This is a genomic window from Maritimibacter harenae (genome assembly GCF_009882975.1).
In the GTDB taxonomy this organism is placed as follows: Bacteria; Pseudomonadota; Alphaproteobacteria; order Rhodobacterales; family Rhodobacteraceae; genus Maritimibacter; species Maritimibacter harenae.
In genome coordinates this window covers 68,645-126,315 of the sequence record NZ_WTUX01000019.1, presented here as the reverse complement: position 1 = coordinate 126,315, position 57,671 = coordinate 68,645, and the positions used below count along the sequence as shown (strand labels likewise).

The 57,671-nt window shown below is 64.7% G+C and carries 50 protein-coding genes (1 of these 50 cut by a window edge); 22 read left to right on the top strand and 28 right to left on the bottom strand.

The window, feature by feature from the left end:
* From GQE99_RS15310 to GQE99_RS15265, 10 genes are all read left to right on the top strand, one after another.
* A protein-coding gene (locus GQE99_RS15310; protein ID WP_235917258.1) for a sulfite exporter TauE/SafE family protein crosses the window boundary here: on the top strand, positions 1–232 show its final stretch. It extends 521 nt beyond the left edge of the window; only the last 232 of its 753 coding nucleotides appear in the window; its start codon lies beyond the left edge, outside the window; its stop codon occupies positions 230–232.
* Between the two features lie 96 nt (positions 233–328).
* Positions 329–1,183 carry an HpcH/HpaI aldolase/citrate lyase family protein gene (locus tag GQE99_RS15305; protein ID WP_161352514.1) on the top strand — a complete coding sequence of 285 codons (855 nt, stop codon included), beginning with the start codon at positions 329–331 and terminating at the stop codon, positions 1,181–1,183.
* Positions 1,184–1,186: 3 nt separating this feature from the next.
* Positions 1,187–1,735, top strand: a complete 549-nt coding sequence (locus GQE99_RS15300; RefSeq protein ID WP_161352513.1) for an NnrU family protein — start codon at positions 1,187–1,189, stop codon at positions 1,733–1,735.
* Between the two features lie 10 nt (positions 1,736–1,745).
* On the top strand, positions 1,746–1,949 hold the full coding sequence (locus GQE99_RS15295; protein WP_161352512.1) for a DUF1737 domain-containing protein: 204 nt from the start codon (positions 1,746–1,748) through the stop codon (positions 1,947–1,949).
* 1 nt (position 1,950) lies between these two features.
* Positions 1,951–2,985, top strand: coding sequence for a MaoC family dehydratase (locus GQE99_RS15290; protein WP_161352511.1), 1,035 nt, complete (start codon positions 1,951–1,953; stop codon positions 2,983–2,985).
* A gap of 7 nt (positions 2,986–2,992) precedes the next feature.
* Positions 2,993–3,790: a DUF4344 domain-containing metallopeptidase gene (locus GQE99_RS15285; RefSeq protein WP_161352510.1), complete on the top strand. Its 798-nt coding sequence runs from the start codon at positions 2,993–2,995 to the stop codon at positions 3,788–3,790.
* Positions 3,791–4,011: 221 nt separating this feature from the next.
* Positions 4,012–4,395, top strand: coding sequence for a succinate dehydrogenase, cytochrome b556 subunit (gene sdhC, locus GQE99_RS15280; RefSeq protein ID WP_161352509.1), 384 nt, complete (start codon positions 4,012–4,014; stop codon positions 4,393–4,395).
* A gap of 11 nt (positions 4,396–4,406) precedes the next feature.
* Positions 4,407–4,784, top strand: a complete 378-nt coding sequence (gene sdhD / locus GQE99_RS15275) for a succinate dehydrogenase, hydrophobic membrane anchor protein (RefSeq protein WP_161352508.1) — start codon at positions 4,407–4,409, stop codon at positions 4,782–4,784.
* Positions 4,785–4,794: 10 nt separating this feature from the next.
* The gene (gene sdhA, locus GQE99_RS15270; RefSeq protein ID WP_161352507.1) at positions 4,795–6,600 is read left to right on the top strand and encodes a succinate dehydrogenase flavoprotein subunit; all 1,806 of its coding nucleotides are present in this window, start codon (positions 4,795–4,797) and stop codon (positions 6,598–6,600) included.
* Positions 6,601–6,610: 10 nt separating this feature from the next.
* A complete protein-coding gene (locus GQE99_RS15265) occupies positions 6,611–7,390 on the top strand; it encodes a succinate dehydrogenase iron-sulfur subunit (protein ID WP_161352506.1) in 780 nt (259 codons plus the stop codon).
* A gap of 60 nt (positions 7,391–7,450) precedes the next feature.
* Here GQE99_RS15265 and GQE99_RS15260 read toward each other — a convergent pair whose 3' ends face one another.
* Entirely contained in the window at positions 7,451–9,970 is a 2,520-nt protein-coding gene (locus tag GQE99_RS15260) for an ABC transporter permease (RefSeq protein WP_161352505.1), read from the bottom strand.
* Positions 9,967–10,635: an ABC transporter ATP-binding protein gene (locus GQE99_RS15255; RefSeq protein ID WP_161352504.1), complete on the bottom strand. Its 669-nt coding sequence runs from the start codon at positions 10,633–10,635 to the stop codon at positions 9,967–9,969. The genes GQE99_RS15260 and GQE99_RS15255 overlap by 4 nt, the downstream gene beginning before the upstream one ends.
* Before the next feature lie 97 nt (positions 10,636–10,732).
* On the opposite strand from GQE99_RS15255, the gene GQE99_RS15250 reads away from it, so the two are divergent.
* On the top strand, positions 10,733–11,329 hold the full coding sequence (locus GQE99_RS15250) for an arylesterase (protein WP_161352503.1): 597 nt from the start codon (positions 10,733–10,735) through the stop codon (positions 11,327–11,329).
* 98 nt (positions 11,330–11,427) lie between these two features.
* Here GQE99_RS15250 and GQE99_RS15245 read toward each other — a convergent pair whose 3' ends face one another.
* Entirely contained in the window at positions 11,428–12,228 is an 801-nt protein-coding gene (locus tag GQE99_RS15245; protein ID WP_161352502.1) for a DUF4198 domain-containing protein, read from the bottom strand.
* Between the two features lie 10 nt (positions 12,229–12,238).
* Between GQE99_RS15245 and GQE99_RS15240 the strand changes: the two genes are divergently transcribed.
* Both GQE99_RS15240 and GQE99_RS21875 read left to right on the top strand, forming a co-directional pair.
* Positions 12,239–13,411, top strand: coding sequence for a HupE/UreJ family protein (locus tag GQE99_RS15240; RefSeq protein ID WP_161352501.1), 1,173 nt, complete (start codon positions 12,239–12,241; stop codon positions 13,409–13,411).
* Between the two features lie 344 nt (positions 13,412–13,755).
* Positions 13,756–14,289, top strand: a complete 534-nt coding sequence (locus GQE99_RS21875; RefSeq protein WP_328794141.1) for a response regulator transcription factor — start codon at positions 13,756–13,758, stop codon at positions 14,287–14,289.
* A gap of 123 nt (positions 14,290–14,412) precedes the next feature.
* Here the strand turns inward: GQE99_RS21875 and GQE99_RS15230 are convergent, their stop codons facing one another.
* From GQE99_RS15230 to eutB, 10 genes are all read right to left on the bottom strand, one after another.
* On the bottom strand, positions 14,413–18,183 hold the full coding sequence (locus GQE99_RS15230; RefSeq protein WP_161352499.1) for a translocation/assembly module TamB domain-containing protein: 3,771 nt from the start codon (positions 18,181–18,183) through the stop codon (positions 14,413–14,415).
* Positions 18,183–19,895: an autotransporter assembly complex protein TamA gene (locus GQE99_RS15225; RefSeq protein WP_161352498.1), complete on the bottom strand. Its 1,713-nt coding sequence runs from the start codon at positions 19,893–19,895 to the stop codon at positions 18,183–18,185. Before GQE99_RS15225 ends, GQE99_RS15230 begins: the two co-directional genes overlap by 1 nt.
* Positions 19,896–20,114: 219 nt before the next feature.
* The gene (nadC, locus tag GQE99_RS15220) at positions 20,115–20,963 is read right to left on the bottom strand and encodes a carboxylating nicotinate-nucleotide diphosphorylase (RefSeq protein WP_161352497.1); all 849 of its coding nucleotides are present in this window, start codon (positions 20,961–20,963) and stop codon (positions 20,115–20,117) included.
* Positions 20,960–22,510, bottom strand: coding sequence for an L-aspartate oxidase (locus GQE99_RS15215; protein WP_161352496.1), 1,551 nt, complete (start codon positions 22,508–22,510; stop codon positions 20,960–20,962). The genes nadC and GQE99_RS15215 overlap by 4 nt, the downstream gene beginning before the upstream one ends.
* A 6-nt stretch (positions 22,511–22,516) precedes the next feature.
* Positions 22,517–23,569 carry a quinolinate synthase NadA gene (gene nadA, locus GQE99_RS15210; protein ID WP_161352495.1) on the bottom strand — a complete coding sequence of 351 codons (1,053 nt, stop codon included), beginning with the start codon at positions 23,567–23,569 and terminating at the stop codon, positions 22,517–22,519.
* 157 nt (positions 23,570–23,726) lie between these two features.
* Positions 23,727–25,097 carry an aspartate aminotransferase family protein gene (locus GQE99_RS15205; RefSeq protein ID WP_161352494.1) on the bottom strand — a complete coding sequence of 457 codons (1,371 nt, stop codon included), beginning with the start codon at positions 25,095–25,097 and terminating at the stop codon, positions 23,727–23,729.
* A gap of 24 nt (positions 25,098–25,121) precedes the next feature.
* On the bottom strand, positions 25,122–26,597 hold the full coding sequence (locus tag GQE99_RS15200; RefSeq protein ID WP_161352493.1) for an NAD-dependent succinate-semialdehyde dehydrogenase: 1,476 nt from the start codon (positions 26,595–26,597) through the stop codon (positions 25,122–25,124).
* Positions 26,598–26,705: 108 nt separating this feature from the next.
* Positions 26,706–27,185, bottom strand: a complete 480-nt coding sequence (locus GQE99_RS15195) for an Lrp/AsnC family transcriptional regulator (RefSeq protein WP_161352492.1) — start codon at positions 27,183–27,185, stop codon at positions 26,706–26,708.
* 3 nt (positions 27,186–27,188) lie between these two features.
* Positions 27,189–28,169 carry a cyclodeaminase gene (locus GQE99_RS15190; protein ID WP_161352491.1) on the bottom strand — a complete coding sequence of 327 codons (981 nt, stop codon included), beginning with the start codon at positions 28,167–28,169 and terminating at the stop codon, positions 27,189–27,191.
* Entirely contained in the window at positions 28,159–29,181 is a 1,023-nt protein-coding gene (gene eutB / locus GQE99_RS15185) for a hydroxyectoine utilization dehydratase EutB (protein ID WP_161352490.1), read from the bottom strand. Before eutB ends, GQE99_RS15190 begins: the two co-directional genes overlap by 11 nt.
* A 116-nt stretch (positions 29,182–29,297) precedes the next feature.
* On the opposite strand from eutB, the gene GQE99_RS15180 reads away from it, so the two are divergent.
* The 6 genes from GQE99_RS15180 to GQE99_RS15155 all read left to right on the top strand — a co-directional run bounded on the left by GQE99_RS15180 (position 29,298) and on the right by GQE99_RS15155 (position 36,292).
* Positions 29,298–30,482: a M24 family metallopeptidase gene (locus GQE99_RS15180; RefSeq protein ID WP_161352489.1), complete on the top strand. Its 1,185-nt coding sequence runs from the start codon at positions 29,298–29,300 to the stop codon at positions 30,480–30,482.
* Between the two features lie 285 nt (positions 30,483–30,767).
* The gene (locus GQE99_RS15175; RefSeq protein WP_161352488.1) at positions 30,768–32,339 is read left to right on the top strand and encodes an ABC transporter substrate-binding protein; all 1,572 of its coding nucleotides are present in this window, start codon (positions 30,768–30,770) and stop codon (positions 32,337–32,339) included.
* Positions 32,340–32,441: 102 nt separating this feature from the next.
* Positions 32,442–33,449 carry an ABC transporter permease subunit gene (locus GQE99_RS15170; protein ID WP_161352487.1) on the top strand — a complete coding sequence of 336 codons (1,008 nt, stop codon included), beginning with the start codon at positions 32,442–32,444 and terminating at the stop codon, positions 33,447–33,449.
* A gap of 1 nt (position 33,450) precedes the next feature.
* Positions 33,451–34,368 carry an ABC transporter permease subunit gene (locus GQE99_RS15165; RefSeq protein ID WP_161352486.1) on the top strand — a complete coding sequence of 306 codons (918 nt, stop codon included), beginning with the start codon at positions 33,451–33,453 and terminating at the stop codon, positions 34,366–34,368.
* A 2-nt stretch (positions 34,369–34,370) separates the two neighbouring features.
* Positions 34,371–35,345, top strand: a complete 975-nt coding sequence (locus GQE99_RS15160) for an ABC transporter ATP-binding protein (RefSeq protein ID WP_161352485.1) — start codon at positions 34,371–34,373, stop codon at positions 35,343–35,345.
* Complete coding sequence (locus GQE99_RS15155; protein ID WP_161352484.1) at positions 35,342–36,292, top strand: ABC transporter ATP-binding protein; 951 nt, start codon at positions 35,342–35,344, stop codon at positions 36,290–36,292. Before GQE99_RS15160 ends, GQE99_RS15155 begins: the two co-directional genes overlap by 4 nt.
* Before the next feature lie 144 nt (positions 36,293–36,436).
* On the opposite strand, the gene GQE99_RS15150 is transcribed toward GQE99_RS15155, so the two are convergent.
* The 6 genes from GQE99_RS15150 to GQE99_RS15125 all read right to left on the bottom strand — a co-directional run bounded on the left by GQE99_RS15150 (position 36,437) and on the right by GQE99_RS15125 (position 43,928).
* A complete protein-coding gene (locus tag GQE99_RS15150) occupies positions 36,437–37,315 on the bottom strand; it encodes a TauD/TfdA dioxygenase family protein (protein ID WP_161352483.1) in 879 nt (292 codons plus the stop codon).
* Positions 37,316–37,375: 60 nt separating this feature from the next.
* Complete coding sequence (locus GQE99_RS15145) at positions 37,376–38,692, bottom strand: FAD-dependent oxidoreductase (protein ID WP_161352482.1); 1,317 nt, start codon at positions 38,690–38,692, stop codon at positions 37,376–37,378.
* Positions 38,693–38,754: 62 nt separating this feature from the next.
* Positions 38,755–40,773: a TRAP transporter permease gene (locus GQE99_RS15140; RefSeq protein ID WP_161352481.1), complete on the bottom strand. Its 2,019-nt coding sequence runs from the start codon at positions 40,771–40,773 to the stop codon at positions 38,755–38,757.
* 126 nt (positions 40,774–40,899) lie between these two features.
* Entirely contained in the window at positions 40,900–42,108 is a 1,209-nt protein-coding gene (locus GQE99_RS15135; RefSeq protein ID WP_161352480.1) for a TAXI family TRAP transporter solute-binding subunit, read from the bottom strand.
* Between the two features lie 96 nt (positions 42,109–42,204).
* Positions 42,205–42,645 carry an aconitase X swivel domain-containing protein gene (locus tag GQE99_RS15130; protein ID WP_161352479.1) on the bottom strand — a complete coding sequence of 147 codons (441 nt, stop codon included), beginning with the start codon at positions 42,643–42,645 and terminating at the stop codon, positions 42,205–42,207.
* Complete coding sequence (locus tag GQE99_RS15125; protein ID WP_161352478.1) at positions 42,642–43,928, bottom strand: aconitase X; 1,287 nt, start codon at positions 43,926–43,928, stop codon at positions 42,642–42,644. The genes GQE99_RS15130 and GQE99_RS15125 overlap by 4 nt, the downstream gene beginning before the upstream one ends.
* A gap of 136 nt (positions 43,929–44,064) precedes the next feature.
* Here GQE99_RS15125 and GQE99_RS15120 point away from each other — a divergent pair, with 136 nt between their 5' ends.
* Entirely contained in the window at positions 44,065–44,976 is a 912-nt protein-coding gene (locus GQE99_RS15120; protein ID WP_161352477.1) for a LysR family transcriptional regulator, read from the top strand.
* 568 nt (positions 44,977–45,544) lie between these two features.
* Here the strand turns inward: GQE99_RS15120 and GQE99_RS15115 are convergent.
* The 9 genes from GQE99_RS15115 to GQE99_RS15075 all read right to left on the bottom strand — a co-directional run bounded on the left by GQE99_RS15115 (position 45,545) and on the right by GQE99_RS15075 (position 54,908).
* On the bottom strand, positions 45,545–46,150 hold the full coding sequence (locus GQE99_RS15115) for a 2-dehydro-3-deoxy-6-phosphogalactonate aldolase (RefSeq protein ID WP_161352476.1): 606 nt from the start codon (positions 46,148–46,150) through the stop codon (positions 45,545–45,547).
* Positions 46,147–47,619: a xylulokinase gene (locus GQE99_RS15110; protein ID WP_161352475.1), complete on the bottom strand. Its 1,473-nt coding sequence runs from the start codon at positions 47,617–47,619 to the stop codon at positions 46,147–46,149. The genes GQE99_RS15115 and GQE99_RS15110 overlap by 4 nt, the downstream gene beginning before the upstream one ends.
* Positions 47,616–48,590, bottom strand: a complete 975-nt coding sequence (locus GQE99_RS15105) for an ABC transporter permease (protein WP_161352474.1) — start codon at positions 48,588–48,590, stop codon at positions 47,616–47,618. Before GQE99_RS15105 ends, GQE99_RS15110 begins: the two co-directional genes overlap by 4 nt.
* Positions 48,587–49,567, bottom strand: a complete 981-nt coding sequence (locus GQE99_RS15100) for an ABC transporter permease (RefSeq protein ID WP_161352473.1) — start codon at positions 49,565–49,567, stop codon at positions 48,587–48,589. Before GQE99_RS15100 ends, GQE99_RS15105 begins: the two co-directional genes overlap by 4 nt.
* Positions 49,564–51,117: a sugar ABC transporter ATP-binding protein gene (locus tag GQE99_RS15095; RefSeq protein ID WP_202530858.1), complete on the bottom strand. Its 1,554-nt coding sequence runs from the start codon at positions 51,115–51,117 to the stop codon at positions 49,564–49,566. Before GQE99_RS15095 ends, GQE99_RS15100 begins: the two co-directional genes overlap by 4 nt.
* A gap of 23 nt (positions 51,118–51,140) precedes the next feature.
* The gene (locus GQE99_RS15090; protein WP_161352472.1) at positions 51,141–52,247 is read right to left on the bottom strand and encodes an ABC transporter substrate-binding protein; all 1,107 of its coding nucleotides are present in this window, start codon (positions 52,245–52,247) and stop codon (positions 51,141–51,143) included.
* A gap of 67 nt (positions 52,248–52,314) precedes the next feature.
* Positions 52,315–53,208, bottom strand: a complete 894-nt coding sequence (locus GQE99_RS15085) for a MurR/RpiR family transcriptional regulator (protein WP_161352471.1) — start codon at positions 53,206–53,208, stop codon at positions 52,315–52,317.
* 33 nt (positions 53,209–53,241) lie between these two features.
* Positions 53,242–53,982 (bottom strand): creatininase family protein, encoded by a 741-nt coding sequence (locus tag GQE99_RS15080; RefSeq protein ID WP_161352470.1) that lies wholly within the window; start codon positions 53,980–53,982, stop codon positions 53,242–53,244.
* Between the two features lie 11 nt (positions 53,983–53,993).
* Entirely contained in the window at positions 53,994–54,908 is a 915-nt protein-coding gene (locus tag GQE99_RS15075; protein ID WP_161352469.1) for a phosphotriesterase family protein, read from the bottom strand.
* 150 nt (positions 54,909–55,058) lie between these two features.
* On the opposite strand from GQE99_RS15075, the gene GQE99_RS15070 reads away from it, so the two are divergent.
* Entirely contained in the window at positions 55,059–56,036 is a 978-nt protein-coding gene (locus GQE99_RS15070; protein ID WP_161352468.1) for a phosphotriesterase family protein, read from the top strand.
* 15 nt (positions 56,037–56,051) lie between these two features.
* The gene (locus GQE99_RS15065; protein WP_161352467.1) at positions 56,052–57,500 is read left to right on the top strand and encodes a xylulokinase; all 1,449 of its coding nucleotides are present in this window, start codon (positions 56,052–56,054) and stop codon (positions 57,498–57,500) included.
* The last annotated feature ends 171 nt before the right edge of the window (positions 57,501–57,671 follow it).

The following is a 57,671-nucleotide window of genomic DNA, read 5'->3' as shown; positions in this document are numbered from 1 at the left end:
CGTGCTCACCTTCTGGGCCATCAACCTGATGAAATTCGGCCCCTACCTGTTCCTTGGCATCTTCACGTGGGACTCGTTGAAGGCCGACCTCATGCTCGTGCCGGCGGCCGTGGTCGGGGTCTGGCTGGGGGTGAAGGCGCATTATCTCATCCCCGAGCGGCTTTATTTCACGATCACCTACACGCTTCTCGTGCTGACCGGCACGAAGCTGATCTGGGACGCGCTAACCTGATACCGTGATGGCTTTCTGCGTTGCGGCAAATTCAGGGTTGCCAAATCATTCGCTCACGTGTTGGTTTGCGCAACAATATTTCCGAAGGGAAGAATCATGACGCAAACCACCCGCCCGGTCCGCTCCGTTCTCTATATTCCCGGCTCCAAGGCCCGGGCGCTGGACAAGGCGCGGGGGCTGCCCGCCGATGCGATCATTTTCGACCTGGAGGACGCCGTCACGCCCGATGCGAAGGACGAGGCACGGGTCACGCTGCGCGCGGAACTCGACAAGGGCGGCTACGGCGAGCGGATGAAGATCGTGCGCATCAACGGCTTCGACACCGACTGGGGCCGCCAGGACGTCGAGGCCATGAAGGGCGCGGACATCGACGCGCTTCTTCTGCCGAAGGTGAACAGCGCGGACGACCTGCAGGCGCTGGCCGACCTGATCCCCGACGTGCCGCTCTGGGCGATGATGGAAACGCCCGAGGGCGTGCTCAACGCGCAAGGCATCGCGGCGCATCCGCGGCTGGGCGGCATCGTCATGGGCACCAACGACCTGGTGAAAGAGCTGGGCTGCCGCGTCACGGCCGACCGCATGACGGTGATGACGAGCCTGCAGATGAGCCTGATCGCGGCGCGCGCTGCGGGCGTGCTGATCGTCGACGGCGTCTACAACGCCTTCAAGGACGATGACGGGCTGCGCGCAGAATGCGAACAGGGCCGCGACCTTGGCTTCGACGGTAAGACGCTGATCCACCCGGCCCAGATCGACATCGCGAACGAGCTGTTCGCACCGTCCCAGGCGGACATCGAGCTTGCCCGCCGCCAGATCGCCGCCTTCGAAGAGGTCGAGGCGTCCGGACAGGGCGTGGCGGTCGTCGATGGAAAGATCGTGGAGAATCTGCATATCGTGACGGCGAAAGCTCTGCTCTCCAAGGCAGAGGCAATCGCCAGTCTCGAAGGATAAGCCATGCCAATTCTCATTCTGGGCGTCCTGCTGTGGTCGCTCGCACATCTTTTCAAACGCATCGCTCCGACCGCCCGCGCGAACATGGGCGACAAGGCCAAGGGCCTCGTCGCCGTGGGCGTGATCGCCGGCGTCGTCCTGATGGTCATCGGCTACCGCATGGCCGACATCGGTGAGGTCTACTGGGGCCGCAGCCCCGCGATGGTCGGGATCAACAACCTGCTCACGCTGTTCGCGGTCTACCTCTTCGCCGCATCGGGCATGAAGACCTGGATCACCTCGAAGATCCGCCATCCGCAGCTCACGGCGATCAAGTCCTGGGCCATCGCCCACCTGCTGGTGAACGGCGACATGCCGTCCTTCGTCCTCTTCGGCGGCCTCCTGATCTGGGCCGTGATCGAGGTCATCCTGATCAACCGCCAGAACAAGCCGGCCAAGGCCACCGGGCCGTTCCCCGTCGGCAAGGAGATCGGCGCGGTCGTGGGCACCATCGTGGTCTTCGGCGTTATCGTCGCGATCCACTACTGGCTCGGCTACCCGACATTCGGCTGAGGGGACGGACATGAAACTCTACCGCTTCCTGTCGGCCGACGACACGTCAGCCTTCTGCCACAAGGTCACCGAGGCCCTGAACAAGGGGTGGGCGCTGCACGGCAGCCCCACCTACGCCTTCGACGCCGCAAACGGCGTGATGCGCTGCGGTCAGGCCGTCACGAAAGAGGCCGAGGGCGAGTACCACCCCGACATCAAACTGGGAGAGCAATAACGTGGCAAAAACCAACCCCGGCCGGTTCTTCGAGGATTATCGCATCGGCGAGGTGATCACCCACGCGGTGCCGCGCACCGTGTCGGGCGGGGAACGCGCGCTCTACCACGCGCTCTACCCGTCGCGTCATGCGCTCTATTCTTCGGACGCCTTCGCGCAGGAGTGCGGGCTCGACGGTGCACCGATCGACGACCTGGCCGCGTTCCATGTCGTGTTCGGCAAGACCGTCCCGGACGTGTCGCTGAACGCGGTCGCGAACCTCGGCTATGCCGAGGGCCGGTGGCTGCGCCCGGTCTGGCCCGGCGACACGCTGCGCGCCGAAAGCCAGGTGATAGGGCTCAAGCAGAACTCGAACGGAAAGTCGGGTGTCGTCTACGTCAAGACGACCGGGTTCAACCAGGACGACGACCCGGTGCTGGAATACATCCGCTGGGTCATGGTGCGCAAAGGCGACCTCGACGCCCCCGCGCCCGACACGCTGGTGCCGGACCTCAAGCCGGTGGTCCCGGCGGATGAACTGGTGATCCCGGAGGGGCTCGACTTCAGCCGCTACGAATTCAAGCTGGCGGGCGAGCGCCACCGGCTGGGCGACTACGCGGTCGGCGAGACGATCGACCATGTCGACGGCGTGACCATCGAGGAAGCCGAACACATGATGGCGACGCGCCTGTGGCAGAACACGGCCAAGGTGCATTTCGACGCCACCAACCGCGAGGATGGCAAGCGGCTGATCTACGGCGGGCACGTCATCTCGATGGCGCGTGCGCTGTCCTTCAACGGGCTGGCCAACGCGCAGATGATCGTCGGGCTGAACGCGGGAGCGCATGCCAACCCGTGCTTCGCGGGCGACACCCTGCGCGCCTGGTCCGAGGTGCTGGAGGTCGCGGACACCCCCGCCCCCGGCGTCGGTGCGATCCGGCTGCGGCTTGTCGCGACGAAGGGCGGCATCCAGGATTTCGCGCTCAAGGGCGAGGACGGGAAATACCTGCCCCACGTGCTCCTCGATCTTGACTACTGGGCGCTGATGCCGACCTGATACGCCCATGCGTGTCACGGCAGCCATCACCCTTGTCTCGGCCCTGTTCGCCACCGCCGTCCTGGCGCAGGCGACCAAGGACATCTACACGTTCGACCGCGGCGGCGGGCAGTCGCTGCGCGCGCCTGAACCGCGCGATCCGGTGGAGCTCTACGTCGAGGCCAACATCACTGAGACGCTCTACCACGAACTGGCCCACGCCCTGATCGACATCCTCGAACTGCCCATCTACGGGCCCGAGGAATTCGCGGCCGATACGTTCGCGACGGTGCTGATGAACCGGCTCCACGACGACACCAGCGTACAGCGCATGGCCGGCGACGTGGCGCGCAACTACTGGCTCTTCGCGGAAGGCGCCGGCAAGCATCGCGACGACCTGGCCCTGTGGGACGTGCATGCCCCCGACCTGCAACGCTACTACAATTTCGCCTGCCTGATGTACGGCGCCGATCCCGACACGCGCGACGACCTCGTCGACATCTTCGGTTTGCCCGAGGCGCGCGCCGACACCTGCGAAGAGGAATACGCGCTGGCCGCGCGGTCGTGGAACGAGGTGCTGGACGGGCTGTCCACCGACGCGCCCGGAAGTTCTTTCCGGCTGGATTGGGTGACCGACGAGGACTCGCACCTCACACGGTTCGTCGGGCGCGAGGTGGCGCGGCTCAACACGGCGTTCGTGCTGCCCGAAACCATCAACGTGAGCATCATTCCCTGCGGGGAGTCGAACGCGTTCTACGACCCCGACCTGCTCGAGATCCAGATCTGCACCGAGCTGGGCGCGGAGCTTGCCGCAATGGCGCGCTGAGCGGCCGGGAAGGCCCCGTTGCGCCGAATATCCCGGCATTGTCATTGCCTTCGCCCGCTGACGGATTTCGTGATCACACGTTGCCAGCTTGTGATCACGAACGCGGAAAAATCGCCGGTTTAGCGATCACGTCTTGTGGTTTTGACCGATTCTTCCCGTGACTCTCACTTATTTTCCTCTAAAGGTATGCCGCAACGCCAATAGCTATCGAGGGACGAGCCATGGCTGACGTCAACAGAGGCAATCGCCCGCTTTCACCCCACCTCCAGGTCTATCGCCTACCGCTGAACGCGAACCTGTCGATCCTGCACCGGATCACCGGCGTCGCGATGGCATTCGCCGGTGTGCTGATCGTCTGGTACTTCCTCGCGCTCGCGACGGGGCCCGAGTATTTCGAAACCGCCAGCGCGGTCCTGACCTCCTGGTTCGGGGACATCGTGCTGTTTCTGTCCATGTGCGCCCTGTGGTTCCACTTCATGAACGGCATCCGCCACCTGATCTGGGATACCGGTTCGCACTTCGGCCAGAAGACGGTCAACCGCTCGGCAATCATCGGATTGGTGGCCGCGGCCGTAATGGTCGTCGTCACCGTCATCATCGGCTGAGGGAGGACAACATGCGTTATCTCACCGACCGCGCACGCGTCGAAGGGCTCGGGTCCGCCAAACAGGGCACCGCGCATTTCTGGGAACAGCGGATCAGCGCCATCGCGCTCCTGTTTCTCGTGCCGCTATTCATCTTCCCCTTCGCCTACAACCTGGGCGACGGGTACGAAGCGGTGCGCGCCGCCTATGCGCACCCGGTCAACGCCATCATCGCGATCGCGTTCTTCATCACCGTGTTCCTGCACCTGTTCCAGGGCCTGCAGGTCGTGATCGAGGATTACGTGCACGGCCGCGCCGGCATGGTGCTCATCATCGCGTCGCGGCTGCTCTGCACGCTGTTCGCACTGGTTGGCGTCTACGCCATCATCCGCATCTCGCTCGGCGCCTGAGGGACAAACAATGGCAGAATACGAATACGAAACGCACGAATATGACGTGGTCGTGGTCGGCGCCGGCGGTGCCGGTCTGCGCGCCACGCTGGGCATGGCCGAGCAGGGTCTGCGGACCGCCTGCGTGACCAAGGTCTTCCCGACCCGCTCGCACACCGTCGCCGCCCAGGGCGGCATCGCGGCCTCGCTGTCCAACATGGGCCCCGACAACTGGCAGTGGCACATGTACGACACCGTGAAGGGGTCGGACTGGCTGGGCGACACGGACGCGATGGAATACCTCGCCCGTGAAGCGCCTGCCGCCGTCTACGAGCTCGAGCACTACGGCGTGCCCTTCTCGCGCACCGAGGAGGGCAAGATCTACCAGCGTCCCTTCGGCGGCCACACGACCGAGTTCGGCGAAGGTCCGGCCGTGCAGCGCACCTGCGCCGCCGCCGACCGCACGGGTCACGCGATCCTGCACACGCTCTATGGCCAGTCGCTCAAGAACAACGCCGAGTTCTACATCGAGTACTTCGCCATCGACCTGATCATGTCCGACGACGGCGTGTGCCAGGGCGTGGTGTGCTGGAAGCTTGACGATGGTACGATGCACGTCTTCAACGCGAAGATGGTCGTGCTGGCCACCGGCGGCTATGGCCGCGCCTATTTCTCGGCCACCTCGGCCCACACCTGCACCGGCGACGGCGGCGGGATGGTCGCGCGGGCCGGGCTGCCGCTCCAGGACATGGAATTCGTGCAGTTCCACCCCACCGGCATCTACGGCTCCGGCTGCCTGATCACGGAAGGGGCGCGCGGCGAAGGCGGCTACCTCACCAACTCCGAAGGCGAACGGTTCATGGAGCGCTACGCGCCCCAGTACAAGGACCTCGCGCCGCGCGACTACGTCTCGCGCTCCATGACGATGGAAATCCGCGAAGGGCGCGGTGTCGGCGAGAACGGGGATCACATCCACCTCAACCTCAGCCACCTGCCCGCCGAAGCCCTGTCCGAGCGCCTCCCGGGCATCTCGGAATCGGCCAAGATCTTCGCCGGCGTGGACGTCACGAAAGAGCCGATCCCGGTTCTGCCGACGGTGCACTACAACATGGGCGGCATCCCGACGAACTACTTCGGCGAGGTGCTGAACCCGACGAAGGACGACCCGAACGCGGTCGTGCCCGGCCTGATGGCCGTGGGCGAAGCCGGCTGCGCCTCGGTGCACGGCGCGAACCGCCTGGGTTCGAACTCGCTCATCGACCTCGTCGTCTTCGGCCGTGCCGCCGCGATCCGCGCCGGCAAGGTGGTGGACCCGGACAGCCCGAACCCGTCGCTGAACCAGGCTTCGGTCGACAAGGCATTCGACCGCTTCGACAACGTGCGCCACGCCGATGGCGGCACCCCGACCGCCGAACTGCGGCTCGAGATGCAGCGCACGATGCAGGAAGACGCGGCCGTGTTCCGGACCGACAAGACGCTCGCCGACGGCGTGAAGAAGATGGAAGGGATCGCGGCCAAGCTCGACGACCTCAAGGTCACCGACCGGTCGCTGATCTGGAACTCGGACCTGATGGAAACCCTCGAGCTGACCAACCTGATGCCCAACGCGCTCGCCACCATCGTGGGCGCGGAGGCGCGCAAGGAAAGCCGGGGGGCCCACGCGTCCGAGGATCACACCGAGCGCGACGACAAGAACTGGCGCGTCCACACGATCACCCGCGTCGACGGGCAGAAGGTGGACCTGACCTATCGTCCCGTCATCACCGATCCGCTGACCACCGAGGACGAAGGCGGCATCGCGCTCAAGAAAATCGCGCCCAAGGCGCGGACGTTCTAAGGAGACGGACATGGTTGCATTCACGCTTCCCAAGAACTCGAAGATCCGCACCGGCAAGACCTGGCCGAAGCCCGAGGGCGCGACCAACGTGCGCAAGTTCCAGATCTACCGCTGGTCGCCGGACGACGGTGAGAACCCGCGCGTCGACACCTATTTCGTCGACATGGACAAGTGCGGCCCGATGGTTCTGGACGCGCTGATCAAGATCAAGAACGAGATCGACCCGACGCTGACCTTCCGCCGCTCCTGCCGCGAAGGGATCTGCGGGTCCTGCGCGATGAACATCGACGGGCAGAACACGCTCGCCTGCATCTACGGCATGGACGAGATCAAGGGCGACGTGAAGATCTACCCGCTGCCGCACATGCCGGTGGTGAAGGACCTGATCCCCGACCTCACGCATTTCTACGCGCAACACGCGTCGATCATGCCGTGGCTCGAGACCAAGACCAACGCGCCGCAGAAAGAGTGGCGCCAGTCGATCGAGGACCGCAAGAAGCTCGACGGTCTCTATGAGTGCGTGATGTGCGCCTCCTGCTCGGCCTCCTGCCCCAGCTACTGGTGGAACGGCGACCGCTACCTCGGCCCTGCCGCGCTTCTGCACGCCTACCGCTGGCTGATCGACTCGCGCGACGAGGCGACGGGGGAACGGCTCGACGATCTCGAGGATCCGTTCAAGCTCTACCGCTGCCACACGATCATGAACTGCGCCCAGACCTGCCCCAAGGGTCTGAACCCGGCCAAGGCGATCGCCGAGGTCAAGAAGATGATGGTGCAGCGCACCATCTGATCCGGCCGGATCGCAAGCGTTTCGGAAAGCCCCGCCCCGGCGGGGCTTTACTTTTGCGGCCTATTCTCGGGCGCGCAGCACCTGCGCGGGGCGCGCGGCCAGCGGACGCCAGGCAAAGGCGAGCCCCGCGAGCAACGTGACCAGCACACCACCCAGGACGATCGCGATGGCCGAGACGGGCTCGAAAACGAAGGTGGTTTCCATCACGAAGGTGGAGATCGCCCAGCCGGCCATCCCGCCCGCGAAAACGGCCACCAGCCCAGCCGACAGTCCGAGGATGGCCGAACGCAGGGCAAATTCGCCGAGGATGCGGGCACGCGGCGCGCCCAGTGTCTTGAGCACCGCCGCCTCGTAGGTCCGCGCGCGCTCCCCGGCCGCCGCTGCCCCGACCAACACCACCGCCCCCGTGACCAGCGTGATCAACGCCCCGTATGTGATGGCGGCCGCGATGGTGCCCAGAAGGTCAGTTGCCCGTCCGATGGCGTCACGCACCGAGATCATGGTGATGTTCGGGTAGGACCGCGTGATGTCGCGCATCAACTCGGCCTCGGCCTCCGGCTCGGCATAGATCGTGGCGAGCCAGCTGTGCGGCGCGCCCGAGAGGGCGGAGGGGTTCATCGTGATGGTGAAATTCATCGCGGCGGTGGAGAAGTCCACGTTACGGAACGAAGCGAGCTCACCGGTGATCTCGCGCCCGAGGATATTGACCGTCATCGTGTCGCCGATCTCGAGCCCGATCTCGGCGGCTTCCTCGGCCACGAAGCTGATCTGGGGTGGACCATCGTATTCGGCCCCCCACCATTCGCCCGCGGTGATTTCGGTCCGTTCCGGCAGTTCCGCGGCGTAGGTCACGCCCCGATCGCCTTCCACGATCCAGTGATCCCCCGCCACCTCGCGCGCCGGGCGGCCATTGATCTGCGTGATCATGCCGCGCAGCATCGGCGCGCTGTCCATCCGTTCGACCAGCGGGTCGCCCTCGACCCGCTCGCGCACCGCCTCGATCTGGTCGGGCTGGATGTCGACGACGAAGAAGCTGGGGGCGATGTCGGGCAATTCCCGCTGGATCGCGCCGCGCAGGTTCGTGTCGACCTGCCCCACGGCCGCGAGCACGGAGAGCCCGAGCCCCAGCGACAGCACGACCGAGGCCGCCTCGTTCCCGGGTCCGCCGACCGACGACAGCGCCATGCGCAGCATCGGGCGCCCCCGCAGCGCGCGGGTGCGCGCCAGCCGCCGTGAAATGGCGCGCACGAGCCGGCCCGCGGCGACCAGCAGCAGGAAGGCCACGAAAATGCCGAAGGCGGACCAGAGCGCGATTTCGGCCATGCCGGAGAAAATCGCCGCCGCGCCGACGAGCAGCGCCAGCAGCGCGCCGGTCAGGATGACGTAGAGCGGACGCGGCCACGCCTCGGGCGTTCCGCCGTCGCGAAACAGGGCGGCGGCCCGCACGCGTTCGGTCTTGGCGAGCGGCCAGAGCGTGAAAAGCGCCGCCGCGATCACCCCGTAGAGCGCCGCCTCGGCCAGCGGGCCGGGGCGCAGGGCGATGTCGGCGGGGATGGGCAACGCGGCCGAAATCACCTGCCCGAAGACCACCGGGATGAGCCCCCCGAGCACGAGTCCCAGCACGATGCCGATCGCCGCCAGAACGCCGATCTGGAACGCGTAGACCGCAAAAATGGTGCTGCGCCCGGCGCCCAGTGTTTTCAGCGTCGCGATAACCTCGGTCTTCTCGTCGAGATAGGCGCGCACCGCCGCCGAGATGCCGACGCCGCCCACGGCGAGCCCCGCAAGCCCGACGAGCACGAGGAAGCTGCCCAGCCGGTCCACGAACTCGCTCACCCCCGGCGCGCCGTTGCGCGCATCGCGCCAGCGCGGGGCGAGATCGGACAGGGTGTCCGTCACCTCCCCCTCCAGCGCCGCAAGGTCCGTGCCCGGAGGCAGGCGCAGCCGATACTCGCTGTCGAAGAGCGTGCCTTGGGCGATCAGGCCGGACTCGGCGAGCGCGTCGATACGTACCACCGTCGGCGGGCCGAAATCGAAGCCGCCGGAACCGTCATCGGGGGCCGAGACGAGCCGGGCGGCAAGCCGGAACTCCTGCGCGCCGAGCATGAACGTGTCGCCGGGTGAGAGCTGGAGCCGGTCGGCCAGCAGGGGCGCCATCACGGCGCCGGGCAGGCCGTCGACTTGCCCCAATGCGGCGCCGATCGACATGGGCGGGTCGAGCTCGGGCGTGCCGTAGATCGGCCAGGTGCCATCGACCGCCTTCACCTGTGTGAGCGCGCTGTCGTCGGCCTCGGGCAGCCGCGCCATCGAGCGGAAATCGATGACCTCGCCCACCTCCTCGGCGATGGTTTCGAGGTAATCGCGCGTCTCGGCAGGTGCGCGGCGGTAGGTCAGCTCGATCGCCGCGTCGCCGCCCAGAAGCGTCGCGCCCTGTTCCTCGATCCCGGCCTGGATGGAGCTTCGCACGGAGCCGACCGCCGCGATGGCGGCGACGCCCAGCGCGAGGCAGGCGAGGAATACGCGAAAGCCCCGCAGCCCGCCACGAAGCTCCCGCCGCGCGATCGACCAGGCGACGCTCATGCGAGCACCCCGTCGGCGAGCCCGATGACGCGGTCGCAGCGTTCGGCAAGCTCCGGGGCATGGGTGACAAGCACCAGCGTGGCCCCGTGCCGGTCGCGCAGGCCGAAGAGCAGGTCCATGATCGCCTGGCCGGTCGCCCCGTCGAGGTTGCCGGTGGGTTCGTCCGCCAGAAGAATCTCCGGCCGGGTGACGGCGGCCCGCGCGAGCGCCACGCGCTGTTGTTCCCCGCCCGACATCTGCGCCGGGTAATGCCCCGTGCGATGGCCAAGCCCCATCGCCTCGAGCTCGGCCTCGGCCCGGTCGAAGGCGTCGCGGGCCCCCGCGAGCTCAAGCGGGGTCGCGACATTTTCAATGGCCGTCATCGTCGGGATGAGGTGGAATGACTGGAAGACGACACCCATATGATCCCGACGAAACCGGGCAAGCGCGTCTTCGTCCATCGGGCCCAGGTCCTGCCCCAGCGCGGTGACCCGGCCCCCCGTGGCGCGCTCGAGCCCGCCCATGAGCATGAGGAGCGACGACTTGCCCGATCCGCTTGGCCCCGTGAGCCCCAGGGTCTCCCCCCGCGTGACCGACAGCGTGATGCCGTTCAGGATGTCCACCGGCCCGGCATTCCCCATGAGGGACAGCCGCGCATCGTCAAGCTCGAGAACGGGATCGGTCATTCGCAGGGCCTTCTCACGGGTCACATCCTTCGCATATGGGCTGCGGTGCAGCATATCCAAGTCTTTGTTCATAATCCCTTTCCTCGCGCTCCCCGCCATGGGTGAACCGGTCACGATTCTGGCATTCGGCGACTCGCTCACGCAGGGCTATGGCCTGCCGGCCTCCGACGGCTTCGTGCCGCAACTCGAGGCCTGGCTCGCCGAGCGCGGCGCGGAGGTCGAACTGATCAACGCCGGCGTCTCGGGCGACACGACCGCCGGCGGTGTCAGCCGGATCGACTGGGCGCTCGGGGACGGGATCGACGGGGTGATCGTGGCCCTCGGGGGCAACGACCTGCTGCGCGGCACGCCGATCGACTCCGTGGAAGAGAACCTCGACACGATCCTCGGGCGGATCGACGCCAAGGGGCTGCCCGCCCTGCTCGTGGGCTACAAGGCGACGCCGAACTACGGCCCCGACTACAAGGAGGGTTTCGACGCGCTCTTTCCAAAGCTGGCAGAGCGCCACGACGTGCGCCTCATGCCCTACATCTTCCGCGGCATGGCCCAGGCGGTGGACGCGGGCGAGGCCGAGCGCGCGGCCCTGTTCCAGCCGGACGGGATCCATCCCAACGCGCGTGGCGTGAAGCTCAACGTGGCGGAGATCGGACCTTATGTGCTCGACCTGATCGAGGACGTAGAGGCCAGGTCCTGAGCGGAGGGTTTCGTCCGGGCTGACGCCCGGCCGACCCGTTGGAGGGGGGCTCGCCCCCCTCCAAACCTCCCCGGAAGGTATTTTCGAAACGAAGAAGATCAGGGGGTGTGGAAGGTGAGGTTCGCCCAGAGCGAATGCCAGACCGGCCCCGCCCCGGGGTCGTCGTTGCCGGTATCGTGCATCACGACCGCGTCGACCATGTACTCGGTATCCGCCGAAACAGGGATCACCGCCTCACCGGCGTCGTCCGTGCGATAGAAGCTCTGTGTCACGGCGCCGTCGGCGTCCCGGGCGAGGACCTCGACCTGGGCATCGGGGCGCGGCGCGCCCTCGTAGAGGACGCGCACCGGAAAGCCGTCCGACAGGTCGTCGGTATAAGGGTTGGCAAGCGCCACGATCTCGGTGCGCAGGCCCACGGGCGCGTCCGCCCCGGCCCCGTCACCCACCGCGACGAGCGATTTGGCGAAGCGGCTGTACGCCTCGCGGAATTCGAGCTCGGGCAGGCCGCGCGCGGCATGGCGGGCAAGCACGTCGCCCAGGTCCTTGTGATCCACGAAGCTCTCGAACAGCTCGCGCGTGCGGTATTGCAGGCTGCTTGCCGTGGTTTCATGCACGATGACGGCAAGCCCGGTCCGGTCCGGCGTGAAGGACATCGCGGGCATGTCACCGAGCCGGCCCTCGACAGGCGAGACGCTTTCGCCCATCTTCACCTCGAACCGCGCGAACCGGTTCGGAAAATAGGTCTGGGGAGATCCCTCGAAATCCTGGCCCACGCGCAGGTCGGCCACGATCGGCGCACCGGGATCGACGGTGTAATCTTCCGGCGCAATCCAGAATTCGTGGGCCACGGCCGCGCGGGCGAGAAAGAGGCAGGTGAACAGGGTGGACAGGAAACGCATGGGAACTCCGATGAGGCTTCGCGGCATCACCGTGGCAGAGGGTCTGGCCAAGTCAACCGCACAGGTCTTCGCTGTCGGGCTTGTGATGCTTCTGGCCCTGCTGCCCGCCCGTGCTCACGAAATGTCGCCGGCGATCGCCGACATCACCATCGGGTCCGAGCGCGTCGAGATGGAGATCATCCTCCAGGGCGAGGCGATGGTGGCCGGGATCGACCTGTCCTCGATCACCGACACGAACAATTCGCCCCGCGCCGATACCTATGACGCGCTGCGCGCCCTGCCCCCCGAGGTCTTCGCCGACCGGCTGCGCGACGCTTTCCCGGAGCTTGCCGACGGTATCCGGCTGAGCGCGGGCGACACGCGCCTCACCCCGGAGCTGGAAGAAGCCGCGACCAGCCCGGCGGAGGGGGAAGACCTGCCGCGCCAGAGCCGTGTCGTGATCGCCGCGGACCTGCCGGACGACGACAGCGACGTGACCTTCGGCTGGGCGCCGGAATACGGCCCCATCATCCTGCGCCAGATCGTCGAGGACCTGCCGGAGGGGGAAGAGGCCTATTCCGCCTTCCTGGGGCCGGGACAGACTTCGGTCCCGCTGCCGCGGACAGGCACCGCGCAGGTCACGGTGCTCGAGAGCTTCGTGACCTACATCGGGCTGGGCTTCACCCATATCGTGCCCAAGGGGCTCGACCACATCCTCTTCGTGTTGGGGCTGTTCTTCTTCTCGCGCGCGCTGCGGCCGCTCTTCTACCAGGTCACGACCTTCACGCTCGCCCACACGCTGACGCTGGCGCTGGCCACGCTCGGCATCGTATCGGTCCCCGCCGCCGTGGTCGAACCGCTGATCGCGCTGTCGATCGCTTACGTGGCGATCGAGAACATCGCCCGCCCCAGGCTGTCGCGCGTGCGCCTTGCCGTGGTCTTCGTCTTCGGGCTGCTGCATGGCCTGGGCTTCGCCTCCGTCCTGGGCGACATCGGGCTGTCCCCCGGACACTTCATCGCCAGCCTGGTGGCCTTCAACGTCGGCGTGGAACTGGGCCAGATCGCCGTCATCGTCACGGCCTTCTTCGCGATCACCTTCTGGATCGGACACAAGCCGTGGTATCGCACGGTCGTGGTGATCCCAGCCTCGGCCCTGATCGGGGCGATGGGGCTGTGGTGGGCGCTGGAGCGCACGATTCTCTGACACGCACCTCTGCGCCGGAGTATTTCTGCAAAAGGTAAGGTTTTCCTTACCTTCTGTTTTTCCATACCTTGCCCGGGGTCCCCGTATTTACGGAACAAAAAGGATAATGAGGGAGCGGACACTTACCAACCATTTGATTTGCATCAATTTTTGATAGTATAACTATCCTTTTTGATATCTGGTCGCTATCCGCATTGTGTGTAATTGCTCTTTATAGAGGGACAGGTCGTGGCATTTGGCGACGCGTTATAAGGGGACATTGCGTGAGGGTACTAATCGCCAGTGACATGGCGACTGTTTGCGAGGCTTTTTCAAACACCGAAGATTTATCAACCGGTGTAACGGTGGAATGCTTTCCCGATTCCGGCGTGCTCGCGAAGAAAGTGGCCGGGGACGCGCACGATGTCGGGGCCGTCTTTCTTCACCTGCACGACATCTCGGACGAGAACGTCCAGGCGGCGTTCGACGCAGTGGCGCTGCTGGACGGTACGCCGGTCTGCATGCTGCTGCCCAGGGACGCGCCGCTCGGGCTGATCCGCCGCTGCCACGCAAACGGCGCACGGGCAACAGTGGCGGAAGACGTCACCCCCGAGGTCGCGCTCGACATGTTGTCGCTGATCCAGCGCGGCGTGGCTTTCGCCATGATCAACGAGCGGATGCAGAAAGCCGCCCGGGCCATCCGTGCGCGGCTGTCGGAGCGCGAGCTTCAGGTTCTCGAAGGGATCTGCGACGGGCTTCAGAACAAGGAAATCGCGCACAACTTCGACATCAAGGAAGTCACGGTGAAGATGCACGTGCGCGCGATCATCCGCAAACTGGACGCCAAGAACCGGACGCACGCCGCCATGATCGCGCGCGACACCGGGGTCGTGGGCTGATCACCGCCCGCAGGTCGCACCGGGCCGGCCCGCGACCAGAACATCCGTTTTCCACGCGTTCCATTGGCAGCGCCTGGCGCCCCCCCGCGCGTACCGGGAGGGTCGTCACCCGGTGAAGCCCGGTCAGTAATCCCGCTCGAAATAGATGCCCAGCGACGTGTCGCCATCCGTGGACACGCTGCCGCGGGCCGTGAGGTTCTTGGTGAGATCGAGGTTGATGTTCACCTCGGCCTCACCGTCCGCACCGACCTCGACCCCGGTATAGACGTTCTCCGAGATATAGGTCCCTGCGCGCACCGCGATGGCCCCGCTGTCGTTGGTGCCGACATCGAGGTCGGCCAGACCGAAGCCGTCGCGCAGGTTGCCGATCACGCCCCCGCCGGAGCCCCCGGTGAGCGTCGCCACCCCGTTGGCCATGCGCAGCGCCTGGAGGGGCGAGATTTCCGACAGCGATCGTCCGAACACGAGGCGCGCGAGGATTTCATCTTCCGGCAGGTCGGGAGAGGAGGTGAAGGTGATGTCGGGTTCCGTCGCCTGCCCCTGTATGCGGATCTGGATCGCGGTCTCGTCCACCGTGGTCTGGGCGGTCACCGCGATGTAGGGGTCGAAGCTGCCCTCGAGCGTCGCGCGCGCTTGGGTCAGCTCGATCCGGTTGCCCAGAAGCGACAGGCGCCCCCGGATCAGCGAAAAGCCCCCCTGCGGACGAATGTCGGCGGTCGTGCCGGTCAGCCGGAGTTGTCCGCCGAGCTCGGCGTCCAGCCCACGCCCCCGGATGAACACCTGGTTGGGCGCGCTGACCACGATGTCGAGCGGATAGGCGGGCCCACCGCCCCCCGCGCTCGCCTCGCCCGTCTTGCCCGCGCGGGCACGGGTGGCGCGTACGGCGGCCGGCTCGTTCACATGGGTCAGCCCCTCGAGCCCGCCGGCCACGCCGAATCCGGACGAGGGGATGCGGATCTCCACCGCCCCGGCCTCGACACGGCCCGCGATACGTGCACCGCCGGTGAGCGGCCCGATGACCGTAAGCTGCCCGCTGACCTGCGTGTCGTAGAGCGCGGGGTCGGTGAGGCCCACGTTCTGCATCCGCACGGTGAGATCGGCATCATAAGGTTGGGCCAGGGTGATGGGCCCGGCCACTTCGATCCGCCCACCCGAGGACACGTTCGCCGCCGCCTCGACCCGCGCGCGTCCGTTGCCGAGCCGGATGTTGGCCTGGATCGGGTCCAGCGCGATGCGCAAGGCGGGGATGGAGATCCGAGCGTTTGCGGACGAGACGCGTCCTGACAGTGACTCCAACGCAAGCGGGCCGTTGAGGTTCAGGTCGAAATCCGCGATCCCGTCAAGCTGGTTGGCACCGGTGAAGGCGTTGGCAAGCGTCAGCGGCACGCTGCCATCGATCGACAGGTCGGCGCGCTCGCCGTTGCCCGCGACGGTGCCGGCGGCGTTCACCGTGACCCCGCCGGGCCCCTGTCCCGAGACATCGACGCGGTAGGCGTCGCCCGTCAGCACCGCGTCACCGCGTGCCGTAAAAGGCCCCGACAGCTCCGGCACGAAGATGCCGGTATCCGCGAGGCGGGCGTTGAAGGTGACGCGGCTCTCCGATCCTTCCGAACTGCCCTCGGCATCGACGCGCAGGAGCGGCGTGGACAGGTCGAAGGCTTCGATGAAGAGCGTCCCTCTCTCGTCACGCCGCAGGTTGAAATCCATCTCGCTGGCGCCTGCGAACAGTTGGTCGGCTTCGCCGGCGCTGAAGGCCAGGTCCTGCCCGCGTCCGGTTCCCGAGGCGGAAAAGGCCCCGGTCTCGAAGTTGCCGTCGGCGCGCAGCGCGACTTCCAGCGCACCGGCCAGGTCGCGACCGGCAAGCCCCGAATACGGCGCCAGGTTGTCGATCTGCGCGACCACCTGCGCGGTGACCGGTCCAAGCCCGGCATCGGTCAGCCGCCCGGTGCCGGAGACGTCGGCGGACAGCCCGCCGGGCCCGTTCGCTTTCGCCTCGACCGTCCAGGCGCCGTCGACCTGTACCGCGTCGCCCAGGATCGCAATCCCGCCCTCGAGCCGCGGGTCGAGCCGGCTTGCGTCGGGGATGTCGATCTGCGCGGCCAGCCGGCTGCCGTCCGAGCGCAACTCGCCACTGGCCGTGGCCGCGATGCCCGGCCCCGCGACGGAGAAACGGCTGATCTGGGTGCGCGCCTCGTTGCGGTCGGCGAGGATCGACAGGCGGCTTTCACCGGCCAGCAGGGCATCGACCCGTTCGATCCCGATGGCGAGGTCGCTGGTCCGTCCCTCGATCTCGAGATCGAAGGGGCCGCCGGGCACCGCCACCTCGCCTTGAATGTCGAGCCGCGCGGCGCCGGTCAGGTCCTGCCCGGTCAGCGCAGCGAACCGCGACAGCCGCTCGGCATCGAGCCCAAGGTCCAGCCCGGCGATGAGGTCGAGTTTCTCCACGTCCGTGCTTAGCGTGAGATCGCCCGTCAGCCCATAATCCTCGCCGCGCAGGGCAAGGTCGGTGAACCGGAACGGGCCGCCTTCGAGCTTCGTGAAGCTGAGCGTGCCGTCCAGCCGCTCGCCGATCGCCTCCGCGAGCGCGGGGTCGCCGGGATCGATGCCGTCGGCGGCGAGTTCCACGTCACCGGTCACGCTCGGTGTCCTGTCGCCACCGCCGGGCTCCAGCTGGCCGGACCCGGTCGCGGTCAGCGCGTCCAATGCCGCGCCGTCGCGGGTGAACCCGTCGACCTCGAGCTCGGCGCGCCACCCCTGCCCGCGCAGGCGATCGTAGTCGAACAGAAGATCGGCAGAGTCGATCTGGGCGGGCGGGCCGGCGATGGGCAACGTGACCGGCGTGCCGGACTGCGAAGCGATACGCCCCTCGATATGGGCGCGCTCCGGCCAGCCCCGGGCGTTGATCGTTGCATCGCCGGACAGCTCCAGCGCGTCCGTGCGCAGGAACAGGTTGGAGATGCGGGTGCTGCCGTTGGCGAACCGGCGCCCGGTGGCGTGCAGCACGGATTCGCCACCGAAGAACGGGCGGTATTCCTCTTCGAAGAGCGGCCGCAGGTCACCCGACAGGTTCACCTCCAGCCCCGTCTGACTGCGCGTCTCGCCGCCCTGTTCGACCTGCTCCGCCGTCACCTGCACCTGTCCCGCAAGCCGGGTCTCCCCGTCGGTGGAGAGCATGATGTCGGCAGTATAGTCGTCCAGCTTATCCTCGCCCACCACGGACAGGTTGATCGCGGGCTCGCCCGGCAGGTCGGCGAGCGTCGCCGCGATGCCGCCCGGCCCCTCGATCAGCGACAGGTCGAGCGCGAGCACGCGGGTTTCGTTGGAATAGGAGCCTTCGAGCTTCAGCTCGCCCCGCTGCCCGTCGGTCCGTTCAAGCGAAAGGTTAGCGGTGCCTTCACCCCCTTCGAGGTTCCCGGCCCCTTCGAGCTGCATGGTGATGCGTTCGCCCAGCACGTCGGCCCCCAGGATCAGGTTCGGGGTTTCCAGCCGGTCGATGTCGATCGCCACCGGCAGTTCCGGCAGCGTGAAGTCCGAGGCTTCCGGCGACGGGCCGCCACCCTCTCCACCCGGCAGTCGCGACAACTCGATCTCCTCGGCCGCGAGCGTGCGTATCTCCACGCGCCGTTGCAGGAGGGCCGAGCGATCCCAGGACAGTGTCAGGCCTTCGAGCCTGAGCCAGACCCCTTCGTCGTCGGAAAAGGTCAGCTCGCGCATCTGCGCCTCGCTGGAGAGCGCGCCGGTGAAGCCATTCACCGTCACGTCCATCCCTTCGCTCGACAGGTTCTCTTCGAGGAAGTTCTCGAGGAAGGTCTTGTCGTCCTCTTCCTGTTCCTGTGCGGCCGCCGGGGTCGCGAGGACAGCGAGGCTGAAGAAAAGAGCGGCGATACGTTTCATCAGAAGGAATGCCCGATGCCGATGTAGAGCTGAACATTGCGCAGCGGGTTGGGCGACGGCGAGCCGCCGGTGACCGGGTAGGCCACGTCGAGCCGGATGGGCCCGAGCCCGGTGTCATAGCGCAGGCCGATGCCCGCGCCGGAATGAAGCGCGGTCGTGCCGCCGAAGAAGCCGGTCGATCCGAGGTAGCCCACGTCGAAGAAGCCCACAACGCCGATCGTGTCGGTCGCCTTGTAGCGCAGTTCGAATTGCCCACCGATGAACGCCTGCCCGCCGATCACGCCGCCGCCCGACGGGAAGTTGAGCGACTGGTAGGGCTGGCCGCGCACGGTGCCGCCACCGCCGGAGTAGAACAGGTAGTCCGGCTGGGTCTGGGCGGGCGTGGGGCCGACGACGGTGCCCACCTGCCCGCGCGCGGCAATCACGAACCGGTCGTCCTCGCCGAAGCCGCGATAGACGCGGGCATCAAGCATGCCCCAGACGCCGGGCCCGTTCGCGAATTCGTAGAACGGCTCCACATCGGCACGCAGGAAGAAGCCCCGCGTCGGGCGCAGCGGATCGTCGCGCCGGTCCCAGGTGATCATGGCCGGGACCTTCACAAGGTTGAAGTTGCGCGTGCCCTGGCTGTCGGTGACGCGCGAGAAGGAATAGCCCAGGCCGATCTCGCCCTCGAGCGTGTCGGAGAAGTAGCGGTGCACCCCCGCTCCCGCCTCGCCGGCCCAGGCGGTGTAGGCCGGTTCACGCAGCATCTGCGCCTCGGCCATCACGAAAGCGTCCGTGTCGGTCCCGAAGGCCGCGGGGATATCGAGCCGCGCGTCGATCTCGACATCGAGATTGGCAAGGCTCGGCGTGATCCCGGCGACCGCGCCGTCGATGCGGAACCGCTCGGCCCCGCCGAAGAGGTTGCGGTGCAGCCAGAACGCGGTCAGCCCAAGCCCGTCGAGCGACGAGATCTCGGCCCCGAAACCATAGCGCCGCGGCTTCATGTCGGCGACGGTCAGTGCCACGTCCATCTCGTTGTTCGGGCCCAGCGTCTCGGCCTCGCGCATGACGACCGAGGCGAAGGCGCCGGTGCGGCGCAGCCGCTCGGCGGCCGCCTCCAGTTCTTCGGGCGAGAAGACCTCGCCCGTGGGAAGCCCTGCGATCCGCCGGATCGCCTCGGCCCGCACGTAGGAGCGCTTCGTCTGGCGCAGCTTGCCGAACCGCACGAGCGGGCCGGGGTCGAGCCAGATGCGTGCGTTGAGCAGGCGGTTCGCGTGGTTCGCCGTGAGATCCTGGTCGCGCACCGCGGCCTTCGCACGCCCGGCGCTGCGCCAATCGTCGATGGCCGTGTCGACCGCGTCCTGCACGGCCGTGGAATAGGCCGGTTCGCCGGTGCGGAACGCGTCGATCTGGCGCGTGCCGGGCGCCAGCGGCGCGATCTCGGCCCGGCCGAAGTGGAACCGGCGGCCCGGTCGCACGTCCACGGTGATCCGCCCGACCCGGTCGGGCACCGCGAAGCTCTGGATCGACGCGGCTTCCCGGCCGTCGATACGGATGCGGATCACCGCGCCATAGCGCCCATCGGCGTAGAGCGTGTCGAGGAGACGTTCGTATTCCGCAAGCGATGTCGCGACGAGGTCACGGGGGTCCGTGACATCGTTCTCGCCCGTGGCAAGCAGAAGCGACGCGTTGCGCAGCTTCTCCTCAAGCGCGCCGTCGTCACCGCGCACGTTGAAATCAATGTTTTCAAAGGCTTTGGCCGGTGCCGCCAGGGCCGTTGAAAGGGCAACGGCGAAGGGCAGTAACCGAAACAGCGATAATGACAGGCCCATATGGTCGCGATCCCCCAGGTTCGCGTCGTGCTCGTTCAAGGAAGCGTAGCCGCTTGCCGCCGGCTGGGCCAGTCCCGGATACGAACTCGTGATGGTCTGATCGGGTTCCCGCCGACCTCAGAAATCGAGGCCGAGGTCCAGCGTGCGCACGGAATGCGTCAGCGCACCGGACGAGATGTAGTCGACACCCGTGGCGGCCACTTCCGCGATCCGGTCGAGCCGCATGTTCCCTGACGCCTCCAGCGGGACGCGTCCGGCGGTGAGCTTCACCGCCTCTGCCAGCGTTGGCGTGTCCATGTTGTCGAGCAGCACGGCGTTCGCTCCGCCGATCTCGAGCACCTCGGCGAGCTGGTCGAGCGTGTCGACCTCGATCTCGACTGTCATCATGTGGCTGGCAACGGCCCTGGACGCCTCCAGCACGGCACGAATGCCACCGGCGGCGGCGATGTGGTTGTCCTTGATCAGGATCGCGTCGGACAGCGAATAGCGGTGGTTGAACCCACCCCCGTGCAACACCGCGAGCTTCTCGACCACCCTGAGCCCCGGCGTCGTCTTGCGGGTGCAGGTGATCCGGGTGTCGGTGCCTTCGGTTTCCTTCACGAAGGCGGCGGTCATCGTGGCGATGCCGGACAGGCGCCCGGCGAAATTCAGCGCGACCCGTTCGCCCGACAGGATCGAGGCCGCCTTGCCCCGGATCCGCATCAGCGTGTCGCCGGGGCGGACGGTCGCGCCATCCTCGGCCAGCGCCTCGATCTCGAGCGCGGGGTCGACCAGCCCGAAAGCGATGCGCGCGACCTGCAGGCCCGAGACGACCCCCGGCTCGCGCGCGTTGATCGCGGCGTCATAGGTGGTCGCGGGCGGGATCACGGCACGGGTGGTCACGTCGCCGTAGGTGCCAAGGTCCTCCATCAGCGCGTTGCGGATGATCGGCTCCAGCACGATGTCGGGGAGCGAGGCGTAGGTCATGCGGTCTCCTTCGCGGCGTCGCGGGTGGCCATCGCGGCCTCGAGCGTGATCTTGGTGCGGTGGGCGAGCGCCGGCACGGGTTCCGGGAAGTCGTCGCGGAAATGCCCGCCCCGGCTTTCCTCGCGCTCAAGCGCGGCCGCCGCGATCAGGGTCGCCGTCGCCGTCATGTTGCGCATCGTTTCGGTGTCCGCCGCCGCCTCGATCCGGGCGATATCGGCCAGGGCGGTCTTCAGCCCGGCCGCGTTGCGGCGCACGGCGACATGGGCGTTCATGGTTTCGCGAAGCTCGCTCACGAGCGCCTCGTCCACCATCTCGCCGCCGTCGATCCAGTCGAACCGGACTTCCTCCTGCGCTGGAGCGTCGGGCAGCGAGGTCGCGATATCCTCGGCGGCCTTGCGGGCATAGACCAGCGCTTCAAGAAGTCCGTTCGACGCCAGGCGGTTCGCGCCGTGCAGACCCGTCGAGGACGCTTCGCCGCAGACCCACAGGCGCGACAGGGACGAACGGCCATGCTCATCGGTGTCGACCCCGCCCATGTGGTAATGCGCGGCGACGGCCACCGGGATCGGCTGTTCCACCGGGTTCAGCCCGGCCCGCGCGCAGGCTTCGGCCACCGCCGGGAAGCGCGTCAGCACCTCCTCGCCCAGCGCCGCGCGGGTGTCGAGCATCGGGCGATTGCCGGCTTGCGTCTGCGAGAAGATCTCGCGCGCGACTATATCGCGGGGGGCAAGCTCGGCATCCTTGTGCACGCCGGTCATGAACCGCTCGCCCTGCCGGTTGATCAGGATCGCCCCCTCGCCCCGCAACGCCTCGGTGGCGAGCGGCATGGGATCCTCGCCCATGTCGATGGCGGTGGGGTGGAACTGGACGAACTCGGGATCGGCGATGACGGCGCCCGCGCGGGCAGCGAAGCCGATCACCTGGCCGCGGATGCGCGGCGGGTTGGTGGTGTGGGCATAGAGCCCGCCAGATCCACCGCCGGCAAGCAGCACGGCGGGCGTTTCGATCAGGACCTTGTCCGAGGACGGCTCGGCCCGGCGTACCCAGACGCCGGTGACGCGGTCTCCGTCGGTGGTGAGCCCGGTGGCCAGCGCCCCCTCGATGACCTGCACGGACGGCGTCGCGCGAACCTTGGCGATCAGGGTTTCCATGATCTGGCGCCCGGCCTGGTCGCCCTTCACCCGCACCACGCGCGCAGCGGAATGAGCGGCCTCGCGGCTCATCACGTACTGGCCCGCGGCGTCACGGTCGAAGGGGGTGCCCAAGTCGGTGAGATCGAGGATGAAGGCGGCCGCGTCGCGGGTGACCATGCTGGCCACGTCGCTGTCGACGGTCCCGGCCCCGGCCGTCACCGTGTCACGGGCATGCGCCTCGGGGCTGTCGCTCTCGGCCATCGCGGCGGCCACGCCGCCCTGCGCCCAGGTCGAGGACGCCCCTTCACCAAGCGTTTCGGGCGAGATCATCAGAACCGGCCGGGGCGCCAGCGTCAGCGCGGCATAGAGCGCGCCCATGCCGGCGCCGACGATGACGATCCGTTCGGTTTTCATGAGGGGTCAGATACCCAGTTCGCGGCTGAGGTCGATCATGCGCTGCACGGCAACGCGCGCCTTTTCGGCCACGTCCGGCTCGACCTCGACCTCGTCGACGCCCGCATGCAGCGACCACAGGATCTTCTCCAGCGTGATCTTCTTCATGAACGGGCACATGTTGCAGGGGCCGACGAAGTCGACTTCGGGCAGCTCGTCGGAGATGTTCGAGGCCATCGAACACTCGGTCACGAGCAGCGCCTGCGACGGCTTGTGTTCGCGCACGTAGTTGATGATGCCGCTGGTCGAACCGGAGAAATCACTCTCGTCCACGACCTCGGGCGGGCATTCCGGATGCGCGATGATGGTCGTGTCCGGGTTCCAGTTGCGGTAATCCTTGAGATCCTGCGCGGTGAAGCGTTCGTGGACCACACAGGCCCCGTTCCACCACACGATCTTCTTCTCCGGCACCTGCCGCGCGACGTTCTGCGCGAGGTACTGGTCGGGGGCCATGATCACCGTGTCCTCCGGCAGCGCACGCACGATGGCGGCAGCATTCGAGGAGGTGCAGCAGATATCGGAATGGGCCTTTTCCTCGGCCGTGGTGTTCACGTAGGTCACCACCGGCGCGCCGGGATACTGCGCGCGCATCTGTTCGATGCCCGCCGCCCCGATGGAATTGGCCAGCGAACAGCCCGCTTCCATGTCCGGAATCAGCACCGTCTTGGACGGGTTCAGAATCTTCGACGTCTCGGCCATGAAGTGCACGCCGCACTGGACGATCGTGTCGGCTTCGACCTCGGTCGCCTTGATGGCCAGCTGAAGCGAGTCGCCCACGAAATCCGCCACGCCGTGGTAGATGTCCGGCGTCATGTAGTTGTGGGCAAGGATGACCGCGTTCTTTTCCTTCTTGAGGCGGTTGATCGCGCGCACGTAGGGTGCGGCGACAGCCCAGTCGGGCGGGCTCACCACGCGATCCATCTTCGCGTAGAGATCCTTCATTTCCTCGGCAAGCTCGGGATTGGGCGCGAGATCGTAGGTCTCGGCCAGTTCGTGCCGCATGGTGCGAAAATCGAGCATATCCGCCCCCCTCGGTGGGTCATTCCGGCCCCTTCAAGCACCTTGCCGGCAAAGCTGCAAGGTTAAGTGCTGTTTGGAAGGGGTTTTAGGTCCGCAATACTGACCGAAACATGGGGCTGCGGGGCCGAAATTCAAGGTTCGGCCCCGCCCCGGCGACTTATCCCAGGACGCTCTTCACGGCGCGGGCGAGCTTGGTCGCGATCTCGTCGGCCTCGGCCTCGGTCACGCAGAAGGGCGGCGCGAAGCCGATGATGTCGCCCTGCGGCATGGCGCGCCCGATCACGCCCGCGGCGAGAAGCGCACCGGCCACCTTGCCGCCGACGCCCTCGGAGGCGTCGAAGAAGGTGCGGGTGTCACGGTCCTGGACGAATTCCACGGCGCAGAGCAGCCCCTCACCCCGCACGTCGCCGACGTTGGCATGATCGCCCACGGCCGCTTGAAGCGCCTTCTCGAAATAGGCGCCGGTGCGTCCGGCATTGCCGACCAGGTCGAGCTTGTCGAGGAGCTCGAGGTTCGCGACCCCTGCGGCCGCCCCGATCGGGTGGGCCGAGTAGGTCCAGCCGTGGCCGATGGGCCCGTTCTCGTCGGTCCCCTGTTCCAGCACCTTCCACATCTTGTCGGACACGATGGACCCGGACAGCGGTGCATAGGCCGACGTCAGGCCCTTGGCGATGGTGATGAGGTCGGGCTTGAGCCCGTAGTGCTCGGAGCCGAACATCGACCCGAGGCGGCCGAAGCCGGTCACGACCTCGTCCGCGATCAGCAGGATGTCGTGCTTCTCGAGCACCTTCTGGATCGCCTCCCAGTAGCCTTCCGGTGGCGGCACGAGGCCCCCGGTGCCCAGCGCGGGCTCACCGATGAAGGCGGCGATGGTGTCGGCGCCCTCTTCCTCGATCAGGCGTTCGAGCTCGGCGACGCAATGGTCCACGAAATCGGCCTCGGACATGGCAAGGTCGGGGCGGCGGAAGTAATACGGCGCCTCGGTGTGGATGACCTGGGAGAGCGGCAGGTCGAACTTCTTGTGGAAGAGGTGAAGACCGGTCAGCGACCCGGTCATCAGGCCCGAACCGTGGTAGCCGCGCCAGCGCGAGATGATCTTCTTCTTCTCGGGGCGCCCGAGGATGTTGTTGTAGTACCAGACCAGCTTGATGTTGGTCTCGTTCGCGTCTGAGCCGGACAGGCCGAAATAGACCTTGGACATGTGCTCCGGTGCGCGGTCGAGGATCATCTTCGCGAGCGTGATCGACGCCTCGGTGCCGTGACCCACGTAGGCGTGGTAATAGGCGAGCTCCTTCGCCTGCTCGGCGATCGCGTCGGTGATCTCCTCGCGCCCGTAACCCGCGTTCACGCAGTAGAGCCCGGCGAAGGCGTCGAGCAGTTCGTTGTCGTCGCGGTCGGTGATGTGGCAGCCCTTGCCGGTCTTGATGATCCGGCTCGGGGCCTCGCCGCGGGCGAACTGGGCCAGGTGGGTCGAGGGATGGAAGAAATTCTCCCGGTCCCAGCGGTCGAGTTGGTCGTTCTTGAGCATTCGTTCTTCTCCTTTACTCGTACATCACGCCCAGTCGCGGCAGACGTATTTGATCTCCATGAATTCCTCCATGCCGCGACGCGCGCCTTCGCGGCCCAGCCCCGACTGTTTCGTCCCGCCGAACGGGATCGGCGCACCGGTGACCTTGGTGCGGTTCACCGCGACCATGCCGTATTGCAGCGCACGGGTGAGCCGGTAGATGCGCCGCGGGTCCATCGAGTGGACGTAGGCGACCAGCCCGTATTCCGTGTCGTTGGCGCGGCGCACCACCTCGTCCTCGCTGTCGAACGGGGTGATCGCCGCCACCGGGCCGAACGTCTCTTCCTGCATGATCAGCGCCTCGTCCGGCACGTCCTTGAGCACCGTGGGCGCGTAGAACAGGTCGCCGTGCTCGGTGCGCTTGCCGCCGGTCATGACCGTCGCACCCTTGGAGACGGCATCGGCGACGTGCTCTTCCTGCTTGGCCACGGCCTTTTCGTTCATGAGCGGCCCGATGTCGGGATCGTCCATGCCGCGCCCGATGGTGAGCGCCTGGGTCGCTTCGGTGAAGAGCTGGCAGAACTCGTCGTAGATGGCGCGCTCCACGTAGATCCGGTTGGCCCCGAGGCAATCCTGCCCGGACGTGGCGAACTTCGCCTTGATGGTCTCGGCCACCGCCTCGTCGAGGTCGGAGCCCTTGAAGACGATCACCGGGGCGTGGCCGCCCAGTTCCATCACGAGCTTCTTCACGGTGCCCGCCGATTGCTCGTAGAGCAGCCGCCCGACCTCGGTCGAGCCGGTGAAGGAGAGCGCGCGCACGCGATTGTCCTTGGTCCAGGGCTCGACCACCGTCGAGGCCTGGCCGGTCACCACGTTGAACACGCCCGCCGGCAGCCCGGCGCGTTCGGCCAGCTCGGCCAGCGCCAGCGCGGAATACGGGGTCTCGTGGCTCGGATGCGAGACGATGGTGCAGCCGGCGGCAAGCGCGGCAGCGGCCTTGCGCGTCAGCATGGCCGCGGGGAAATTCCACGGCGTGATCAGGGCCACGACGCCGACGGGTTCGAGCCAGAGTTCGACCTCGGCATCGGGCAGGTGGCTGGTGACGCCCTCGATGTTCGGGCGCTTGGCCTCTTCGGCGTAGTATTCGACGAAGCTTGCGGCATATTCGATTTCGCCCCGCGCCTCGGAGATCGGCTTGCCCTGCTCGAGCACCATGATCTTGGCGAGGTCTTCCTTGTGTTCGATCATCAGGTCGAACCAGCGCCGGATGATGGCCGAGCGGTCCTGCGGCAGGGTCAGGGCCCAGTCGGTGAACGCATCCTGCGCGGCGTCGACGGCCGAGGAGGAATCCTCCGCGGTGAGCTTGGCCACTTCGCCAAGGAACGCGCCGTTCGACGGGTCGTTGACGTTGAAGGATCCGCCGTCGCTGGCCGCGCGCCACTTGCCGTTCACGTAGGCGAAGCTGCGCAGCAGCCGCTTGTCGGTGATGTCCACGTGGGTCGGGATCGCTGTGTCGAGCATGTGTGCCTCCTGTTCGATGATCCCATCATCGGGGATTCGCGGAGGCGTCGAGGCCGGATTTCGTCTCTTCGGGAGAGGATTCCTCTCCGAACCGACCCTTTCAGAAGATTATTCCTCTCCCGCGATCAGGCCGAGCGGCGGCGGACCGCCCTTCACGGGCTTGGTCACGATGTAGGTGAAATAGCGGGACAGCCCGATCCGTGCATCGAGCATCACGTCCATCAGGCGCTGGTAGGCGTCGATGTCGCGCGTCACCACCTGCATGAGGTAGTCGTAGCCGCCGCCCAGCGCCCAGCATCCGGTGATCTCGTCGTAGCGCGACAGGGCGTCCTCGAAGATGCGGAAACTGGCCGCCGTGTGATCGGCGATCTCGACCGCGACGAAGACCGTCACCGACGGCCCCAGCTTGCGCAGGTCGAAGCGTGCGCCATAGCCCTCGATCACCCCGGCCTTCTCCAGCCGCTTGAGCCGGTTCCAGCACGGCGTGGGCGACAGGCCCACGGCCTCGGCGAGCGCGGCCTTCGTGATGCGCCCGTCACGGGCGAGCACCTTCAGGATGGCAAGATCGGTGGGGTCGAGGGCAACCATGGGTTATGCCTGTATCACGGTTCCCGCGTCGCCCAACAGCTTGATGACATGGCTCGCGATCGCCGTGTCCTGCGCGCCCGTGCCGGTGAGATCGCAGATCGTCACCTGCTCCGGGCCCGTGCGCCCCGTGGCCTTGCCCGCGATGATGTCGCCCAGTTCCGGCGGCGTGTCCTGCATGAGCCCGGCCGCGCGCGCGGCTTCGAGCTCGCCCGACACCTCGCACTGGCTCACCCGGTCGCAGACATAGAGATCCGCGGCGGTCAGCGCCTGCGGCTCGATCTCGTTCTTGCCGGACTGGTCCGAGCCCATCGCGGTCACGTGCAGGCCCGGGTGCAACATGTCGGCGGTCAGCACGGGCTCTTTCGCCGGGGTCGTCGTGACGACAAGCTGCGAGCGCGCGGCCACCTCCTCGGCCGAGCAGACCTCGACCGCGATCCCCAGCGCATCCTTCAGATCCTCCGCGCAGGCCTTCGCATGATCCGGGTTGCGGCCATGAACCAGCAGGCGCTCGAAGGGACGCACCAGGTGGGCGGCCTGCATCTGCAGGCGCGCCTGCACGCCCGTGCCGATGACCCCCGCGGTCTCGACCTCGGCCGGCGCAAGATGGCGGGCCGCGACCGCCCCCGCAGCAGCCGTGCGCAGGTCGGTAAGATAGCCATTGTCGAGAAACACCGCCTCCACGAGCCCGGTCTTGGCGGAGAAGAGGATCATCAGCCCGTTCAGGCTGGGCAGACCCAGCTTGGGATTGTCGAAGAAGCCCGGGCTGACCTTGATCGCGAAACCGTCGAAGCCGGGGATGTAGGCGGTCTTCACGTCGACCTCCCCGTTCGCCGCCTCGAGTTCCATCGACAGGATCGGCGGCATCACCACGGTGCCGCCTGCCAGCGCCTCGAACGCGGCCTCGATCACGTCCACGGTGGACAGGTCGAGCGAGAGCGCGCCGCGCAGCTCGGCCTCGGTCACGATCCGGATGTCATGCGCCATAAGTTTGTCCTTTCACGATCCTGTCACCCAGCGTCACGTGGTCCCCGGCCATGAGACCGTTGAACACCCGCATGTCGAGGTTGCGGCCGGTGATGATCGTCGCGGTCGGGCCGCGCGCGGTGATCTTGCCGGACAGAAGCGCGGCGTGGGCCACGGCGCAGGCGCCCTCGGCCACCAGCGCGTCCTCGTAGTAAAGCGTCTGCATGCCCGTGAGGATTTCTTCCTCCGTGACCAGCACCACCTCGTCCAGCAGCGCCCGGCAGATCGGGAAGGTATACCGGTTGGAGAGCCCGATCCCGCCGCCCAGCGAATCGGCGAGCGACGCGACCTCCTCGACCTCCACCGGCTGGCCGGCCCGGATCGAGGCGTCCATCGCGGCCCCCTGGTCCATCGTCACGCCGATCAGCCGGATATCCGGCGCCAACGCTTTTGCCGCCACGGCGACCCCGGCGGCCAGCCCGCCGCCCGAAAGCGGGATGATGAGCGTGTCGAGTTCAGGGCGCTCGGTCAGCATCTCGAGCCCGACGGTCCCCTGCCCCGCGATCACGTCCGGGTGGTCGAAAGGCGGGATGTCGACAAGCCCCTCGGCCTCGACAAGGCGGTCGGCGGCGCGCTGGGCTTCGTCCTGCGACTGCCCCTCGATCACCACCTCGGCACCCGTCGCGCGGATCCGCGCGACCTTGGCGTCCGGCACCAGTTCGGACATGCAGATCACCGCGCGCAGCCCCGCTTCGCGTGCCGCGTAGGCCACCGCGCGGCCGTGATTTCCGGTCGAGCAGCACACCACGCCCGCCACGTCGTCGCCCAGCGCCCGGATCGCGTTGGTCGCGCCGCGCAGCTTGAAGGCGCCGGTGGGCTGGGTGATCTCCAGCTTCATCCAGAACGGGTGGCCGGTGCGCTGGCCCATGTATTCCGACGGCACCATCGGGGTCGCGTCCGCCGCGCCCGCGATCACGCGTGCCGCGGCCTGGATGTCGCTCAATTGCACGGGAAGGTCGGAAAGATCAGGCATGACCAAGATGTGCCACGTCATACAGGCCGGGGAAACCCCGGCAGAAACGCATTGATCCTGCGGGGCTTTTCGCCAACCTTGGCACCATCCGACATTCTGCCGACGAGGGAGTCCGCATGCCCATTGAACACGCCCCGTTCACCCAGGCCGAGTATGACCGCCGTATCGCGCTGACCCGCGCCGCGATGGTCGAGATGGGGATCGACGTGCTGTTCCTGACCAACCCGTCGAACATGAACTACATCACTGGCTACGACGGCTGGTCGTTCTACGTCCACCAGGGCGTCATCCTGCCGCTCGAGGGCAAGCCGATCTGGTGGGGCCGGATGCAGGATGCGAACGGTGCGCGGCGCACCGTCTGGATGGAAGACGAGGACATCATCCATTACGCCGACCGCTACATCCAGGCCGCCGACATCCACCCGATGGAGGACCTCGCCAGCCACCTGCGCATCATGGATTACGGCGACAAGCGCATCGGCGTCGAGATGGAGACCTACTTCTTCACCGCCCGCGCTTTCGCCGTGCTGGCCGAGGGCCTGCCCGAAGCGCAGTTCATCGACGCCTCGACGCTGGTCAACTGGGTGCGCCTGCGCAAGTCCGAAGAGGAGCTCTCCTTCATGCGCCGCGCCGCGCGGATCTCCGAGCTGGTGATCGAACGTGCCGTCGAACTGGCCGAGCCGGGGATGCTCAAGCACGAGCTTGTGGGCGAGCTCTTCAAGACCTCGGTGCACGGCGAGGACGACAGCTGGGGCGACTACCCGGCAATCGTGCCGCTCCTGCCCTCGGGCGAGGACGCGAGCGCGCCGCACCTGACCTGGAACGGCGAGGCGCTGCGCAAGGGCGAGGCCACGTTCATCGAACAGTCCGGCTGCTACCGCCGCTACCACGCGCCGCTCAGCCGCACGATCTTCTTCGGCAAGCCGCCCAAGCACATGAAGGACGCCGCCGAGGCCCTGACAGAGGGGCTGAACGCCGGGATCGAGGTCGCCCAACCCGGCAACCGGGCCTGCGACATCGCCCGGGCGCTCGACGTGGAACTCCAGAAGGTGGGAATCGAACGCCCGAACCGTGCGGGCTACGCGGTCGGCCTGTCCTACCCGCCCGACTGGGGTGAGCACACGGTGTCCATCCGCGCCTTCGACGAGACCGTGCTGGAGCCCGGGATGACCTTCCACTTCATGCCGGGCATCTGGATGGACGAGTGGGGGCTCGAGACCACCGAGACGATTCTGATCAAGGAAAACGGGTCTGCGGAGTGCCTGTGCAACGTCGAGCGCAAGCTTTTCGTGAAGGACTGACCGAAGCCGCCCTCGGGTGGACGAAAACGTCCATTTCCGGCCAGCGGATTAATTGCTTGCAAGGCTTTGACCCGTTGGTCAAAGTTGACGCGACGACACGGGTTGTCTCAACTCGGGTCGCTCGCCAGAAGACTTGATCACTTAACGGGGCTCAAGACCCCGAACGACAGGGAGAGATCACCGTGGTCCGCCGCAGGCGGGCGGTGCCTTTTTGGGCATCCGGGCGTCACGTGCTCCCTGGAGGCAAGAACCATCAGAGCAAGAGACCCAAACAGGGAGTTATACATGTCTCTTAAAAGCACTTTGACCGCGGCGGGCGTTTTCGCGCTTCTCGCGGGCTCCGCTTCGGCGCAATCGACGCTTGTCTATTGCTCCGAGGGCAGCCCCGAGGGCTTCGACCCGGCGCTCTACACCTCCGGCACGACCTTCGATGCCTCGTCCCACCCGATCTACAACCGTCTCGTGGAATTCGAGACCGGGAGCACCAACGTGATCCCGGGCCTGGCCGAGAGCTGGGAAGTTTCGGAAGATGGCACCGAGGTGACGTTCAACCTGCGTGAAGGCGTGAAGTTCCACACCACGGATTACTTCACCCCGAGCCGCGAGCTGAACGCCGACGACGTGATCTATTCCTTCATGCGCCAGCTCGAGACCGAGGGCAGCTGGGAATACTTCAACGCCATGTCGATGCCCGACCTGGTGGAGTCGATCGAGAAGGTCGACGACATGACGGTCAAGTTCAACCTGACCCGTCCCGAAGCACCGTTCATCGCGAACCTCGCAATGGACTTCGCGTCGATCCAGTCCAAGGAATACGCGGACGCGATGGAAGAGGCCGGCACGCCCGAGATGCTGAACCAGCAGCCGATCGGCACCGGTCCGTTCGAGTTCGTGGCCTACCAGAAGGACGCGGTGATCCGTTACGCGGCGAACCCGGACTACTGGAAGGAAGGTCTGCCGAAGGTCGACAACCTGGTCTTCGCGATCACGCCCGACGCTTCGGTGCGCTACCAGAAGCTGCAGGCCGGCGAATGCCACGTGATGCCGTATCCGAACCCCGCCGACATCCAGGCGATGAAGGATGACGAAAACATCAACGTGATGGAGCAGGAAGGCCTGAACGTGGGCTACCTGGCCTACAACACGCAGATGGCGCCGTTCGACAACCCGAAGGTGCGCAAGGCGCTGAACATGGCCATCGACAAGCAGGCCATCATCGACGTCGTGTTCCAGGGCTCCGGCTCGATCGCCAAGAACCCGATCCCGCCGACCATGTGGTCCTACAACGAAGCCGTCGAGGACGATCCCTTCGATCCGGAAGCCGCGCAGCGCATGCTCGAGGAAGAAGGCGTCACGGATCTCTCGATGAAGATCTGGGCGATGCCGGTGCAGCGTCCCTACAACCCGAACGCACGGCGCATGGCCGAGCTGATGCAGGAAGACTTCTCCAACATCGGCGTGGACGTCGAGATCGTGTCCTACGAGTGGGGCGAGTACCTCGACCGTTCGAAGGCGATGGACCGTGACGGCGCCGTCCTGCTGGGCTGGACCGGCGACAACGGCGACCCGGACAACTTCCTGGCCGTGCTGCTGGGCTGTGACGCGGTCGGCGGTTCGAACCGCGCCCAGTGGTGCTACGAGCCGTTCGACGACATCGTGCAGGAAGCCAAGACCCTGTCCTCGCAAGAAGAACGCGCCGAGCTCTACAAGGAAGCTCAGGTGATCTTCAAAGAGCAGGCGCCCTGGGCGACCATCGCGCACTCGGTCGTCTTCATGCCGATGCGCCCCGAAGTGGAGGGCTACAAGGTCCACCCGCTCGGCGGCCACATCTTCACCGAAGTCGGCCTGGCCGAATAATCCAAGACCTGGCGGGGCTTTCGGGCCCCGCCACCCCCAAGGAACCCCCATGACACGATCAAGCCAGGCCCGACCGGCCACGCAATCCCACGAGGTCCGCTGATGCTGCGCTACCTTCTGTCCAGGCTCCTGACCTTCGTGCCGACCTTCATCGGTGTCTGCATCATCTCCTTCGCCTTCATCCGCGTGCTGCCCGGTGACCCGATCATCGTGATGGCCGGCGAACGCGGCGTGAGCGAGGAACGCTACCAGGAACTCTACGAGCAGTTCGGCTTCGACCGGCCGATCGTGGTGCAGTTCTGGGATTACTTCACGGGCGTGCTCCAGGGCGACCTCGGCACGAGCTACGTCACCAAGCGACCCGTCTGGGACGAATTCTTCTCGCTCTTCCCCGCAACGCTGGAGCTGTCGATCTGCGCGATCCTGCTCGCGATCCTGCTGGGGATACCCGCCGGCGTCATCGCCGCGGTGAACCGGGGCAAGTTCTTCGACCGCGCGCTGATGTCCTCGGCGCTCGTCGGATATTCGATGCCGATCTTCTGGTGGGCGCTGCTGCTCATCATCGTGTTCTCCGGCAATCTCGGCTGGACGCCGGTGTCCGGGCGCATCGACCTTCTCTATTTCTTCGACGCCAAGACCGGCTTCATGCTGATCGACAGTCTCCTGTCCGGGCAGGACGGTGCCTTCCAGTCGGCGGTGCGTCACCTGATCCTGCCCGCGATCGTGCTGGCCACGATCCCGCTGGCCGTCATCGCGCGCCAGACGCGCTCGGCCATGCTCGAGGTGCTGGGCGAGGACTACATCCGCACCGCCCGCGCCAAGGGCCTGGCCCCGATGCGCGTGAACGGCGTCCACGCCCTGCGCAACGCGATGATCCCGGTGATCACCGTGGTCGGCCTCTCGGTCGGCATGCTGCTGGCGGGCGCGATCCTGACCGAAACGATCTTCTCCTGGCCGGGCATCGGCAAGTGGATGGTCGACAGCATCTATCGCCGCGACTACCCGGTCGTGCAGGGCGGGCTCCTGCTCGTCGCCCTGCTCGTCATGGTCGTGAACCTGCTCGTCGACCTGGCATACGGTCTCATCAACCCCAAGATCCGGAAGCGCTGACATGGCAGACGTGAGCTCATCGACCAACACGACGCCGACCGACGCCGCGATGGCCCGCCCCGGGCGGTTCAAGGAATTCTGGCGCTACTTCCGCGAGAACCGCGGGGCCGTCATCGGCTTCTACGTCTTCATCTTCTTCCTGCTGGTGGCGATCTTCGCCCCCATCCTGGCGCCGTTCGAACCCTCCACCCAGAACCGCGACTTCACGCTGATCCCGCCGGTCTGGCAGGACGGCGGCGACTGGACCTTCCCGCTGGGCACCGACCCGCTGGGCCGGGACATGCTGTCGCGCCTGATCCACGGCGCACGGTATTCGTTCCTCGTGGGCACCGTGGTTGTGATCCTCGCCGCAACCGGCGGCATCCTGACTGGCCTCATCGCCGGCTTCGCGCCCAAGTGGCTCGACACGATCATCATGCGGATCATGGACATCATCCTGTCGATCCCGTCGCTGCTTCTCGCCCTCGTGCTGGTCGCGATCCTCGGGCCGTCGCTCCTGAACGCGATGATCGCCATCGCGATCGTGCTCCAGCCCCACTACGTGCGCCTGACGCGGGCGGCCGTGATGACGGAGCTGACCAAGGACTACGTGGTCTCCGCCCGCGTGGCCGGGGCCAAGCTGCCGCGGCTGATGTTCGTCACCGTGCTGCCCAACTGCCTCGCCCCGATCATCGTGCAGGCGGCGCTCTCGTTCTCGAACGCCATTCTCGACGTGGCCGCTCTCGGCTTCCTCGGGATGGGCGCGCAGCCCCCCACCCCCGAATGGGGCACGATGCTGGCCGAGGCGCGGGAATTCATCCTGCGCGCCTGGTGGGTCGTGACCTTCCCCGGCCTCGCCATCCTGATGACGGTGCTGGCCATCAACCTGATGGGCGACGGGCTGCGTGACGCGCTCGATCCCAAGCTGAAGAGGAGCTGAAGATGACCCTCCTCAACATCAAGAACCTCTCGGTCGAGTTCGAAACGGCCGGCGGCGCGTTCCGCGCGGTCGACGGTGTGGACATCGCGGTCGACGAGAACGACATCCTCGCCATCGTGGGCGAATCCGGGTCCGGCAAGTCGGTCTCCATGCTCGCCATGATGGGGCTCCTGCCCTGGACCGCCACCATCACCGCCGACGAGATGAGCTTCGACGGAATCGACCTGCGCGACCTGAGCGCCAAGCAACGCCGCAAGGTGATCGGGCGCGACATGTCGATGATCTTCCAGGAGCCGATGTCGTCGCTGAACCCCTGCTTCACGGTCGGCTTCCAGATCAAGGAAACGCTGCGCATCCACATGGACATGGACCGCGCCCAGCGTCAGAAGCGCGCGGTGGAGTTGCTCGAACTCGTCGGCATCCCCGACCCCGAGCGTCGGCTCAAGGCCTTCCCGCACCAGATGTCGGGCGGCATGAGCCAGCGCGTGATGATCGCGATGGCGCTGGCCTGCAAGCCACGGCTGCTGATCGCGGACGAACCCACCACGGCGCTCGACGTGACGATCCAGGCGCAGATCCTCGACCTGCTCACCGATCTCCAGAAAGAGACCGGGATGGCGCTGATCCTGATCACCCACGACATGGGCGTGGTGGCCGAAACCGCGCAGCGCGTGCAGGTGCAATACGCGGGCCAGAAGGTCGAGGAACAGCCGGTCCGCGATCTGTTCGCCCATCCGCACCACCCCTACACCGCCGCCCTGCTCGACGCGCTGCCCGAGCGCGCGACCGAGCGGCACCTGCCCACCATTCCCGGCGTCGTGCCGGGGCAGTACGACCGCCCGCAGGGCTGCCTGTTCTCGCCCCGCTGCAAGTTCGCCGATGACAAATGCCGCGCGGTCAGCCCGCCCGTGCAGCCCCGTGACCTGGGGCTGGCGCGCTGCCATTACCCGGTGAACGCCAAGGAGGACGCGGTATGAACACGGTCGTCACCGCAGATCACCTCGCCCGCCACTACGAAGTCGGCGGCGGGCTGTTTTCCAAACCCGGCGTCGTGAAGGCGCTGTCGGAAGCCAGCTTCTCCGTCGAGGCGGGCAAGACGCTTGCCGTCGTGGGCGAATCCGGCTGCGGCAAGTCCACCCTCGCCCGGCTCGTCACCCTGATCGAGGAGCCGACCGCAGGCACCCTCAAGATCGACGGGGTGGAGGCGACGCCGGACAACTGGGACAAGCTGCGCGACACCGTGCAGATCGTGTTCCAGGACCCCTACGGTTCGCTCAACCTGCGTCACCGCGTTGGCGCGATCCTCGAGGAGCCGCTGAAGATCAACCGGCCGCAAATGTCGGCGAAGGAGCGCCAGGAAAAGGCGCGCGAGATGATGGCGCTCGTGGGCCTGCGCTCGGAGCATTACGACCGCTTCCCGCACATGTTCTCCGGCGGCCAGCGCCAGCGCATCGCCATCGCGCGCGCGCTCATGCTCGAGCCGAAGCTTCTCGTGCTGGACGAACCGGTGTCCGCGCTCGACCTGTCGATCCAGAGCCAGGTGCTCAACCTGCTCCTCGACCTGCAGGAGCGGCTCGACCTGGCCTATCTCTTCATCTCCCACGACCTGTCCGTCGTGCGCCACGTGGCCGACGACGTGGTGGTGATGTATCTCGGCCGCCCGGTCGAATTCGGCTCCAAGGAAGAGGTCTTCGCGAACCCGCGCCACCCGTACACCAAGGCGCTCCTGTCCGCGACACCCTCGACCGAGCCGCACCCGGACAAGGCGCGCATCAAGCTCGAGGGCGAACTCCCCTCGCCCCTGGCCATCCCGGACGGCTGCCCTTTCGCACCGCGCTGCTGGAAGGCGCAGGACAAGTGCCGCGCCGAACGCCCGGAGCTGATGGGCGACCACCCGGCCGCCTGCTGGTTTCCCGAGGGCTGAGAAGCGCGACGAGGGCTGCAATGGCGGCCTGCGCCGTACGGCGCGGGCGCCAGAAGCTCTCAATCCCGGCATACGGCGCCAAGCGCGCCCTGCGAATGACCCGCCCGGCCTGATTGGCCGGTCGCGGTCATGCGTGCGATCCGCTCACCCAGTCAAATCAAGCTCCGGGGCGCGGTCGTCCAGGGTGGTGGTCCGCCGCAGTTCGCGGGGCTCGTCCAGATCGAATGCCCGACCTCGATGCAGCGTGGCGCGGTTGTCCCAGATCACCGTGTCGCCCTCGCGCCATTTGTGTCGATAGACGAACTGCGGCTGGGTCGCGTGCTCCAGAAGGTCGAGCAACAACATGCGTCCTTCGGGCACCGTCATTCCGCTGACCTGTCGCGCATGTACGCCCATGTAGAGATGGCTCCGGCCCGTTGCCGGGTTCACCCGCACGATCGGCCACCAGGCGGGCTCGATCGCCGCCTTCTGTTCGTCCGTGTAACTGTCGTCGCCCAGCAGAAACCGGGAATGCAGAGCGTAGTGTTCGGCCTCCTTGTCCGCGAGAGAGGCCTTCGTCCGCTCGTCCAGCGCATCGTAGGCAGCCTTGAGGTCGGCGAACTCCGTGTCTCCTCCCCACGACGGATTGCGCACCGAATGCAGCATCGAATACTTCGCCGCCGGTTTCTGGAACGAACTGTCGGAATGCCACATCTGGTTGGCGATGTTGTTGAGAATCCGCTTGTCCGTGCGTGCCGCCGGCTTGCCGTCCTTGCCCAGGTTGGAGATATCGCCGACCTCCGCTTCCTTGAGGCGGGCGTTCTTGGCGACCACCTTCTTGAAGCCCTGGTCCAGCGGTCCGAACTGGCGGGTGAAGGCCAGCTGCTCCTCGGTCGTCATCGGCTGGTCGCGGATGACGACCAGCGAATATTCGTCCATCAGTGCGTCCACCTCGGCCACCTGTTCGGCCGTCAGTGGCTGTTTCACGTCCAGCCCGCCGGTAATCTCCACCCCGAAGCTGTCGTCGATCTTGCGATATTCCATGGTCTGTTCCTCTTTCAGTGCCGCCCCTTCTGCGGTCCGAGATTCAGGGGACATGCGCGCTCAGGGTGCGACGCCGTCGGTTCGAGTCAGGTTGTCCGACACCCGCTCCTGCAACGCCTTGATGTCGATCTGGTGCACGGAACCCGACCCTGCGAGGTCGAGCGCCTGCGCCGCTGCCATGCCCTGGGCCATGCAGGGCCCCATGACCCGGACCGAGCTCAGCGCGGCCGGATCCCCGTCGATGCAGCGCCCGACCGCCACCAGGTTGTCGGCCTCGGGTGAAATCATGGCGCTGAAGGGCACGTAGTGGACGTGGTTCTCGTCGAAGGTCTCCCAGACGAAGCCCTCCGGCGCGTTGTGAAGCTCGATCGGCCAGGCCGTGCGCGCGATGGCGTCGTCGTATTTGACCTGCCCGACCACCTCGTCGACGACGATATGATGTTTGGCCTTGATCCAGCGGGTCTGGCGAATGCCCGGGAACCCGTAGCTGCGGACCCTTATGTTGCCGAAGAAGTCCGGGTATTCGTCGCGCAGCAACTGGATGGAGCGGTCAACCTGGTCCTTGCCGATCTGACCCATGCGGCTTGCCTCGATCGGGTCCAGGGGCGTCTCGACGTGGGTCATGTTGAGCACCGCCACTTCCTTGCCCGGGAAGTAGAAAGCGATACCGCCCTTGCGTATCAGCCCGTAGTCCTCGGCGCGCTGCGCGATCCGTTCGGTGAGTTCGTCGCGCTCCGGCGGCTCGGCGTCCAGGTTGAGACCCTCGACCACCACCTGTTGCGAACCATACACCTTCTCGTCCGGCTCCCGGCATTCCAGCCCGGCGAGATAGGCGAGCGCAGCATCGCCCGAACAATCGGCAAAGCCCTCGGCGCGGACGGTGACGTCGCCGTAGCGGGTCACGAGCTTGACCGCGTTCACGCGGCGACCGTCGAATTCGGCTTCCCTGAGGATGGCGCCGGTGATCGGGATCACCCCTGCGGCGTCCAGCGACTTCTCGACCCAGCGCGAAAGCGCGATCTCGTTGTAGTGCACGACCGTGGTCATGGGGCCGTGACGGTAGTAGCAGGCATCCTCGCGCTCGAGGTAATCCAGCATCTCGTCAACGACACCGAAGGTGAACCGGTGGCCGTGGGTGCCGTTCTGGTAAAGCCCGCAGAACGTTCCGATGATCGAATTCACGGCCTGCCCTCCGAGGGCGGGCATACCGTCGATGATGGCGACCTTCTTGCCCAGCTTGGCGGCCTCCAGGGCCGTCGTGGTCCCCGAAATGCCGGCGCCTATGACGCAGAGATCGACGTCCAGCTCGCGGTGCAACACCTCGTCCGAGCGGCGCACGACAGTGGTAGCGGGGTTGATCGGACGACCGTATGACATCTTTGCTTTCTCCTTAGGAATTCTTGTGGACCTGCGGCGGAACTCGCTGCGGGCTTACGTGTTCAGTGGTTCGCGGGAGGTGCCGACTGCACCCCGGTGGAAGTCGCCTCCGGACTGGCCTGGCGTGATCCCAGGGCGATCAGCCCGGCCGCGACGGCGAGTCCCGCCACGGTGCTGATCCACTCCGGGAAACCCACCAGCAGACCGCAGGCGAAAAGCGGGAGCCGCGCCCAGCCCGAGAGGCGTCCCCGGAATGGGACCTGCCCCTCCGACGCGGCTGCGATGATGAGCACCGCGCAGATGTTGAGCGCCGTCCAGATGACGGTCAGATAGATCGGCCCTTGCAGGATCAGCGCCGGTTCGAACAGGAAGAAGATCGGCACGAAGTAGAGCACGATCCCGAGCCTTGCGGCGTGGAGGCTGGTCCGGATCGGATCACTGTCCGATATCCGGGAGGCGAGGAACGCGGCCAGCGCAACCGGCGGCGTGATCGCGGCGAGCGAAGCGTAGTAGGCAATGAAAAGGTGAATGGCGAGCGTATTGAGCCCGGCGATCTGCTCGAGCGCCGGGGCCAGCGTGAGGGCCAGCATCAGGTAAGCTGCCACGATCATGCCGAGCATGCCGAAAATCATGCAGACGCCGATCCCGATGGCGAGCACCGGCACGATCGCGTCGCCGCCCATCCGCACGAGGCTCGCCGCGATCACCGGCGCCACGCCCGTGGCCATCAGCCCGCCGAGAATGAAGCTCGTGGGCAGCAACAGGCCCATCGTCTGGCTCAGAAGCTTCGAGATCTGGAAGAAGAGCTCGGGGATGCGGTTGAACTGGATGCGCAGCTTGGGGTGAAGCGTCGTCAGGACAAGCAGCAGGGCCGAAGCGTAGAAGGGCGTCAGCCGCTCCCAACGCATGAAGACCAGACCCCAGACGAGGAAGCCGAGCACGACGAGGAACGGCCAACCGTCCTTGAGCACGTCGCGCACCTTCGGCAGGTCTTCGCGCTTCATGCCCTTGAGCCCGTTGCGCGCGGCGAAGCCGTCGACGTGACAGTAGAGCCCGAAGTAGTAGAGCAAGGACGGGATCAGCGCGCCCAGCACGATCACGCGGTATTCGGTGTTGGTGAAATCGGCCATGATGAACGCGACCGCGCCCATCACCGGCGGCATCAGCATGCCACCCGTGGAGGCGCAGGCTTCGAGCGCCCCGGCATAGTGGCCGGGAAAGCCCGCCTTCTTCATCGACGGAATGGTGACCGACCCGGTGGATACGACATTGCCGAAGATCGAACCGGAGAGCGAGCCGAAGAAGCCCGATGCCAGCACCGAGACCTTGGCCGCGCCACCGCGCGAGGTGCCCATCAATGCCATGGCGAGCGCGAGGAAGAAATCGGCAGCCCCCGTGGCCACCATCAACGCGGCGAGGATCAGGAAGCCGATGATAAGCTCACCCACGACCCGCGTGACCACGCCGAGCATCGCGTCGCCGGAAAAGACGTTGAAGGCGATCGTGCGCGACAGGTCGGACGGCGGCCCCCAGAGGATGCCGGGCATGTTCTGCGCGTAGACCGGGTAGAGCGCCAGGAGCACCACGATCGTCAGGAAGATGTAGCCACCTGACCGGCGCGCGGCCTCGAGCACCAGGATGAAGATCGAGGCCGCGGTCCAGAGCTGCCAGTCCGCCTTCACCGGAACCCAGGTTCCGAAGGCGAGGGACCGTGAGTGGTAGGCCATGAAGACCGTGAGGGCACAGATCAGGATTGCCGGCAGGTAACTTGCCCATGTGACGCGCGTCTCGCCCTTCCAGGCGGGCAGCAGCAGGTAAACGACGGGCAGGAACGCTGCCATGAGAAGGAAGTAATAGGTGAGATCGAGAAGCGGGATGAGCGCGAAAATATAGCCCACCGACATCGCAACCCCCGCGGCCGACATGAGAAGCACCAGGACGCGCACCGGCCGCGGCATCGAGAACCAGCGCTCGGTGGACATGTCGCGATACCCTTCCGGAACCGGCCCACCGGCCTGGGAAGCCGAGGTGTCCGAACCGTGAGTGGTGGTCTCGGAGGAAGAATTGGCTTGCGTCGTCATGATCTCAACCTGCGGCGCTCTGGCCGTCTGAAACTGTTGGGAAGGGCCGCACGAATGCGGGTCGCGCCCCTCGATCCGGATCGGGGGATCGGGCCCGCGCAATCTCGAGCGCGGGCCCGACTGGGATCAGTCGAGCGACATGACCATCTGGCCGAAGGACTGGTCGCCGGTCCGCTTGGAGTTCCACAGTTCGGCGAACTCCTCGCTGTCAGGCGAAACCTCGATGCCCTTCTCCTCAGCCTCGGCGAGGGTCTCTTCCCAGAGCGCGACGCGCGCCGTGGCCATTTCGACAAGCTTGTCCTGGCGCGCCTGGTAGGTATCGTTCCACGCGCCCTGCTCTTCGAGGTAGCGGATCGCCCCCTCGTGCAGCGGCTGAAGCGCGCCCGCTTCGAGGAAGCTCTTCAGGCTGTCCATCGACATCATCTTGGCGTGCGTGAAGTCGTCCTTGAAATCCTCGTAGTGCTCGTCGAGCCACTTGGCGAGGTTGTAGACGAACTCCGGGTCGGCATCGGCGCGCACGTGGTTGGCCTGGAACGCGTGGTCCATACGCAGACCGATTGCGCTTTTCACCCCCGAGACAGTTTCGGACGGCACGTAGCCCGGTTGGGCGGCACGGTAGCGCGCGAACGCTTCCGGGTCCGCGTCACGCTCGGGAAGCGGCAGCCAGTCGATACCGTTCGGACCGGCCTCGGCTTCGTAGCTGGTCCCCGACAGCGGCGAGGTGAACGCCACGTCCGCGCGGCCCTCGACCACGATCCGCGTGTTCGCGCCGTAGTTCCCGACTTCCACGAGCTCGACATCGTCACGGTCCAGGCCGCGATACGCCAGAAGAGCGTCGACGCCCGACACGAGGAAGGCGGAAGAGGGCGAGAACGCGATCCGGGTCCCCGGTCCGATGTCCTCGAAGCTCTCGATGTCACTGTCGCCGCGGACCATGTAGCCCCATGGCGTGATCATGTTCATCACCGCCACGCGGGTGTCGGCCGGGCCGCCCTCGACGGTTGCGAACCCTTCGCGCGCTTCCATCTGGTCGAAGTAATCCGACGCCTGCATCATGGCGATCATGCCATCGCCATTGGCAAGCCACTGCGCCCGCGCATAGCCATTCGGCGCCGGCAGAACCCGGGCACGCGACTCGGTCTGAGCCGAGAATTCCGAGGTCCAGGCGACGCCGAGCGAATGGTTCGCGGTGCCCACGATCGGGGTGACGACCGTGAAGTAGTCCGGCCACGTGTAGCTGTCCTGTGCCTGGGCGGCCGTCCCGCCTACGAGGCCCAACGCCAGCGCGGCGCCAGCCACGGTCGTGCCTACGAGCTTTCTTGCAATGCTACGCATTCTTCATTTCCTCCCTGTTCTGGGCAGCCTTCTGCCGCCCCTTTTCCACTCCGGTGGCGCGGCCTCCTCCGCCGCGCGATCCGGGTGAAATCCTCCTCAGCCGGGCGCCTTGGTGATGGTCACCAGCCCGGCGTCGGCATCGACCTCGACCGTGTCGCCGGTGTCGATCAATTCGAAGATATCCGCGTCGAAGTCCGTGAGCGTCGGCACCCGCGTCACCACGGCGCCCAGCGCGATCTTGGTGGTCATCCGGGTGAACAGCATGGCCGCCGGCGCGGTGCCGTTCAGCCGGCACATGTGAAAGTAGGCCGACCATCCCGACGAGCCCTTGGCGCCGGGGAATACGAGGACCTTGCCGGCGAAGCTCTGACCGTGCAGTTCGTGGTGCAGCTCGATGACGGAGCCATCCTTCTCGCTGATGCCGCCCCAGCCGGAAATCGTCTGGGTGGTCACCAGTGCTTCGGCCCGGGCCTTGCCCCCGACGACACGACGCCCCCGCAGGGTGATGACTTGGGGTTTGTCCGTTGCCGTGCTCATCGCACCACCCCCAACCATTCACCGGCCACAGCGCTTTCGACGCATTGCTCGACCGACCCGAACCAGCCCTGAACCTTGGTGATGGCCGGCAGGTAATGGGCCTGCTTGGCGCTGTCCGTCGCGATCACCCGCACGCCCTTGGGCAACTTGCGCGAGATCGAAGGACAGGTGTCGCTCATCACGACACCGCCGGCGCGCTCGATCACCTCCGTGTAGCCGGAACGATCTGCGACCTGTCGAATGGCGCGCGGCGTGTGCACCCAGAGCGCCGTGTCCGGATGAATACGCCGGCCTTCCAGCAACTCGGCCACCCGGCTCATCTGTTCGATGGAGTTATGCGGACAACCCAGCATGACGAAGTCGAGCTTGCGGTCCGTCGCGTTCTGGAGCCGCTCCCACGTCCGCTTGCGCTCCTTGGCGCCATAGATGATCGGTGCGGGCAACGCCGCCCCGGCAAAGGCCGCTTCGAGCGTCGGCGCCTCGGGCGTGATCCCGGGCATGTGATAGAGTTCCACACCACCCGATGAAGCCGCGGCGGCGCCGAAGTGCTTCAATTTCATGAGGTCCGGCTGATGCGTCAGCCCATCGAAGGCCGGCTGATCCTCTTCCACCTCGAAGCCGGTAAAATATCCCAGCACGCCCCACTCGGACATGTCGTCCACCTCGACGTCCAGCCGGATCAGCCGATTGGCATTGCGGTTTTCCGGCATATGCAGGCCCCAATAGGGGATTCTTCCGGTCAGGCCGGCCGCCCCCGTGCTCTCCTTGCCCTCGACATTCGTCCGCGCGCCCAGGACCGAGTTGCAGTAGATCACCGCCGAGCTTTCCATCCAGGCGCAATGCTCACCCTGCAGGGGCACGTTTCCGACCTGGTACGGAGTGCAGGTGCACATCATGTTCACCCCCCTCTTGCCCAGGTAACGCTCGGATTTCCCCTGCAACTCCGCCAATGCGGGGTCGACGCCCTGCGTTTCGTGATTTTCCATGTCGATGCCGGTGATGAGCTGGCAGGTCGGTACGGTCATCCGGGGTATGTCGACAACATCGTCGCTGTCGAGATTGAGCCCGGAAAACACGCGATCGAAGCCCTCTTCGTCCCCGTCGCCGACCATGTGCCGCACCGACGGCGTCGATGCGTTGAAGGCGCCGGCCACGTTGCGGGTTTCGACGAGCCGCTCGGCTCCGAGGGCCTCGCCGTAGCGCAACAAGAGGTCCATCGCGCGGGCCTTGGCGTCGCCTTGAGCGCCGTCGAGCATGGATTTCTCGAAATCGGTAAGCTGCATTGCTCCTCCCAAAGCATTGCCGTTGGGTAACGCTACCGCGAGTCATCTTTCTTGATAACAGGGCATTTCTATTATCTGCTTTCTCGATTCGAGAAAGATGTCGCACCCTGTGGCGGGCGCCTCTATAGTCGTCGACATGGCGATGCTTCTCGATATCAAGGCCTTTCTTGCCACGGCCCGCGCTGGCAGCTTTTCCGCGGCGGCCCGCGAGATCGGCGTCGCGCCTTCGGTCGTGACCAAACGCGTGGGCCGGCTCGAAGATGAACTGGGAAGCCGGCTGTTCGTTCGCTCGACGCGGTCCCTGGCCATGACAGCCGAGGCAGATCGCCTGCGCCCCCGCCTTCAGCTTCTTGTCGCGCAACTCGAGGAAGTCCTTGCCGGCGGTCAGCCACCGGAACACGGCATCGCAGGCCATCTGCGCATGAAAGCGCCGACCACGCTTGGCACGCTGTTCGCGGGCCGCGCCATCACGCGATTTCAGGCCATGAACCCCGCGGTGACCACCGAGCTGATGCTCATCGATCGTTCGGTCAATCCGCTCGAGGAAGGGTTCGATATCGCCCTCGGCGCGCTCCCGCAAAGCTACGCGAGCGTGGTCGAAACTCCGCTCTGCCCCTATCCCCGGATCTTGGTGGCGACGCCCGACTACCTCGCGCGTCACGGCAACCCTGGAACGCCGGGGGATCTCATCGAACACCGCTGTATCGTCTACGTCGCGGCCGGCCTTGTCTGGTCGTTCGAAAGCGGCAGCGGTCCGATCTCCGTCGAGGTCAACTCGATCTTCACCGTGAACGACAGCCGCCTGCTGCATTTCGCGGCCCGCCAGCACCTCGGCATCGCCGTCGCCCCGGCTTTCCTCGTGGACGAAGACATTTCACGGGGCGACCTTGTGCACGTGCTCCCGGATTTCCCGGTCTCGCCACTCTGGTTCAAGGCGATGGTTCCGTCGAACAAGATGCACCGCCCGGAAATCGCCGCCATGCTTTCGCACCTGCAACGCGAATTCGAAATCCCACCGTGGGAACGCGAACCGGTTCCACCGCTATGAATTCTTCACGAGCCGGTTCTGAACCACATGGGCCAGCCCCAAAGCCTTCGCCGTTCGTGAAACCGAAAAGAGACCATGAAACGAAAAAAGGCTTAGCGCGTTCACGCTAAGCCTTTGAATTCTTTGGCGCTCTGGGGAGGATCGCAATCCTCTATAATTTTCAATGGGTTAGGGGTTTTTTTAGACAAACTTGGGTCATTAGAGATCAAAGGACTACTAAGCGTATTGTCTAAGGCTTTCCGCGAAATCTCTGTCAAGATCTATTGATCCTGTCCTGTCCGCACTGGTCACCTCGACGTGGGTATTTGCATCCGCGCTTCGATTTCGGCCAGGATGCCCCTCTCGATCAGCAGAACCGACCGAATCCCCATCTATTTCCGGCCGTTGGGCAGAAGTTTCGGGCTTCGAGTAGAGTGACGGGCTAGGCAACGCAATCGGTGTTAGTCGATACTCTGAATCTCATTGCCGGGACGTTTTTTTCAGGAGCTGTTTCAAACCACGGCTACACCATATTGTGTAATCCAAAAGCGGACGTGGGACCTATGACAAACGCCTGTCGAGGATTTAGTCATGGGCGAGTTGAAACGAAACCTTGAAATGCTGTTACGCGTTGCCGAGTGTCTGCGGCGGTGTCACCAGGTTTGAACAACGATGAACCCACACCAAGTCCGTGTGCGCCCGCATTTGCCCAATCTTCAAGGTTCTCTCCGGACACACCACCGACGGCATAAAGCCGTGTGCCAGTCGGCAACACGGCTTTCATGGCTGCCAGCCCCGCTGGGCCGATCACCTCCCCGGGAAACAGCTTGAGTGCGTCCGCACCAGCGGACAACGCCTGAAATGCCTCGGTAGGAGTCATGACGCCCGGATAGCTTTCGAGCCCAAGTGCAACCGACCGGGCGATGACCGAGACATTGACGTTGGGCGAGACGATGATCCGTCCTCCTGCCTGCGAGACTCGATCAACGTCTTCGGCCCGCAACACGGTCCCGGCACCAAATGCAGCTTGGTCGCCAAGAGCTTTGACTGCGGCCTCAATGGACTTCAACGGTTTCGGTGAGTTGAACGGCACCTCAATCTTGCGGATGCCGGCGTCGATCAAGACCTCGCAGATCGGCACAATGGTGGTATGCGTGACGCCGCGTAGAATGGCGACGATCTCGGGGCGGCTCATCGTAAGGTCTCCTCGTTGGCGCGGGAAATGAAGTCATCGTGGCGACTACGATGAAAGTCGTGGCGGTCGCGGTCTGGCACAAAGCGGCGCATGGGGCGCACGGCCTGCGCGATGATATCGTCCAGCGCGGCCGAAGCGGGCGCGTCTGAGACGCCAGCGAAGGCGATCAAAGCGGCGCCGACGGCCGAGGTATCGCCATGTGAAAGGATCTCTACCTCTCGCCCGATAACGTCCGCGATGGTTTGGCACCATACTTGGGATCGAGCGCCGCCCTCGGCCAGCCGCACGGTGTCAATGGCAAGCCCAGCTTTGGAAAATTCGTTTATAGAGGCTGCGATGGCGTGGGCCACACCGGTTTGCACCGCATGAATCAAGTGGCCGGGGCCTTGCGATAGGTCGAGACCAGACAGCACGGCCTTGGCCGGGGCGCTCCAGGGTGTTCCTGCCCCTGCAAGAAACGGCAGGAACATCGCCTCGACCGCGGTCGGATCGACCGCCCGCGCCGCAGCTTCAAGCGCCTTGAAATCTGGGCGCCGCCCCCCGAAAGCGAAGATGTCCCGAAGCCATTCCATTGACAGCGCACCCGCGGGAATCAGACCCAGCCAAAGCTCGCGATCAGGGGACACATGTCCCATGCGCCACATGCCATGCACCTCGTGTGCGGGGGGCAACGGGCTGGCTGCAACCACATGTCCCGCGGTGCCGAGCGTCACGGCGACGACGCCTGGCGCAAAGGCGCCACAGCCAACGGCGAGCGCGCCTGTATCGCCCGCGCCCAGAACAACCGGAATGCCAGGAGGCAGGCCGAGTGTCTCCGCGATGTCCGCCTTGAGCGGCGGCAGGCGGTCGGTCGCATTCCCGATCGGAGGGAGTTGATCCCGGCTCACACCGGCCCAGTCGCATAGCGATTTGTCCCAGCGGGACGCCGAAAAATCCATAAGTAGCGTTCCCGACGCCTCGTTGCGTTCGGTGCGCATCTCACCTGTCAGTCGGAACGCAATCCAATCCTTCACTTGAAGAACAGGACCCGTATGTGCGGGCGACGTCTCAGAAAGGAAGCGCAGTTTTGTCGCCGCCGCAATAGCATTCGCGCGGTTTCCGGTGATCTCATACAAGCTGTCTTCGAATTTTTCAGCAAGCACTTGCGTCGCCGCTTCGGCTCGCTGATCAAGCCACGTCAGGGCCATGCCGACGGGCGTTCCATCAGGGCTGCAACGCACGATGCCGTTTAATTGCCCCGACAGGCCGATCGCGGCTATTCTGTCCGGCTCTGTCGATCGTGCGATCGCGCGCGTGACCTTGCGCATCGCCGCCATCCAGTCGGCAGGCGCTTGTTCGGCGTATTGGGGTTGTGCGCGGTGCATCGGATAGGGGGCGTTGGCTTCGGCAACGACCTCGCCGTTCTCCGTCAGTGCGACCGCTTTGACCGAAGATGTCCCAAAGTCGATTCCGAGCGCGACCTTGGTCATCGGGCCGCGTTGCTCTTTTGGTAGATGATCGCGGCCGCAGCGATCACAAGGCCCTGGACCATCAACTTGCCCGCTTCGTCAATTCCGAAGACGGTCATAAGGTTCAAGATCACGGTCAAAAGCATCGTGCCCAGCACGGTTCCGACCGCGCCCCCCGCACCACCTCCAAAAATCGCGCCGCCCAAGATGACCGCCGCAATCGAACTGAGCACATAGTCTGCGCCCAGGCCGAGGGAGCCGACACCGATCAACCCTGACAAGAGCAGACCGCCCAGAGCCGCGAAGAAGCCTGAAAGGACATGCGAAAGTAATAGCGTCTGTTTCACCGGGATGCCGCTGTAGCGCGCGGCTGAAGGATTGTCGCCTGCTGCCATGATGAACCGGCCAAGGATCAGCTTGCGAAAGATGATGTAAGACAGCACGGCCGTCACCAACCAGAAGATTGCCGACACCGGAAACATGTCGATGCGACCCCGGCCGAGGAACTTGATCGTGTCGCTCATCGCGTTGCCGGGCGCTCCCCCGGAGATCAGAAAGCCGACACCGGTGACGACCGACGCGGTGCCGAGCGTGACCACCACGGCCGAAGCTCGAAGCGCGGTAATCAGCACACCGTTTAAGAGGCCCACCGCAAGCCCCGCGACCAACGCGACGCTGATCGGCAAGATCGCGGGCGCGCCGAGAAACAACCGGTCCGACACAAGGATGTTGACGAGCGCGATGACCGCGCCGACTGACAGGTCAAGCGACCGGTTCGCAACCGCAAAAGTCTGACCAAGCGCGACGATCCCCAGCGGAGCAGCTTGCCGCAACAGGATCATGATGAACGGGAGCGACAGGAACTGCGGTTGGGTGAAAGCCGCGAAGATCAAGACGGCAATGAGCCCCCAGAAGGCTGGAGGGAATTCCTTCATCGCGCGCAGCAACTGGCGTGGAAACGAGGGCTTGGGGCGAGTGGATGCATCACTCATAGCCCGAGTTCCTTTCGACGGAACAAGCTCACCGAAATGATCAGCATCGTTCCCTTAACGACGTGTTGGTAGAACGGCGAAATTCCAGCGAGGTTCATTCCATTGTTCAGCAATCCGATGATCCCTACCCCGAAGAACGTGCCAATCGGGCCACCGATGCCACCTGAGAGAAGCGTTCCGCCGAGCGCGGCGCCGAGCACACTGTCCAGGCCGAGTGCGCTTCCGACATTCGGATCCGAAGATGCCAAACGTGCGGTCAGATATAACCCCGCAATGGCCGCGCAGGTCGCGGAGATCACATAGGTTCCGATGCGGATACGGGCATCCGGCAGACCCGAAAGACGCGCGGAGTCAGAATTCGCGCCCACTGCGTAAAGGTGCGCGCCGAAGCGGGTTGCGTGCATCAGGTGGATCGCAATGCCGCCGACGGCAAGCACCCAAAAAAAACCAAAAGGAATTCCCAGAATATCGCCCTGAACCATAGCGACAAGCGGAGGCGGCGCCACACCGCCTGGGACCGGAAGAAGCGTAAGAGCCAAGCCTTGCACGATTGAAGAGGTGGCAAGTGTCATGATGATCGGATGCACCCCAGTTTTGACTACGCCCCAGCCGTTGACCAGACCCACGATTACGGCAGCGAGCAAAGCGAGCGGGATTGTCATTGACCAGTGCAGATCGAGCGCGAGGATTGCCGACGTGAGGCTGATGACCGAACCAACCGACAGATCGAAACCTGCGCCCAGAAGAACGAAGGTTTGGCCTAGCGACGCGATAACCAGCGGTGGAAGCTGTCCCAAAAGGTTGGAAAAGTTGCGCCCTGTTAAGAAGTTCTCTGGCAATGAAACCGCAAGCACGACGAAAATGATTGTGAAGGTGAGCGCCGATAATGCCGCACCGCGCTGTCGATACAAGCGAGCATCCAGTCGAAACCGGGCGGTGAGGCCGCCGAATGAGGGCCGTTGGGAAGTGTCGCTCATGCATCAATCTCCGCTGGGACGGGCTGACCGGGGATCGCTGCGGCCAGTAGATTGGTTTCGGTGGCAAGGGTCGCAGGCATTTCGGTTGCGATCCGGCCTTCGCGCATCACGAGGATTCGATCACACAACCCGATAAGCTCGGGCATCTCGCAAGATGACACCAAGACGGTGCCGCCCGTCTCGGCGAAGTCGCGAAGGCGCTGGTAGATTTCGCGTTTTGCGCCCACATCGACGCCGCGCGTGGGCTCCTCGCACAAGAGCACACGAGAACCCGCTGCTAGCCAACGGCCAAGCACGACCTTCTGCTGGTTGCCGCCGGAAAGTTGCATAACGTTTTGGTCAACGCCTTCGGCCTTGACAGCAAGGCGACGCATCACATCAGCGACGAGCGCGCGGGGCTCTTTGAACCAGGCGCCAACGTGGCGCGGAGCGGCGGAGCCGGTTTCCATATTCGCAAGGATCGAAAGCGACGGGAAGAGCCCGTCGTCCTTGCGACCTTCAGGAACGAACCCAAGACCCATCGCGATGCGACGTCGCGCATTCTGTTGTTCGACCCGGCTGTCGCGTAGGCACAGCGTGCCACCTTTCGCAGGTGTGAAACCCGCAAGCAGACGCATGAGATCTTGCTGGCCCTGGCCTTCGAGACCGGACAGCCCGACGATCTCGCCCGCGTGCAGTTCAAGCGAGAGCGGGGCCGAAAGTCTGTCGCCCTGCAACTCGTCGGCATGAAGAAGACAGTGGCCAATTTTTTTGGCCCGAGGAGCGAAAAGCTCTTCGAGCGGGCGGCCGACCATGCTTTCAACTACCTCGTCATGATCCGTATCCGTAGTATCGAACGTGGTGACGTATCGGCCGTCTTTCATCACCGTTATGCGGTCGCAGAGCGCGAAGACTTCCGGCATTCGGTGGGAAACGTAGAAGACGGTCTTGCCGGCCGCGGCAAGATCGCGGATTAGTCCGAACAGCGTTTCAACTTCCTGCGCGGCGAGAGCTGCGGTGGGCTCGTCGAATATGAATACTTTCGCATCCGACAGCAAACCTTTTGCGATTTCGATCAATTGCTGTTGGCCGACGCTGAGTGATTCCACCACGCGCTCGGGCGGGAAATCGAGGTTCAAGCGCCCCAGCAGCTCTACGCTGCGGGCACGTTGGGCGCTCGAGGGAAGGTCATGCTTGCCCAGAAAGAGGTTCTCCATCACCGACAGGTTGGGTAAGAGGGAAAACTCTTGGAAGATGGTAGATATTCCGGCTTCCTGCGCCGCTCGCGGCGTCGCAAAGGAGACAGAACGTCCTTCAAGCTCGATATTGCCGGAATCGAGCCGATGCACACCTGACAGAACCTTCATGAGCGTCGATTTTCCGGCACCATTCTCCCCCATAACCGCGTGAATTTCGCCGGCGCGTCCTTCGAGCCGCATGTCCGCAAGCGCCTGGGTCGAGCCGAAGGTCTTGTAGAGATCGGTAACCAGGATCGTTTTTGTAGTGGTCATGGGGTCCTGCAAGCTGAATATTCGGGAGTTATGGCGGAACAAGGGCACGAAGCCTGCCAAGCGCCCTTGTCCGTGAGTAGTATTCAGTTACCGAATAGCTCTTGCAGCTTTTCTTCCGGCAGCGTTGACCCGACCCAGTAACTGTCGTTGAGATCCGGGCGGTAAAGCTCGTCCAAATCGGCAGCGGTGTAGGGGTCTGCGGTCACGGCGTAATAGTCATAGACTTCTTGTCCTTCCAGGATCGCGACGGCCAGCGCAATCCCTTCTCCCACGGCCCAAGTCGGATTTTGCGGCGCGATTGAATCGAAACCCGCATCCTGGTTTTCTTTCCATGTGCGGAAGAAACCGTTATTGGCTTCCCCGGTCATCGGAACAAGATCGCGACCGAACTCGTTAAACACTTCGACGCAGGCTTGCGTCATGGCGCCGCCTGAAGACCAAACGCCATCGATTTGGGGGTGAGCGAGCGCAAGGCTTTCACAAGCCTGCCGGGCTTGATCGTAGGACCACGAAGCGTATTCCTCGGCGATGATCTCCATATCGGGGTTCTCACCGATCACGTCCGCAGCACCATTAAAGCGGTCGTCGTCAACCGAAAGACCCGCAATACCCCGAAGCGCGATCACGTTGCCTTCCCCTCCCATCGCGTCGACGAGAAACTCGCCACCGTCGGTTCCGAACTTGACTTGATCGGCCATGATCTTGGCGGTCACCTTGTCAGTGTTCGCGTCTGCGGTCACCACGATGACGACCACTCCATCCTCGTAGGCGCGTTCAAGCACGGGCACCAGGGCTACGGGGTTGGCAGGGTTGATAACGATGGCGTCAGCACCCTGAGCCAGCATGTCCTCAACATCCGACACCTGTTTGGACGGGTCGTTGTTCGCATCGGTGACGATGTAGCGCTCGATTTGCGGTAGCGTGCTGGCACGGTAGTTGGCTTCTTCCACCAATTGGGCGGTCCAACTGTTGATCACCGCCACATTTGAAAAGCCGACGATGTATGAGCCGTCGCGCTTGGATTCATATTTCGAGACATCGACCACCTCAGCATCCTCGGCCGGGCCGATGTCTGAATGGAGGGTGATGTCCTGTGCTGCAAGCGTGCTGGTCGAGAGCAGCAGCGCGGCAAGCGCCGAATGAAATCTTGTAAGCATTTTTAACCTCGGGTTCCTGTTGTCATGCCTCACGTTAGCAAGAATTCAAGCTTTGTAAAGTTTTCCCAAAAGCCAAAATTTTTAATTAAGACATTGAATTTCATCGATTTTCTTTTTGGAAATTATTTTCTTTTTCGGCAGATTGGATTTGACCCCATGCGAGTCCACTTTTGATCTTCTCGAGAAGCTCCGAGCGATCCAGTCCCGCTGACTGACCGATGTGAAAGGCTATGAGGCCAAACACGTAGTGGTAGGAAAAATGTGAGATCGATGGCGTGTAAATATCGATCTCTTCGTAGACCGAAACGCCGATCAAAATGTCGCAATATTGGGTGAGCGGGTTGTGCGGCGCACTCAACCCGATGACCGTCGCGCCGGCCCCACGGGCGATCTCGGCAGCCTCTACCGTTTCTTGTGACCTACCGGTATGGGACACCACCACCGCCACGTCGTCAGGTCCGAGGAGTGTCGAAGCAATGCGGCGAAAATGGCTATCACCGACATAGCTCGCGTCGAGGCCGAGCCGCATCAATCGCATCGCAGCCTCCTCCGCCATGAGGCCAGAAACCGCGACCCCAAAAAACCTCACCCTTCGAGCCGACCGTAGCGCGGCGATCGCGTCTGTGAGAGCGATCGCATCGAGCGAGGCGTAGGTCGAACGCAGCGACGCGGTGATCTGTTGCAGATACATCTCTTCGAGCTGACCGCCCGAAATCGCGCGTTGATCGAGCTCCTGCACGGATTGGTGGGCGAACGGACTTTGAGCAGAACGCGCCTGGGCGATGGAAAGCTTAAGATCCTTAAACCCGTCGACCCCGAGCATCCGTGAAAACCGCGTGATCGACGACGCGGAGACCGACGCAGCATCCGCGACTTCCGTGATCGAACCTCTCAGCACCACGTCAACATCGGACAGGATTAGCTCCGCAATCCTGCGCTCGGCACGCTTGAGGTCGGGGAGCATCGCGCCGATGCGGCTAAAGATATCGTTCACGGGCGCGCCCTCCAATTCGCTTTGATTACGCCACTATCGTCCCGCATCGACTCTGGCGCAAATACCGCGGACCATGTCGACCATGTGATCGGTGAACACGTCGACCATGGCCTCCCCCTTCTCGACCGTGGCTTTCGTCGCGTCTCCGAATACTCCGCTTTCCGACAGCTCCCCCATCGGGCGGCCGCCGTAGAAATACGCCGGATCGCGCTCGGGGTATTCAGCCACCGCCTTGTCCATATCGACTGTCTCGGGGGCCACGGCGAGCATTAGCGAGGTCTCGAATTCACACGCGTGAACGATTCCGTGCCACGTCGGACTGTCGCAATGGGCTTTCAGTTCTTCTGAAAGATTAGGATAAAACAAACGCCAGACATCGATGTCAGGATGGTCCCACATCCTGCGAGATGCGTATTTCATTGTGGCCGAGTTGGCTTCGTGTCCGTTGACGAGCACGAGATGCTTGACCCCGGCGCGCGCCATGCTTTCGGCAACATTGCAGATCACATCTTCCATTGCCTTCTGATCAAGCGTGACGCTACCCGCATCGTCACGCCAGACCCACGAATAACCGTAGGGCATCGGCGGCAGGACGGTCGCGCCCGTCGCTTCTGCGATACGTTTTGCGAAGAAATTCGCCAAAATGGTGTCGGTGCCGAGCGGCAGATGGTGCCCGTGCTGTTCGGTCGCGCCAAGCGGAAGGATTGCGACAGGGCATTTTGCGATACGCTCTTCAAAGGCATCGCGCGAGAGATACTGAGCTTCAACGGTCATGGCAGGTCCGATTAGAATTTGGCCAGCCACGCGGCGGGCGTCTTTTGGAAGATTTGCTCGATCGCATCCTCGGGGATGCCTTCGTCGCGCATGCGCGGAATGAACTTCGTGGCGATGAAGGCAAAACCCGGACCGCCCCCGTATCCCGCAAGATAGGCCGCGCGCCCCATATCGCCTGAAATCAGAAGCCGTTTGCCGTGTCCGGCCTCGAGCATCGCCTTGATGCACGCGATGCGGCTACTGTCCGGGTAGTATTTCACCTTGCTGACGCCGTCGAACTGGACGTGTGCGCCGCGATCGGCCAGGCCCTTGTGATAATAGGGGTCGGCGTTTCGGTCGCAGTGCCCCACTACGACATTGGCCAGGTCGACGCCCTCGCTCTCAAGGATATCGAGCATTTCGTTGCCCATCGTGCCCGCCTCGGTATGCAGCCAAATCGGCGCGCCCGTCTCGCGATGGGCGCGGCCCACGGCGCGGGTGGTCTTTTCTTCAAGCGGATGGATGAAGTTGTAGCTCCCCCCGGACTTTAGATGACCTGCCTTGTGCGGTCCGCCGTCCATACCATCGATCACGTCGCGGATGAGTTTATCGGCGATCTCATTGACCGGAGTGGTCTCGACCCAGAGCGGGAAATACGCCGCCTTGTTGAAGCCCGAGACGGCCACCACAGGCACGCCGGCCTCGCGAGACATGCGCGCCATCTGCGCTGGGTCGCGCCCGTAATCAAGCGTCGTCGCCTCGACAAGAAGTGTTCCGCCCACGTCCCGAAACGTCTTGAGCTCCTGGAGTGAGCATTCGTAGCTGGAAAGCTCAAGGTCACGATCCTTCTGCACGTCAGGCGGAAAAGTGATCAGATGTTCGTGGCTATAGATCAGGCCAAGCCCGTCGGCGGGAATGTCTCCGTTGACCGTGCGGATGTTGCCCATGCGGCGCTCCTTCCATGTGAATCCAAGCGACGCTATCAAGCTCTCCATTGGATTGCAATTTTTTTCTTAAATTGATTTTGATCTTACAATTTGCTTATTTTTATGATAATCTTTTTTGGAAATTTTTTCCGTATAAGCAGGGAGAACGCAATGGCCTTCGCGCGCACAGTAAATGGCGATATTGACGTAACGGAACTTGGAACAGTGTATTGCCACGACCACATCTACTGCGTTCCGGCGTTGTGGAAGGAGAAAGGTCAAACCGATTTTCTTCTCGACAGCCCAGAGGCGTCCAAGGCTGAACTTGACCTGTTCAAGGGGGCGGGTGGAACGACCATCTACGACGCGACCGCGATCGATTACGGGCGCGACGTTGGTGTAGTCAAACGCATCGCGAACCAGGCCGGCGTAACGGTCATCGCGACGGCAGGTTTCAACAAATCGATCATGTGGTCTGCGACGATTCCCGGCCGCGACATCACGTTCCAGCACTGGATCGACTCCATGTCGCGAAACGATATTCGCGCCCATGTCACACGCGAGGTCGAAGAGGGCATGGATGGCACCGACATTCGCGGCGGCGTAGTCAAGTTCGGCACCGGTTATAACACGATGAATGAAAGCGAGATCAAGATCATGCGCGGCGTGCTCGACGCGCACAAGGAAACCGGCGCACCGATACATTCGCACACCGAACTGGGCACAATGCCGCTTGAACAACTCGATATCGTGCACGACGAGGGTGTGGATCCGCGTCACCTCACAATCGCACATCTGGACCGAAACCCCGATCCGTGGACCCATCGCAAGGTTGCACAGAGCGGAGCCTTCCTGTCGTTCGACGGGATCACGCGGGCAAAATATCATTCCGAGGACGTGCGCACTCGCTGCATTCTCGATCTTGTGCGCTGGGGACATGAGGACCAGATCATGATCGGCGGCGATATTGCACGCCGCACCATGTTCGCGAACTACGGCGAGGGCGGACTTGGCATGGGATTCATTCTTGACAAATGGCGCCCACGCTTCATCGAGGAGGCTGGCGAGGCCGGCTTCGACGGAGATGCGCTTTTGCACAAGTTCTTCGTCGTGAATCCACAATCAGCCTTCGCGTTTCGGAAGGGCTGAACGATGCCTCGGGTTTTGGCCATCGACCTTGGAACTGGGTCGCTGAAGGCGGGTGTCATTGACGAAAACCTTACGGTCCTCTCGCGAAAAAGCGCCCCGGTGGCGACCGCACGACCCAAAGCAGGCGTCGCGGAACAATCGCCCCGAGATTGGATCTCAGCACTGGCGAAGGCCGCCCCGGCAGCAGTCGAAGCCGCAGGAGGCCCGGTAGATGCGATTAGTTTTGCAGGGCATATGAGCGCACCCATCCTCGTGGACGCAGAATGTAGACCGCTCGCGACCGTGCGCACGTTGGCCGACACGCAATGCACTCCATATCTGTCGAACGATCCGTCCATCGCGACGCTTTCAGGCAATTTTGATGGCACCCATTTTGCACGAGCCAAAATCTTGCACGCTGCGTCCGAGGTCGAACTGGAAAAACTTGCCACGGTGTTGTCGCCCAAAGACTTCCTCCGGGTCGAGATGGGCGGCGGCTTCGTCACCGACCCTGGGGACATGGCCAATTTCCTGCTTCTCGACCTCGACACCGGCGCATATTCTGCGGAGCTCGTGAGCGGCGCGGGCCTTATCGACGGCGCTCTGCCGGAGGTGCAGCGCGCCGATGCATTTGACGGGGTGCTGAATGGCGACTGGGCTCGACGCCTTGACCTATTGGCAGGAGTTCCGCTTGTCACAGGGACGGGGGACATGGGCGCGGCCGCGATTGGAGTCGGTCTGGGCGCGTCATGTGACGCTGCGATTACAATCGGAACCGCAGCGACGATACTTGCCTCGCTGTCCGAGAGGCAGCCGAAATTGGTGGGCAAACTTACCCACCACCTGGATGGCGTTGGCGGGAAATTCGCACTCGCATCCCATTTCAACGGCGGTGCGGTTCTTGACTGGCTGCATCGTTTATCCGGAACGGAACGTCCACGCGACGATTGGCTGCGCGAGACGTCCGCGGAAGCGCAGTCGCGCCAGAGCTCGGGTGGCGAACGTGCACTACCGCTCGTGTTGCCGTATCTGCTAGGCTCCGGTTCGCCTGTGTTCGACCGCGACGAGACAGCAAAGGTTTTGGGCCTGAATGCGGGCCACGACATGCCTGATTTGCTCGCTGGGTTCCAAGAAGGCGTTGCCTTCGATCTTGCCAACAGCATCGACGTTTTGAGCGATGCTAGCATGGCTACTGACCGAATTTGTCTCGGAGGGGGCGGGGCGCGACTGGCAGGTTGGCCCAGCACGATCAGCGACACCCTGGACCGGCCCCTGTTGCGCGCAGGGTCAGACGATCCCACACTGGTTGGCGCGGCTGTGCTTGGGTTTCGCGCGTTGGGACAGGAGGTGCGTGGAGCGGAACCCCAATTGGGCTGGTCTCCAGACCCGCGGCGCGTCGCGCACTTGCGAGATCGACGAGCTCAAGCGCAAGCCCTAAGAAAAATTAGCTTGCCGCCGAGGGCTCGTCTATTGGAAGAGAGATGATATCACCTAACCCGATCAGCAGGTTCAGCGAGCAACCGAGATTACGCTACATCTTGCCCAAGAGATCGGGAGTAGCCCAGCTTGCAAAATTCAAAAAGTCAAACGGGTTCAATACCCGTTCAAGCCGCGGGGTCCGGCAACGCAAATTTTTCAATAGCTTAACGAGCGCCT

Coding starts and splice junctions, on each gene's coding strand:
- GQE99_RS15150 (WP_161352483.1), bottom strand. CDS start 37,315: ATGGAATATCGCAAGATCGACGACAGCTTCGGGGTGGAGATTACCGGC.
- GQE99_RS15250 (WP_161352503.1), top strand. CDS start 10,733: ATGGGTGAACCGGTCACGATTCTGGCATTCGGCGACTCGCTCACGCAG.
- nadC (WP_161352497.1), bottom strand. CDS start 20,963: ATGACCTACGCCTCGCTCCCCGACATCGTGCTGGAGCCGATCATCCGC.
- eutB (WP_161352490.1), bottom strand. CDS start 29,181: ATGCCTGATCTTTCCGACCTTCCCGTGCAATTGAGCGACATCCAGGCC.
- GQE99_RS15215 (WP_161352496.1), bottom strand. CDS start 22,510: ATGAAAACCGAACGGATCGTCATCGTCGGCGCCGGCATGGGCGCGCTC.
- GQE99_RS15145 (WP_161352482.1), bottom strand. CDS start 38,692: ATGTCATACGGTCGTCCGATCAACCCCGCTACCACTGTCGTGCGCCGC.
- GQE99_RS15115 (WP_161352476.1), bottom strand. CDS start 46,150: ATGAGCCGCCCCGAGATCGTCGCCATTCTACGCGGCGTCACGCATACC.
- GQE99_RS15170 (WP_161352487.1), top strand. CDS start 32,442: ATGCTGCGCTACCTTCTGTCCAGGCTCCTGACCTTCGTGCCGACCTTC.
- GQE99_RS15105 (WP_161352474.1), bottom strand. CDS start 48,590: ATGAGTGATGCATCCACTCGCCCCAAGCCCTCGTTTCCACGCCAGTTG.
- sdhA (WP_161352507.1), top strand. CDS start 4,795: ATGGCAGAATACGAATACGAAACGCACGAATATGACGTGGTCGTGGTC.
- GQE99_RS15180 (WP_161352489.1), top strand. CDS start 29,298: ATGCCCATTGAACACGCCCCGTTCACCCAGGCCGAGTATGACCGCCGT.
- sdhC (WP_161352509.1), top strand. CDS start 4,012: ATGGCTGACGTCAACAGAGGCAATCGCCCGCTTTCACCCCACCTCCAG.
- GQE99_RS15265 (WP_161352506.1), top strand. CDS start 6,611: ATGGTTGCATTCACGCTTCCCAAGAACTCGAAGATCCGCACCGGCAAG.
- GQE99_RS15175 (WP_161352488.1), top strand. CDS start 30,768: ATGTCTCTTAAAAGCACTTTGACCGCGGCGGGCGTTTTCGCGCTTCTC.
- GQE99_RS15120 (WP_161352477.1), top strand. CDS start 44,065: ATGGCGATGCTTCTCGATATCAAGGCCTTTCTTGCCACGGCCCGCGCT.
- GQE99_RS15285 (WP_161352510.1), top strand. CDS start 2,993: ATGCGTGTCACGGCAGCCATCACCCTTGTCTCGGCCCTGTTCGCCACC.
- GQE99_RS15165 (WP_161352486.1), top strand. CDS start 33,451: ATGGCAGACGTGAGCTCATCGACCAACACGACGCCGACCGACGCCGCG.
- GQE99_RS15135 (WP_161352480.1), bottom strand. CDS start 42,108: ATGCGTAGCATTGCAAGAAAGCTCGTAGGCACGACCGTGGCTGGCGCC.
- GQE99_RS15305 (WP_161352514.1), top strand. CDS start 329: ATGACGCAAACCACCCGCCCGGTCCGCTCCGTTCTCTATATTCCCGGC.
- GQE99_RS15230 (WP_161352499.1), bottom strand. CDS start 18,183: ATGAAACGTATCGCCGCTCTTTTCTTCAGCCTCGCTGTCCTCGCGACC.
- GQE99_RS15260 (WP_161352505.1), bottom strand. CDS start 9,970: ATGAGCGTCGCCTGGTCGATCGCGCGGCGGGAGCTTCGTGGCGGGCTG.
- GQE99_RS15075 (WP_161352469.1), bottom strand. CDS start 54,908: ATGGGCAACATCCGCACGGTCAACGGAGACATTCCCGCCGACGGGCTT.
- GQE99_RS15295 (WP_161352512.1), top strand. CDS start 1,746: ATGAAACTCTACCGCTTCCTGTCGGCCGACGACACGTCAGCCTTCTGC.
- GQE99_RS15205 (WP_161352494.1), bottom strand. CDS start 25,097: ATGCTCAAGAACGACCAACTCGACCGCTGGGACCGGGAGAATTTCTTC.
- GQE99_RS15245 (WP_161352502.1), bottom strand. CDS start 12,228: ATGCGTTTCCTGTCCACCCTGTTCACCTGCCTCTTTCTCGCCCGCGCG.
- GQE99_RS15195 (WP_161352492.1), bottom strand. CDS start 27,185: ATGGTTGCCCTCGACCCCACCGATCTTGCCATCCTGAAGGTGCTCGCC.
- nadA (WP_161352495.1), bottom strand. CDS start 23,569: ATGCTCGATTTTCGCACCATGCGGCACGAACTGGCCGAGACCTACGAT.
- GQE99_RS15130 (WP_161352479.1), bottom strand. CDS start 42,645: ATGAGCACGGCAACGGACAAACCCCAAGTCATCACCCTGCGGGGGCGT.
- GQE99_RS15070 (WP_161352468.1), top strand. CDS start 55,059: ATGGCCTTCGCGCGCACAGTAAATGGCGATATTGACGTAACGGAACTT.
- GQE99_RS15125 (WP_161352478.1), bottom strand. CDS start 43,928: ATGCAGCTTACCGATTTCGAGAAATCCATGCTCGACGGCGCTCAAGGC.
- GQE99_RS15190 (WP_161352491.1), bottom strand. CDS start 28,169: ATGGCGCATGACATCCGGATCGTGACCGAGGCCGAGCTGCGCGGCGCG.
- GQE99_RS15160 (WP_161352485.1), top strand. CDS start 34,371: ATGACCCTCCTCAACATCAAGAACCTCTCGGTCGAGTTCGAAACGGCC.
- GQE99_RS15300 (WP_161352513.1), top strand. CDS start 1,187: ATGCCAATTCTCATTCTGGGCGTCCTGCTGTGGTCGCTCGCACATCTT.
- GQE99_RS15255 (WP_161352504.1), bottom strand. CDS start 10,635: ATGACCGATCCCGTTCTCGAGCTTGACGATGCGCGGCTGTCCCTCATG.
- GQE99_RS15155 (WP_161352484.1), top strand. CDS start 35,342: ATGAACACGGTCGTCACCGCAGATCACCTCGCCCGCCACTACGAAGTC.
- GQE99_RS15140 (WP_161352481.1), bottom strand. CDS start 40,773: ATGACGACGCAAGCCAATTCTTCCTCCGAGACCACCACTCACGGTTCG.
- GQE99_RS15100 (WP_161352473.1), bottom strand. CDS start 49,567: ATGAGCGACACTTCCCAACGGCCCTCATTCGGCGGCCTCACCGCCCGG.
- GQE99_RS15240 (WP_161352501.1), top strand. CDS start 12,239: ATGAGGCTTCGCGGCATCACCGTGGCAGAGGGTCTGGCCAAGTCAACC.
- GQE99_RS15110 (WP_161352475.1), bottom strand. CDS start 47,619: ATGACCAAGGTCGCGCTCGGAATCGACTTTGGGACATCTTCGGTCAAA.
- sdhD (WP_161352508.1), top strand. CDS start 4,407: ATGCGTTATCTCACCGACCGCGCACGCGTCGAAGGGCTCGGGTCCGCC.
- GQE99_RS15200 (WP_161352493.1), bottom strand. CDS start 26,597: ATGCTCGACACAGCGATCCCGACCCACGTGGACATCACCGACAAGCGG.
- GQE99_RS15080 (WP_161352470.1), bottom strand. CDS start 53,982: ATGACCGTTGAAGCTCAGTATCTCTCGCGCGATGCCTTTGAAGAGCGT.